Here is a 57,671-nt window from a genome sequence, read left to right on the forward strand (position 1 = left end):
AGGAGATCGCTGGCAGGGAATCATCCAGGGATCCCCAGAGCGGTTTTTAACCATCGTCAAAGAGATGGGTGGGCAAGTGCTGAGTTTGAAATTAGGGCGACCCTCTTTAGAAGAATTTTTTGTCGATCAACTGCGCCAACGGGGCCTGGTGATTGGAGCCTAGGGAATTAACACTAATAAGCAACTTAAAAATAATTTAGGCGTAAAAACCGAACCCCAATCCCCTCCCCCAAACTTAAGCCAGAACACTAGAGTAGTTGTAGGTTTGCATACAACTTAGCACCTAAAATCCCGTGTTAAGATTGTCTCTACCAGCACGCAGCAACCATTTGGGGTAAGGTCATGTTTGAACGGTTTACAGAAAAAGCCATCAAGGTGATTATGCTGGCGCAAGAGGAAGCCCGGCGATTGGGTCACAACTTTGTTGGCACAGAACAAATCCTCCTCGGTCTGATTGGCGAGGGAACAGGGGTTGCTGCCAAAGTCCTTAAATCTATGGGAGTCAATCTCAAAGATGCCCGGATTGAAGTCGAAAAAATCATTGGTCGGGGATCAGGCTTTGTGGCAGTGGAAATTCCCTTTACCCCTCGGGCCAAACGAGTTTTAGAACTGTCCTTAGAAGAAGCTCGCCAACTGGGACACAACTACATTGGCACAGAGCATTTACTCCTGGGCCTAATCCGCGAAGGAGAGGGAGTGGCGGCCCGTGTCCTCGAAAACTTGGGGGTTGACCTCTCGAAAGTACGGACACAAGTGATTCGGATGCTGGGTGAAACAGCCGAGGTTGCTGCCGGTTCCAGTTCAGGACGGACAAAAACTCCCACCTTGGATGAATTTGGCTCTAACCTAACCCAGATGGCCATTGACGGTAAATTAGACCCCGTTGTCGGCCGACAAAAAGAAATTGAGCGGGTGATCCAAATTCTAGGGCGGCGGACTAAAAATAACCCTGTTCTGATTGGTGAACCTGGGGTGGGTAAAACCGCTATTGCCGAGGGCCTGGCCCAGCGAATTGCCAACAATGATATTCCTGATATTCTCCAAGAGAAACGCGTCGTCACCTTGGACATTGGTTTACTGGTTGCCGGAACGAAGTATCGGGGGGAATTTGAAGAGCGTCTGAAAAAGATCATGGACGAAATTCGCCAGGCCTCCAATGTGATTCTGGTCATTGATGAAGTCCATACTCTGATTGGAGCCGGGGCGGCCGAGGGGGCCATTGATGCCGCCAACATTCTCAAGCCGGCCTTAGCTCGGGGTGAACTCCAATGTATCGGTGCCACCACTCTTGATGAATACCGTAAACACATCGAACGAGATGCCGCCCTTGAACGCCGTTTCCAACCGGTGATGGTCGGTGAACCCTCGGTGGAAGAAACCATTGAAATTCTCTATGGCCTGCGAGAGCGGTACGAAAAACACCACAAACTGAAAATTTTGGATGAGTCCTTGGAGGCGGCGGCCAAGTTGGCGGATCGCTATATCTCGGATCGCTATTTGCCCGATAAAGCCATTGACTTGGTTGATGAAGCGGGTTCGCGGGTGCGGTTAATTAACTCCCAATTGCCCCCCGCTGCCAAAGAGTTGGATAAAGAACTGCGGCAAGTCCTGAAGGATAAGGATGATGCCGTCCGGGCCCAAGATTTTGATAAGGCCGGGGAACTGCGGGATAAGGAAATGGATCTCAAGGCCCAAATCCGCAATATTTCCCAACAGAAAAAGTCGGAAACCACCACAGATGAAGATAAATCCCCAGTCGTCACCGAAGAAGACATTGCCCATATTGTTTCCTCTTGGACGGGTGTGCCGCTGAGCAAGCTAACCGAAACCGAATCGGAAAAACTGCTCCACATGGAAGATACCCTCCATCAACGGGTGATTGGTCAGGATGAGGCGGTGAAAGCAATTTCTCGGGCGATTCGCCGGGCCCGGGTTGGCCTGAAAAATCCCAATCGTCCCATTGCTAGCTTTATTTTCTCAGGCCCGACAGGGGTGGGTAAAACCGAGTTAACCAAAGCCTTGGCTGCCTACTTCTTTGGCTCTGAGGACGCGATGATCCGGTTGGATATGTCGGAGTTTATGGAACGGCATACGGTTTCTAAACTGATTGGTTCTCCCCCTGGCTATGTGGGCTATAACGAGGGCGGCCAGTTAACGGAAGCGGTGCGGCGACGGCCCTACACCGTTGTGCTGTTTGATGAGATCGAAAAGGCTCACCCCGATGTCTTTAACCTCTTGCTCCAAATCCTGGAGGATGGGCGGTTAACGGATTCCAAAGGGCGGACGGTGGACTTCAAAAATACCCTCTTGATCATGACCTCCAACATTGGTTCAAAGGTGATTGAGAAAGGGGCTGGGGGCCTGGGCTTTGAGTTTGCCAGTGATAACCCGGCCGAGTCTCAGTACAATCGTATCCGTTCCTTGGTGAATGAAGAACTGAAGCAATACTTCCGCCCTGAGTTTCTCAACCGCTTGGATGAAATTATCGTCTTCCGGCAACTCACCAAAGACGAGGTCAAGGAAATTGCCGATATTCTCCTCAGGGAAGTCTTTACTCGTTTGACGGAGCGCAATATCACCTTGACGGTTACAGATCGGTTCAAAGAACGGCTGATTGATGAAGGATATAACCCTAGCTATGGGGCGCGACCGTTACGCCGGGCCATTATGCGCTTATTGGAAGATAGTTTGGCTGAGGAACTGCTCACCGGCCGGATGACGGAGGGGGCTACAGCCGTTGTGGATGTGGATGAGTCGGGCCAAGTTAAGGTGCTGATTACGCCCCCCCAACGGGAACTAGTCTCGGCGGCTGAGTAGGTCGGTTCTGAGTAGTTTGTGTTCCCTGTCTTTTGCCTTCCTGCCTCCTCAATCTTGCTGTTACTGCCTTGTTGATCAAGCTGATGCCCTTAGGTTTGTGAATCCGGGAGTATGCTTTTGGGCTACCCCGATCAGGCTGACAGCAACAGAATAGTGTGAAATAATTCTGCCAGAGTTGAAACCTAAGGAAAAAACAGGCTAAGGTAAGCGGCAATTAGGCATTGGCACAGTCTGGCCTGCCAAAGGACTAAAGTGTGACTGAGATTATTGAGGCAGAGTTAGTCGTTGATTATCCTCCGACTCCCAGTTGGCGAATTGTCCGTCCCTTAGGTAGCTATCAATTATTTGGCTTGGCCTGGGTGAATGATGATTCAGCTTGGCTGCGACAATTGTCACGTTTGCCCTATTCGGCTGCAACCCATGGCGCGACCCTCCTGGCCTTGGATCGGATCCGGGGCTATTTACTCCTGATTAATCCTGAGAATGACCATGCCGAAATCCTCAATCCCTACCATGCCGAAGACTTTTTAGATGCTCAGGGGCTTTGTCTGTGGCAGGAAACTCTCTGGTTTTGCCGAGACGAAAGCGTTTATGTCTGCCAACTGCCCGACTTTACGCCCCAAGTTTTTACCCGCTTGACATACCCAGTTCATGGAGTAACGGTGGATGCGAATGGGGTTTATGTTACTTGTCAAAAATCCGGCTATATTCACCAACTGGCCCACACCACAGGGGATTTGATTCGGAAAATTCCGCAACCGGGGATTGGGCCGGAAAATCTCACCTTGGCTAACAACTGCCTTTGGGTCTGTGACCGATTGGAGCAAACCGTCTATCAACTTGATTTGGCCAAGGGCACAGTCAAAGCGGCGGCCTTAACCCCCTTTGCCAATCCAACTGCCATTAGCCTGGATCCGGAGGGCAAAATTTGGTTAACCTATGCGGGGGAAGAACCCTATTTACGGGACAATCCCAATAATCTAGATAATCCTTTAGAACTGGACTATCGCGATTACACCTATATCCATCCCTTAGTGTTTCAGCCCCATGCTGCTGACCATTACACGCTCTCCAATGGCTATCTGGTTGAGATGTGTTATTTGGAGGAAGTTTCTCCTCTGGATGAGACCCAATTGGATAATTTGGAGTGGCGCATTTCCTTGCCGGTGAATACGCTCCGTCAGACCCTCATGAAGGCCGAACCCTTGGGAACTCCCTATCGAATTGAGCGAGTTGGTGATCAACAGGTGGCGGTGTTTCAGTTTCCCGAGTTACGATCCCCTGAGGCGCGGTTGTTTGGGTGGCGGGCCTGGGTTGAAGTGCGGGGGATTAAATATCATTTGACTCCTGATGATGTGCCTCAGGGCGAAACCTTACCGGCTGGATTTGCGGAAAAATATTTAGTTGATGATGATCAGTTGGCCATGGATCATCCCCTTGTCCAGGCCGCGGCAAAGGAGGCAATTGGCACCGAAACGAATGTTTTGCGGCAGATGCTAAAAATTCGTAATTACGTTTATGACCGTCTTTCCTATAGTTTGACACCGATGATTGATACCCCGGATGTGGTGTTAGAGCGGGGTGTGGGTTCCTGTGGGGAATATGTCGGAGTTTTACTAGCCTTGGCCCGCTTAAATGGGATTGCCTGTCGCACGGTCGGCCGCTACAAATGTCCCCCCTTTCCAGAGCAACAAGGAATTCCCCTCAATGCCATGTATAACCATGTCTGGTTGGAATTTTATATCCCAGGCCTGGGGTGGTTACCCATGGAGTCTAACCCGGATGATGTGGTGGAGCGGGGCCCCTATCCGACCCGGTTTTTTATGGGACTGCCCTGGTATCACATTGAAATGGGTAAAGGGATTCCCTTTGAAACTACAAATTATCGGGATAAGGGGGTGCGGATTGGTAATCTGGCCCTCAATCATGTCCGCTTTACAATTTTGTCCGAGTTGCCCCCGCAGCCCACAATCTGATCCGCAAAAGCTAAGTTAAGTCTAGAAGTCAGGTGAATTGTTTTTAAGCCATCCCAAACCTGTTCAAGTCTTGTGGCGGACTAAGGAGTATCCAGCAACGGCCCTTGCCAGCTTGTGCTTATCTCACCCTAAATGAAGTACCGCCCTATCATGCCCCTCAACCCGATTACTGACCCAGAAGAGAGGATAAATTAGAGGGAGAAGCGGTTGTTCCGGGTTTTGTCATGGCAGGGGGTGGAGTTGTTTGAGGCGTGGGATTTTGGTGAAGATATGGATCAGGGCCTGAGTTCATAAAATCCCCTGAGAGTTAGCCGAGGAAATGGGTATTGATTAAACAGTTCACCAAGAGCAATGTCAGGGAGCAATTTTCAGGCCCAGGGTTGCGTATTGCATCGGATTCTGTTTCTGTCTTGTCTAGTAGAGTAGAGAGAGAGTAGGAGACATCTGCATGGCCTTAGAACAACTGACCTCCGTGCCAGGAAATATTTTGGTTGTGGATGATACCCAAGAAAATCTCGAAGTCTTGAGTGCTTTGCTGGAATTGGAGGGGTATGAGGTGCGGATGGCCATTAATGGGGAGATGGCCTTGATGGGGGTTGAGGCGGAACCGCCAGATTTAATTTTGTTGGACATTATGATGCCGGATTTGGATGGCTATGAGGTTTGTCAACGGCTGAAGAGTCATCCCAAAACTAAAGCTCTGCCGATCATTTTTATCAGTGCTTTGGATGATGTTTTTGATAAGGTGAAAGCGTTCCAGGCCGGTGCGGTTGATTATATCTCTAAGCCCTTTCAGGCCGAGGAGGTTTTAGCACGAGTTAAAAATCAACTGACCATTGCCAACTTGGAAAAGAGTCTCCGCCAGAAAAACGCCCTCCTGAACAAGCAAAATGAGCAACTCCATCAAATTGTTGAAGAACGGCGAGAGTTGGTTACTTCGTTGCAGGAGATGGAAGAAAAGTCGCGCCAGATGTTTGACCAGGCCATTATCGGCATTTATCAACGATCTCCAGAGGGCCGCTATTTTAAGCTCAATGATGCCCTGGCCCAAATTTATGGTTATGTCTCGGCCCAAGACTGGTTAGATGATCCCGATGTCCATCAAAAACTGCCCTATGTGGATGATCAACAATGGCCGCGATTTTTGCAAATGGTTGATAAGCAGGGGTTTGTCAAAAATTTAGTCGGTCAGGTCTATCGAGCCGATGGGACGCAAACCCGCATTTGTGAAAGTGCTCGCCCAGTGATTAGCCCCGAGGGACAACTGCTTTACTATGAAGGGTTTGTCTTTGAAATTCCGGTCAAGTAATTTGAGATTTAGCCAAGTCATGACTGTGATTTCTGCCCAAGCAATGATTGAGACCCTCAGCACTATTGTTGGCCATGACAGCCTCCAGGCCTGGGCAGATCATCCCGATCATCTCACCTGGCAAAAGGCTTTAGATCCCCAATCCCAACCTGTAGCGGTGGTCTATCCGGCATCAGTGGCCCAAGTGCAGGAAATAATTAAGGTTGCAGCCAAGCAGGGATGGCGAATTTTACCCTTGGGTAGTGGCAGTAAGCTGGCCTGGGGGGGGTTAGGGGTTGCGGATATTTTCTTAAGTACGGCCCGCTTGAGTCAACTCATTGATCATGCCGCGGCGGATATGACTGTCACTGCCCAGGCCGGCATCACCTTCCAGTCCCTCCAACAGCACCTTAAACCTGAACAGCAATTTATTCCCCTGAATCCGATCCAGCCTAACCAGGCCACCCTAGGGGGAATTGCCTCCACGCGAGATACAGGTTCCCTGCGGCATCGGTATGGGACGATTCGAGATCTGTGCTTGGGGGTGCAGTTTGTCCGGGCTGATGGCACGTTGGTCAAGTCCGGGGGGCGAGTGGTGAAAAATGTTGCTGGCTATGACCTCCATAAGTTGTTGATCGGGGCCTGGGGGACATTGGGGATAATCACCGAATTAACGTTGCGGGTCTATCCTCTGCCGGAACACCATCAAACCTGGCTCATGGGTGGCTCCCCTGAGCAATTGGCCCAACTGCTGCCGGATTTCCTCGGTAATAGCCTCATGCCGACTTGTCTGGATTTGCTCTCTCCCGATTGGCTAACATCAACGCATTTACAGGGTGACTTGGGCCTACGGGTGCAATTTCAAGGCTTTAGGCCGGCAGTACAAGTGCAAGGGGAACGCCTCAAGCAGTTAGCTCAACAGGCCGGGGTACAGATTACGGAAATTCCCGATCCATTGGCGGGCCTGGGGGCTGGGAGTTTGGGGGGCGGGGGCTTGCGGGCTAAGTTTGGCCTGTTACCCAATCAAGGGGTGTTAGGCCTGCAAATAATCTTGGCTGAGATCACCAAACTGGGCCTGGGTCGTTCCCTGGTCTTCCATTGGGGGGCCGGGATTGGGGAAATGCACCTGCTGGGGAATGAATCCGCCTTAGCCAAAATTGTCACCATTATTCGTCCTCTCTGCCAGGTCCGCGGGGGATTTTTCACCGTCCTAGATGCGCCCTTGTCCCTCAAGCAAAGCCTGGATCTATGGGGCTACGCCGGGAATGCAATGGCACTGATGGGAACAATTAAGCAACAATTTGATCCCAAGGGCCTATTCAGTCCGCAACGTTTTGTCGGAGGGATTTAATGTCAGAGTCGCCAGCCTCATTACCCGGATCCGCGACCGCCTATCCCCCTTTCCTTGGCTTTGATAACCAATCCCCCCCGGATCCGCAACTGATTGATACCTGTGTCCACTGTGGGTTTTGTTTAGCCACCTGCCCTAGTTATCGGGTGATTGGCAAAGAAACGGACTCTCCTCGGGGGCGGATCTACTTGATGGATGGAGTTAACACCGCCCAAATTCCCCTCTCACCGGCAACTGTCCAACATTTTGACTCCTGTTTAGGTTGTTTAGCCTGTGTCACCACCTGCCCCTCGGGGGTGGCCTATGACCAGTTAATTGCTGCCACACGCCCCCAGGTTGAACGGAATCACAAACGGCCTTTAGGGGAGCAACTCCTACGGACACTGATCTTCACTACATTTCCCTATCCCCAGCGTTTACGGGCCCTGTTGGCTCCCCTCTGGCTCTATCAAAAAACTGGGCTACAAACCCTCTGGCGGCGGTCTCCGTTGGCGAAACTGTTGCCTAAATCCCTCGGGGCGATGGAAAAAATGTTGCCCCCGATTCCGGCCCAGGCCTGGCAGGATCAATTTCCAACCGTGATTCCAGCCCAAGGGGAAAAGCGATTTCGGGTTGGGTTCATTCTCGGCTGTGTCCAACGGATTTTCTTACCAGAAGTTAACGCGGCCACTGTCCGGGTTTTGACGGCTAATGGCTGTGAAGTCGTGATTCCCCCTAGCCAAGGCTGTTGCGCTGCTCTATCCCACCACCAAGGCCAAGAAGCTCAGGCCCAAGCTCTTGCCCGTCAGATGATTGATACCTTTGCCCTGTGGGATTTAGATGCCGTGATTATTAACGCCTCTGGTTGCGGCCATACCCTTAAGGAATACGGACAATTACTAGCAGAGGATCCAGACTACGCCACACCCGCAAAGGCCTTTGCCAGCAAAGTTAAAGATGTTCAGGAATTTCTCGCCAATGTGGGTTTAACCGCTCCCCTCCATCCCCTGCAAGAAGAGTCCCTGACATTGGTTTATCAAGATGCCTGTCACATGATCCATGGGCAAAAAATTAGCCTGCAACCTCGCCAACTTTTACGGAAAATTCCCGGTGTGATCTTGCGAGAACCCATTGATGCCGCTTTGTGCTGTGGCAGTGCCGGGGTTTATAACATTTTCCAGCCGGACGTGGCCGCGGAACTGGGCCGACAAAAAGTCAAAAACCTGGCCCAAACCAAAGCAGAGGTAATTGTCTCAGCTAATGTCGGTTGTACGCTGCAAATTCGTCAATATCTCCCAGAGCAGGGCCACACAACCCCGGTTTATCATCCGATGCAGCTTTTAGATTGGTCAATTCGCCAAGAACACATTCCCGAGAATTAATTAAGGTTCAATCCCAGCCTTGCGGAGAAGTTCCAGTAACCGGAGATTTTCTGCCTCGGCCTGGTCTGCCCGTTGTTTTTCCAGTTCCGCCCGTTCTCGCTCCACAATCACAGACATTTGCGCCGCCTCAGCTTGTTTGGCCAATTCAACCGTGGATAAAAATGGTTTGCCATCTGGGTAATAGACTTTCAGGGTTTCCGGTGTCCAGTCAAAGCGAATCCCTAAACGCGGGCTAGTCCAGGCCTCGATGTTGTCAATCAATTCCAGCTTGTCTGCAATTCGCTCCAGGCCTGTGAGTTCATGACGATCCGGATCATAGATGTAATATTCTTCCACACCATACCGCTCATAAAAGTGGAGTTTTTTCGTCATTTCCCTCAATGTGTTCCCAGGCGACAGAATCTCAAACACCACTTGGGGGGCAACATTATCCTCCTGCCACTGCCGATAGGAGCCGCGATCTCCCTTAGGACGACCCAACGCCACCAATACATCCGGGGCAATCCGAATCTCTGGCTGGCCTTCCACGGGATACCAGAGCAAGTCACCGCCGACAAAGACATGGGGATCATTGGCAAACAAACATTCCAGATTTTCCTTCAGCAGGACAATCCAATTAAATTGCTTCGTATTGTCGGCCATCGGTTGCCCATCGCTATCGGGGTAGATAATGTCCGGTGTGGTTGCTAGGGTCATCGTTATTGCCCAATGCGCGTTAGTTTGATTTTAGGTAATCCCAAACCTTATGGTTCCAGGCCAGCTTGCCGCAGTCGTTCTAAGAGTTGTTGTTTTTCCGCCTCGGCCTGGTCTGCCCGTTGTTTTTCCTGCTCAGCGCGCTCTTGTTCTAGCTTTGTTCGGTTTCGTTCAAGTTCAATTTGGTGCTCAGCTTGGTTAGCCCGTTGTTTTTCCAATTCCGCCCGTTCTCGCTCCACAATCACAGACATTTGCGCCGCCTCAGCTTGTTTGGCCAATTCAACCGTGGATAAAAATGGTTTGCCATCTGGGTAATAGACTTTCAGGGTTTCCGGTGTCCAGTCAAAGCGAATCCCTAAACGCGGGCTAGTCCAGGCCTCGATGTTGTCAATCAATTCCAGCTTGTCTGCAATTCGCTCCAGGCCTGTGAGTTCATGACGATCCGGATCATAGATGTAATATTCTTCCACACCATACCGCTCATAAAAGTGGAGTTTTTTCGTCATTTCCCTCAATGTGTTCCCAGGCGACAGAATCTCAAACACCACTTGGGGGGCAACATTATCCTCCTGCCACTGCCGATAGGAGCCGCGATCTCCCTTAGGACGACCCAACGCCACCAATACATCCGGGGCAATCCGAATCTCTGGCTGGCCTTCCACGGGATACCAGAGCAAGTCACCGCCGACAAAGACATGGGGATCATTGGCAAACAAACATTCCAGATTTTCCTTCAGCAGGACAATCCAATTAAATTGCTTCGTATTGTCGGCCATCGGTTGCCCATCGCTATCGGGGTAGATAATGTCCGGTGTGGTTGCTAGGGTCATCGTTATTGCCCAATGCGCGTTAGTTTGATTCTAACCAAGCCAGGTTCTCCCCAAGGGGCCTGGGACAGTTACCCAACCTTAACAGGGGTCTGTGCTGGCCTGTGCATAATCCGGGTGGGCGGGACGGAATAGCAATATGTCAGTTGGATATATCCATTTGCCCTGAACTACCCCTTCAGTTTGTTGAGCGAGATTATGGTCAGAACGGCAGTTTTACCCCCTTTAATGGAATATACTCATCCCTTAGTGCAGCCCCTCCTCAAGCTGAGTGACCAGGCCCTTGTGGAATCTTTTCAACAGCAGTTACAACAGGGTCGCTATTTTGTGGCGATTTTTGCCCGCTATGCCCCTTTGGTTTACAGTGTCCTTTCCCACCACGCCCGCAGCCAAGTCCAAATTGATTTTTTGTACGCCAAAACCTGGCAAACCATTTTTGTCAGTTTACACGCCCTTAAGTTTACGGAAGCGGGGGTTTTGATGGGTGAGGAAGATCAAGTGCCTACCCCCACATTTCGGGCTTGGGTCTTAAATCAAGTTGCGGCCTCTGTCCATAGTCCGGTGCCCGCCATTGAAACCATTTCCTATACACTCCAAGTTGCCTCGCCCCCATTTTGGTGTTATCTGGAAGCGGCTCTGGCCTACCTACCTGCCCTCACGCGCTTAATCCTAGTCACCACTCAGACTTTCCATTGGAATACGGAACGATTGATTGCTTTTCTGGAGGCGGAAGGGCAACCCATCACCCTCGGGGAAATTTCCCAGCATCTCCAAAATGGCTACCAACTCTTACGGGATTGCCTGCCCAGTGATCTGCAAACTATTTACTTAAGCCAGATTGCCCCCGCCAAAACCACAGTCAGCCAAGACTTCCATGCGGATTTAGACCGTTTGGCCAACAACCTCTTTGCTGAGGAAAACTTACCGATTCCAGCTTAGGATTTGCGCTCCTCCCCCTTGATGGACTTCAGAAAAGCCAGCATTGCGCCTGTAACCAATTGGGGCGACTCAATGATAGAACCATCGCCGGTTTCAGGTAGGATTGCCAACTGGGCCTGGGGGATCCCTTGGGCTAACTGGTGGGCAAATTTAATTGGGGTGATCAAATCCTGATCTCCGTGGAGAATTAGGGCCGGGCAGTGAATTGAGGCTAGGCGGCTAACAGTGTTGCTCTGGATGATGGCCTGGCTTTGATGAACTAAGGCCTGAGGTGAGGGTAAGTCGGGAATTGAGTCGAGGGTCTCTAGGAGTTGCCCAAGGGCCTGGGGAGTTGCAAAGAAACGATCACTAAATAGCCAATGCACCAAAGACTTGAGGTAAAACCGCATCTCAAGCCGGGTTGCTAAATCACCCAATAATTGCATCAGGGCCTGGAATTTCGGATCCGGCATCGCCCAAGTTGCCAATAAAATCAGGCTTTTGACTTTTCCAGGAGCCAGAAACACCAGTTCTTGGGCAATTTGCCCCCCCAAGGAATGACCCGCCACATGAACCGCATTAATGCCTAAATACTCTAAAAGCACAGCAATATCCTGGGCGAGATCGGTAACACGGTATTCATGTTCAGAAGTGGAACTCTGTCCAATGCCCCGATTATCCAAGCGTAAGATTCGGTAATCTTGAACTAAATCCGGTACCATCAATGCCTAAGTCGCGGTATCACTGGCAAATCCGGGTATTAAAAGAAGCCAGTCTCTGGCCGGATGACCCGATATGGTGTAGTACAGTTCAGCCTGAACGATTAAGAATTTAGGCATGGGGACAATTGTGAGAGTCTATCTGATTTGGTCCAGAAATAACCCTTAGGTTTGAGGATTGGCAATGATAACGGTTTTTTCCTTAGGCCAGGTGAAGGTGACTAGCGGGGGCAATCTGGATCCCGTTGGGGGTGGCATAGGCAACTTCGGGATAGAAATCCTTGGGGGGGGTTGGACTACGGGCAATGAAGTCGCCAATTCGCAGTTGTGTTGCAGCCAGATAGAGTCCCATAATTCGGGCTGATAAGTTGCCACTAGCTCCAGCATGGACAACCCCGCGAATTCGCCCCCAAACTAAAATATCTCCACCAGCAATAATGGTGCTGCCTGGGTTCAAGTCCCCCACGACAATCACCGAACCACCATGGCAAATTTCATGGCCGGATCGGAGGGTTGTTTGTAGATACAGGGGGTTAGGGGTGGGCACTGCCTCTGGGGGGGGAACTTCCGGGTCGGTGAAGGGGGAATTGGCCAGAGTTTGCTCCACGGCATAACCAAGGGTGGCAGCGGCAATGGCGGTTTGACGACGACTGGTGCTAATTCTTTGTAAGTTAATTTGAACCGGGTTAAAAGCTTCGGCAAGTTGTTGGAGTTGGCGTTGATCGAGGAGGCGATTCCCTACCCGCACTTCTAGATGGCTGTGGGGAGACCAAAACGGAGTCCGGGCCTGGAGATGGAGTTGTAATTGTTGCCAAACCCCTTCCCAGTCTCCAGGAATTTCCGGCGGTAGTTGGAGAATGAGTTGCCCCGCTTGGCTATAGAGATTGATACCAAAATCGGTGATGGCTCCGACTGGTTGGCTGGCTTCTAGATCGGGAAATGCGGTGCTTAATGCAGGTGCTGGGGAGGCATTAGGAGTAGGGATATCTTGAGGATTTTGCTCCATTGCCGTCATGGTTGGCCAATCCGTAGTCGCTGGGTCATAAGGATTTTACCAGTATCCCGAATCAGGGCGATGGAAATCCATTGACTCCCGGCCTGGTTGGGGGCCCGGCCAATTTTGAATAGTCCACCGGCTGGCAAAAGTTCTAGTTTGAGGGGGGGAGATTTGAGATAGGTCTCTGGGGTGATGGGTTGAACGATGGCAGTTCCTAGGAGGAGGGATTCACCCAGGGGTTCTTGCACAATGACATCTAAGTTGTAATCTTGGCCGAGCTTGACAGCGGTGGGGAGATTAAATTGGACTGTGGGTGGAGCCGAGCCAGAGGTCATCTTCGTTTGCTCTGAGGTAATGTCTTGCCAGGTAATTTGCCCGTTGACGATTTTTTGCCGACTACTCAGGTTGGACTCGAGGGTTAGGGGTTGTTCTTGGAACTGACCTTTGCCGTTAATGGTGGTGGTGAGTTCAATGTCCCAGCCTGTGGCATGACGTTTCCAACGATTGACGGTGGTGCGATAGGTGAGGGTAGGATACTCTTCCCAAAGGCGTTTAATGACTTTCTCAAGTATTTCCCGATTCAGACCATCCGTAGAGCTAAAACTGGGGGCATAAAACTCTAAAAGTGCTGCCAAATCCCGTTGATTAGCCGCCGTATCAATTTTCTGGATCAGGGCTTGCAGTTCTGTGGGGACGGCTGGGCGAGAGACATTTCCCTGGGCCTGGGCTGTTAAGCTACTAATTCCACCGCTACTGGTGGCTAGGGTCAACGCCAAGAAAGCAGACAAATAGGAACGGGTCATTCTATGCCTCAGCCTAGAGAAGATTAAAATTCACGGAAACAAGCATTTTACTTATGCTTTATGATACCCCCCTGCTCCAGGCCTGGTTATATTGAGCCTGTAAAAATCTCCTCGGAGAAGTAAGGGTGGGCGTAATCCAAGCCTGAACCAGGCCAGTGGTTAAGAAATGATCGCCCCTAAGGTTTTTAACGTTAACTTTTCGGCTTCTGAGAGTCCGCTGGCATTAATCAGATTCATCCCCTCATAAATTCGATCTGGTCGTAAGATTTTAAGACGGGTTCCGGTGTCGGCATCCCAGAGGCGAATCGTTTCATCAAAGCTGCTACTGATCAACACATTAGGGCAGTTGTAATCTGTTCGGGGCCTAGGATTAAAGGCAACAGCAGTTACTTTGGCCTGGTGCTCGCTGAGGCTGTGTAAGCATTGGCCAGTTGTCATATCCCAAATCCGCACCGTGTTATCGCCCGCACCACTCGCCAATAGCCGCCCATCAGAGTTAAACGCGACCCACGCCACGGCTGCTGTATGACCCACAAGGGTATGGAGAACTGTATTGGTTTCATAATTCCAAACACTCACCGTACAATCGTCACCGCCACTGGCAATCAGGGGTTGCTCCGGGTGAAAAGCAATTGTCCAAGGTTTACTGGCCTGGCCACTCAGGGTTTGATGAGGTTGATCGGATGTTAAATTCCAGAGATAAAGCTGCCCGGTGTGGTGTCCTGTGGCCATCAGGGGTTGGTGGGGGTGCATGACAACAACATGGGGATGGCCCAAGGATTCGGGGATAGCCAGGGTGCGAACCAGTTCTGCGGTGCGATAGTTCCAAAGTTGAATCACCTTGGCAGTGCTGGAGATAGCAATGAGAGGAAAATTGGGATGATCGCCCCCACTGACATAGAGTGCCACCAGGCCAGTATTACAAGTATGCCGACAAGTCCCCGTTTCTAAGTCCCAGAACTTGAGGATGCCTTCATCGTCAATACTAGCCAGAACCGAGCCATCGCCACAGAGGGTTAAGCAAATGACGGGGCCGGCGTGGGCGGATAGGAGTCGTTGACAGTGGCCGGTAGTTAAATCCCAAAGACGAATTTGTCGATCATTACCACCTGTGACTAGACGGGTACCACCTGGATGAATTGCCAACGTGCGACAGGTGACACTCAACCCATGTAATGTCCGCTCACACAGACGCGCCGCCACTGACCAAAACTTAATTTCATTGTTACTGACGCTGTAAAGAGACTGACCATCTTGGCTAAAGACGACCGACCAAATTAAATCTCGATGTCCAGCTAACGTCGCAACTGGCTGGCCTGTACTCACTTGCCATAATGGAATCACGCTATCTTGTCCGGCCGTGGCCACGAGGCTGCCATCAGGACTGAAGGATAATCCCAACAGTTGGCCGCGATGGAGACTCAGGGTGTGAAGACAGGGAAGTGAGGGAATGCCAACCGGATCGGAATTTGGGGAATGAGAAATTGCCTCCAGGCCCTGGGTATCCCACAACCGCGTCACGCCATCAAATCCGGCCGTTGCTAAGACAGTTCCATCAGGAGAAAATTCTACTTTCCAAACATTATCGCTGTGGGCTGTTAGGTGTGCGAGGGCAGTTTGGGTGGGGAGATGCCACAGTTTAATACAGCGGTCATAGCCACTACTCACTAACACCGGGGCCTGGGGATGGATGGCTAAACTGGCAACGGTTGCGGCATGGGCCTTGAACTCCTCTCCCCATTCATGGCGGTTAACATCCCAAGCGAGAATCCGGCCATCTTCCAGGCCCAGATAAAAACACGCCCCATCCACGCTATAACAACCACTCCAAACCGGGGCCGGAGTTGAGATGACTTCCAGACACACCCCGGACGGAATTTGCCAAAACTTAAGGGTGCGATCAAAACTGGCCGTGGCTAAGACCTGGCTATTGGGACTAAAGGCAATCCCTAAGGCTAGGCCCTGATGTGCAGCTAGTGTGAGTTGTCGGGTTCCGGTCGCCACATCCCACATATGGGCCAGTCCATCGGGGCCGGTCATGACTAAGTAGCGATTATCAGGACTGAGGGCCGACACATAAGGGCTATTAAAGGATTCGGCAAATAAAACATGGGAGAAGGTGCAGCCGTGAAAGTTAACCCGGTGTAGAAGCGCATTTTGAAGATCGGCCTGGGCAATGGTTAATCCGGAAAAATCCGCCCCCGTTAAATCCAGGTCTAAGGTTTGCATCAGGTTGAGGAGATTGCCCGCGCCATAATTTGCCCCCGCTGTCGCCCCCCGCATTTGCTGGAGAATATGCTGCATTTACTGGTTGAGAGAAGCAGGAGTCGGAAACTGGGCCTGGAGATTGGCGGCAATGGGTTGGAGGATCAGGCGGGCCTGGGTGGTGCGAATATAGTCTTTGCGGCTGGCCTGGAGGAGGGCATGGGTCAAAAACAGATTGAGTTCGCCAGTCAGCAATTCCGCCGTGACCTGTTCCACTAAAACATCGGTGACATATTCCATGACCACAGGCTGTTGGGTATAACCTTGGGTTTGCTTTTCAATCAGGCAGCGAGTGGTGAGGGCTTCCAGGGTTTCGAGGAGTTTGCGCTTAGGCAGGGGTGTCAGACCCATCTCCAGTAAGGCTTCCAGGCCCAGGCCCTCCCGACCAATGGCCAGTTCATACATCACCGTTTGTTCCAGGGGAGAAAGCCGTTGAAATTGTTGATCCAACAGTCGCCGCACCCCATTAAAAAAGAGAGCCTCCGTGGCCAAAAATGCGGCAATTTCGCCATTGAACAGGTCTTGAATTGAAGTCGCAATAATTTTGAGCATCAGGGGGCAATAACTATAGCGATGGCCAAGTTCCTGTTGCTCTGGGATTGTTCCTTTGAGGTTTTTGGCGGCAAACAAGGCCTGGGCCACGTCCCATGATCCCTCCAGTTGCCAAAGACGCACGGCAGCTTCTGTCCCTGCTAAAACGGAAATTTCTGTTGGCCGCTCCCGACTTGTGACCACTAGACAACTGGGATGGGGCGTTTCACCGACTAACCGCAACAGTTCGCCGTAGTCTTCATAACCGGGACGAAATTGGCCGGCCGCCTGGGCATCTAAAAGGGTTTCTAAATTATCTAAAACCAAAAGACAGCGGGATTGACGGAGTAACTCTAAAAACTGACTGAGGCTGGCCTGGGTGGTTTGTTGACGCGACAGCAGCGGAATCAGATCGGCTAACAACGTGGTCAGGTGCGGGGCATTGCGGACGGTTCGCCAAATAATAATCTCAAAATCCCCTTGAACCGTTTGGGCCAGCTTAATCGAGAGGGAGGTTTTGCCCATACCCCCCAGGCCAAGGATACCCACCAACCGACAACGATCTTGGACAATCCAGTTCTCTAAGGTCTGGAGTTCGGAAGTTCGCCCATAAAAAAACGAAACATCCAGGGCATCTCCCCAATCCAAAGCAGGCGGCGGGGTAGCAGGAGATGATTCTATCGCTAATTTTGGGGCTAACTCTGGGGCTGAAGTGGGAGAACTAGGGTTGGTATCGGGATGGGCATCAGGGGCCTGGTGATTGCGCCAATGTCGTTCTAAGCAAAACCGGAAATTCTTCTTTGTTACCCGTTCCTCTAAAGCATAGGAAAGAGTCTGCCAGAGTTTTGGAGCAACAGTGCGGTTAATGTAACTGAGGGAATACCCGGTTTGATCGGCAATTTCTTCGTAGGTTTGTTCCTGCCAACAGCCTGCTAAGACGGCCCGCTCCACCTGCCCTAATCGCCGTCCCGTTTTGGTAAAGATAGTCTCATCCGCAACGGCCAACCCCTGCCCAAAATCCATAGTCTCTGTGGTGCAGCCTTAAAAACGATCTGAAAAAGGCGAACTTGACCCGAATTTCACCAGAAGTATAGCAGAGATAATTCCGAAATTCGCTGTATAGACTGCCTAGCGGGGCCTGGAGATGATGGAGCTATCAATAGTTAAGTCGTCAAACAATCTCAGGATTTAGGAGCAGGTGGTCATGGCAGGCCTATTTAACAACGCGCTCATTGGGCAAGAAAATGATGGAGTTCAAGACTTACTCCTCCGGCGCACCAATCTCACCCGCACCACCTCCCCGGCCCAAGAAAAGCTGGATCAACTCAATGCCAAGATGAACGCCCTGGCCAACGGCACACCAACCACTCGTCCAGCACCCCCCACCCTCACCCAATTCTCTACCGTTGCTCCAAACACTGGCATCACCGGATTACCCCCAGGCCCGAATAATCCCCTTTCCCAGCCTGTCAATACATTCATCAATGAGAACCAAGGCACATTCACAACCCAGAATCAAACGCCTTTTTTTGTGGGCCTGTGGGGAGATGCCTCAAAAGTTAACTATTTCAATGATTATGTCAGGGTGGGCCGGGGAGATATTTACGCAATTATTACGGATGATGGCGTGAGCCGGCCGGGGATTCCCTACGATCCGCGTCCCAGTGGTGAGTACGACCCAGATCCGAGTACCCCAGGGATTGAACTCGATAACTATCCCCAAAGCTATTGGACATTTCCGGTGGAGTTAAAGGCGGTTTACAACTTCACGGCCGATGGCAAGTTCTATCTTTACGAGGGCTATCAGTACGCCAATCGCAACGAGGGCTATATTCTACGTTTCGATGAATATACCGGAACCTATACAGTTAACGATCAAGGCATTATCACGGTCAAGTTCACGGCTGCGTCTCAGGTTTATTATTCCGACTGGCAAGACCGCTATGAAACGGGTACGATTTTTGACATTCCCGACCGCCACTATCTGATCCGCCCCGATGATCAATCCAATGGGATGCACATTACGGAAATGGTGCGGCTCCCGGATGGTTCGTTTCAACCCATTGAGAACAATCCCAACGGCTGGGTCTATGCTCCGGCTTCGGGGGTGAAAGGAGATCTGAATGGGGATGGGGTGGTCAATCCGAATGATGGGGCGGTGATTGCCGGAACGCTGCGGGCAGACCTCCTGGTGGGGACGATTAACAGTGACACGATTATTGGCCGGGAAGGCAACGATCTGATTATTGGGAATGAAGGCTTAGATGTCTTTCAGGGTGGAGCAGGCAGTGATCGCTTTGCCGTGATGGTTCATGCCAACTCCATGGATACCATCTCAGACTTTAATCCCAATGAAGATATTATTGCCCTGCAAACGATGGGGGATGGCCGGGCTGCCAATAGCTTTTTCCTCGCCAATCAGTTTGAAATTGGCCCCCAAGCGACTCGAACCACCACGCGTGTTTTTTATGATCACCTGACTGGCAAAATTTTCTACGATGGTGATGGATCTGGATCCCAAGCTGCCCGTCAAATTGCCCTGATTGCTCCGAATCTGATTAACCTTAACTACACCAACTTTTACACCTTTGCGATTGAAAATTTCCGAGATCTGCGGGCGATTACCAAACCCAATCCGATAATCAACAACCCCACCCAAGGTAATGATGAAATTTATGGCACGGTCTTGGATGATCGGCTGTTTGGTTTAGGCGGTAATGATACCCTGGAAGGCTTATTGGGCAATGATTTCCTCGATGGGGGCCTGGGTGTGGACCGGATGCTGGGGGGCCTGGGGAATGATGTTTATGTCGTGGATAATTCCGGCGATGTGGTGATTGAGGTGGCCAATGGCGGTATTGACGAAGTGCAGTCGTTTATTAGCTACACCTTGGGGGCCAATCTGGAAAATCTGACCCTCCTCGGCACAGGCAATATCAATGGCATTGGGAATACGGGGAATAACTCCATCATCGGGAATGCGGGCAACAATATTTTGAATGGCAGTGTGGGGTCTGACTGGGCGGCCGGGGCTGCGGGGAATGATACCTACATTGTGGATAATGCTGGCGATAAGGTAGTTGAATCGGCCAATGAGGGGATTGATATAATCCAGGCCAGTGTTAGCTATATCCTCACCCCCCATGTGGAAAACCTCACCCTCACCGGGACAGCCGCGATTAACGGGACTGGGAATGATCTCAACAATACGATCCTGGGTAATGGGGCGAATAATACTTTGACCGGGGAAGCAGGGGATGATCTTCTTAATGGTGGGGCCGGGGCAGATCGACTGGTTGGGGGCCTGGGCAATGACACCTATGTTGTGGATAATGCTGGCGATGTGGTGGTGGAAGCGGCTAGTCAAGGGGTTGATACGGTACAAACGGGCCTGGCCCATAGCTTGGGAGCCAATCTCGAAAACCTAATTCTCACCGGAACGGCGGCGATCAATGGCACGGGTAATTCGCTGAACAACACAATTACAGGTAATTCTGCTAGCAATATTTTGAATGGGGGCCTGGGGGCGGATCGTCTCATTGGGGGACTGGGGAATGATACCTACATTGTGGATAATGCCGGAGATGTTGTTTCTGAAATCTCAACCATCACGACTGAAATCGATACGGTACAATCTGCGATTACCTACAGTTTGGGAGCCAATCTTGAAAATCTAATTCTCACCGGAACGGCGGCGATCAATGGCACAGGTAATTCACTCAACAACACGATTACAGGTAATTCTGGGAATAATGCGTTGAATGGCGGCCTGGGTGCAGATCGGTTGATTGGGGGACTGGGAAATGATACCTACATTGTGGATAATGCCGGAGATGTTGTTTCTGAAATCTCAACCATCACGACTGAAATCGATACGGTACAATCTGTCATTACCTACAGTTTAGGAGCCAATCTCGAAAATCTGATTCTCATGGGAACGACGGCGATCAATGGAACAGGTAATTCGCTGAACAACACGATTACAGGCAATTCTGGGAATAATGTTTTGAATGGGGGCCTGGGGGCAGATCGTCTCATTGGGGGCCTGGGGAATGATACCTACATTGTGGATAATGCCGGAGATGTGGTTTCTGAAACCTCAACTAATGCAACCGAAATTGATACCGTTCAATCTGCCATTACCTACAGTTTAGGAGCCAATCTCGAAAACCTGATTCTCACTGGAACGGCGGCGATCAATGGAACAGGTAATTCACTCAACAACACGATTACAGGCAATTCTGGGAATAATACGTTGAATGGGGGACTGGGGGCGGATCGGTTGATTGGTGGAGATGGTAGTGATCTTTTAGTAGGGGGGGCCGGTAACGACTCTTTGACCGGTGGCAATGGCAATGATTTCTTCCGGTTCACAGCCCGCACTGAAGGCATTGATACAATTACTGACTTTACTAAGGTTTCTGGCAATTCCGATAGGATTGAAGTCTTAGGAAGTGGATTTGGTGGTGGTTTAGTTGTTGGGACACTCGCTGTATCTCAATTTATCTTGGGTACAGCCGCAACCAGTTCTACCCATCGGTTTATTTACAACCAATCTACGGGTGGATTATTCTTTGATGCAGATGGCTTCGGCGGGACGGCCCAAACCCAGATTGCCACTCTCAGTACCAAACCAGGCCTGGTTGCCAGTGACATCCTTATTGTCTAAGGCTGAGTCAGGGCAATATCGAATCTATGAAAACGTGTTCCCTTGGGTATTGCCGATAAGATATTAGGAGCTAAATCCTCTCTCAGATCACGTCCAGGCCAGGGAGACTTTAACGATGGTAGTTTGGCAACAGTTGGCCGCAGCCACGCCCCCAGGCCCCTTCATCAGCGCCATTAAGTCTCTCCATCCAGAAGCGGGAAAGTCTACCGCCCAAGTGTTATGGCAGCGGGGGTGGCGCAATATCGCAGCGATTAAGTCTTTCTTATTTCCTGAGGACTACAAACCAACATCGGCATTTGCCTTTGCGGAAATGTCCCAAGCAGTAGAACGGATTGCCCAGGCCCGGCGCGACCAGGAGAAGGTGGCAATTTGGGGAGATTTTGATGCCGATGGGGTGACGGCCACGGCGGTGTTATGGGAGGGGTTAGGGCAGTTTTTCCCACAACATGAGCGATTGATTTATTACATCCCCAATCGGTTGACAGAATCTCACGGGTTATCCATGATCGGCCTTGCCCAACTCCAGGCCCAGGGATGTACCTTGATTATTACCTGTGATACTGGCAGCACAAACCTAGAGGAAATTCGCTACGCAGCAGGCCTGGGAATGGATGTGATTATCACGGATCATCATACTCTGCCTCCCTATCGGCCCCATGTCACCGCCCTCATCAACCCGAGAGAATTTGCTGATGATCATCCCCTTCGCTATTTATCCGGTGTGGCCGTTGCCTATAAATTCATTGAAGCCCTCTATGAAGAATTTCCCACAGTTCCCCAGCTACCCTTAGACCGATATTTGGACTTAGTTGCGATTGGGTTGATTGCCGATCTAGTGGAATTACAGGGGGATTGTCGCTACTTGGCCCAACGGGGAATTGCGCAATTAAAATCCCAAAAACGCCCAGGCCTGGCAGCACTGCTCAAAAATGCGCGTCAAAAAGGGGATCGACCGACCGATATTAGTTTTGGCCTGGGGCCGCGGATCAATGCCGTTAGTCGGATTTATGGGGATGCCAGCCTCTGTGTCGAGTTGTTGACCACCCAGGATCCTCAACGAGCCGCCGAATTAGCCCAGGCCGCTGAGTTAGCCAATGATCGCCGCAAAGCCCTCCAGAAAACGATCCTTAACCAGGCCGAAAAAGAAATTGCCCGCTTAGATTTATCCACCACCTATGTCATTGTTTTGATGCATCCCCAATGGTCAGTAGGCCTGGTGGGTGTGGTTGCCGGGCAGTTGGCTAAGAAATATGGGCGGCCAGTGATTTTATTACGGGCAGAGGGACTGGAGTTAGCAGATGGGGATCTGGGGGAGTTAGACCTAGCCTCAGAGCCAAATGCCTTGCCTTATCCAGGGAACGAGATTGAGCCTCCAGACTTGGCCAGGGGTTCGGCGCGCTCCATTGGGGGCTTGGATTTGTATGAGCTACTCAATCAACACCTACATCTGCTCCATCGTTTTGGGGGGCATCCCTTTGCGGCTGGTTTGAGTTTACCGATTCAAAATGTGCCGCTCTTACGGGAAGGCTTAAACCAGGCCTTGGGGCAACGATGGGGCGGCCAACCACCAATCGAACCTGCCATTGGGATTGATTTAGATGTCCCTGTTGCTGAGCTTGGGGCCGGTTTATTTCGAGAGTTAAAGTTATTAGAACCCTATGGCCTGGGAAATCCGGGGGTGACGTTGCGATTACAGGGGGTGGAAATTCAAAAACCTTGGCGCAATGGTCTGAAGGATATTCAAGGCCAGACCCAGAACTATAGCTTTGTCACCTTTACCATCCTTGACCCCGAATCGGGACATCAGGCGGCGGGCATTTGGTGGGATCATCAACCCCAGGATATTCCCCCCGGACGTTGCGATCTTGTCGGGGAGTTGAACTTTAACACCAAGGACAATCAATACGTTTTTCACGTCAGGGATCTCCAACCTGCCCCCTATGCCAATGTCCTCCCTGGCCACTCAACTCGACTAGAAATTTTAGATTATCGCTATCGCCCGATCCCACCCTTACCGGAACCGGTCTTAACCCTCGAAACGCCCCCCCAAACTTGGACAGAATGGCGACAATGGCTCACCCAGGCCCAGCGGGCAGCTATCCCCTTAGCACTCATCTACAGTCATCCCCCCCGGACTACCCCCACCCAGGCCTGGCAACGGTTAATTGGGATCACTAAACATCTCAGCCGCACCGGGGCCCAAATTGGCTTAGATCGCCTCCAACAAGAACTGGGCCTGAGTGCATTAGCCGTAACCAAGGGCCTGGATACCTTAACCGCCTTGGGAGTCGAAATTTTTGTGTATCCGCAGCCTGAACAGCCCAATGCTCAACCAGCCATCAGTTGTCGTTACCCTCAAGCCATTGCTGCCAATCCCCAGGCCGTAGAGCAGTTTGCCCTGACAGTCGCGGAAGAACAGTTTCGCCGCCATTATTTGGCCCAAGTCCCGACCCCAACCCTACGGCAAGTAGCTGGGCAATCCGCTTAAAGTTCTGCAATGTTCAACATCCTACCCGTCATAGTCCTTCAGGAATTAGGCAGGATAGAAGCAGCCCCAGTTTAGACGCTTGGCTCGCAGATTATAGGTCGTTCGTAGAGTGGTAGGAAATGACTGTCATTGCCCCGCCTTCCCTGAAATCGAAAACGCAACGCTGGCCGCAAGGACTCCTGATTAGCCTGCTGATCCTGGCCATTTTCGGGGTGCTGTATTGCGGCTGTCGAGTTGTAGCTGAATCCCTCTGGTTTCAGGAATTGGGCTATTTATCGGTGCTGTGGCGGCGTTGGCTGACTCAATTGAGCTTACTGGGCCTGGGCCTGGTGGGGGGATTGGTCTTTTTGGGCTTAAACAGTGGCCTGGCCTATCGGTTGCGCGAACAAACGCCCCGCTCTGGAACACGTTATTTAGGTTTACCAGGACTCTTGCCCTTGAGTTTGGGCCTGGCCCTTGTCACGATTGCCTTGGTTGAGCATACGGTTGTTGTTTCCTTAGCCTTTAATTCCCAGGCCCAGGCAAGTTTGGCCATTAATCCCCTCCTGCCCCAGTTTGATTGGACTGCGGTGATCACGATTATTGGGGGCTGGTGTCAAAATCCTCTCTATCTCTGTCTCGTCCTGTTGGCGGGCATCGGCTGTCTTGTCCAACCCTTTTGGGGCTATCGGCTGGTGGCCATTGGGCAAAGCTTGGGCCTGGCCTGGTTAGGGCGCAATCATTGGGCCATTGTTCTCCAGGCCTGGCAACGGACAAACTTTAGTCAAATTGATCCCCTGTTTCATCAAGATATTGGCTTTTATATTTTTACTCTACCCTTTTGGGAATGGGTGCGCTTTGCAATGACGGCCTTGACGATTTCGGCCCTCGCAGGCGTAACACTGATTTATCTTTTAGCTGGGGATAGCCTCAGTTTGGGACGGTTTACAGGGTTTAATCGGGCCCAACGGCAGCATATTCAGGCCCTTGCGGGTGGGTTTTGTTTCTGTTTAGCCCTGAGCTTTTGGTTAGAGCGTTATAAACTCCTCTATTCGCCGCGGGGTGTCACCTTTGGGGCTAGTTACACGGATATTAAAATTACCCTCCCTCTCTATACCCTGTTTGCGGTTTTTACCTTGGGGGTGGGGATCATGCTGCTCTGGTCAGCAATCCGGCGGGGCGGGAAAGGGCAAATTCGGCTGGCCCCGGCATCCCCTTGGTTATTGCGTAGTGTAACGGGCTATGCCTGTTTAATCTTTATCATTGGTCAACTTCTCCCCAACTTAGCCCAGGCCCTGATTGTCCAACCGAACGAACTGGAACGAGAACTGCCCTATATTCAGCGCACCATTGATTTCACCCGCCAGGCCTATAACTTGGAAACCGTCTATGCCGAACCCTTCCAACCGGAAAACAATCTCACGGCCCCAGTCCTGGCCGACAATGCCCCCACGGTGCGGAATATTCGCCTCTGGGATACCCGTCCGCTGCTCGAAACCAATCGCCAACTCCAACAACTGCGCTCCTACTACCGCTTTCCCGATGCCTTTATTGATCGCTACCAGATCAGCACCCAGACCGACCCCACTGCAAAAAATCCCAACTCCGATCAAGAAATTCGCCAAGTCCTCACCGCCGCCCGGGAGTTAGATTACACCGCCGTCCCCAGCCAGGCCCAAAGTTGGATCAATGAACATCTGGTGTTTACCCACGGCTATGGCTTTACCATGAGTCCTGTCAATGTTGCGGGCGAGGGGGGGCTGCCGAAATACTTTGTCCAAGATATTGTTAGTGGTTCCCAGGGCGGCTTAGTGACGGCCAATCCAGCCATCGCCAATAGTATTCCCATTGGTTTTCCCCGGATTTATTACGGACAGATTACGGATACCCATGTCCTGGCCCCCTCCAATGTGCCTGAATTGGACTATCCAACGGGGAATGACAATGCCTATAACCACTATCAGGGACGAGGAGGCGTTCCAGTGGGGGCATTCTGGCAACGGTTGGTGATGTCTGTCTATTTCCACGACTGGCAACTGTTGTTAACGCCCAATATCAACCGAGAAACCAAGGCTCTCTTTCGCCGCAACATTATGACGCGAGTGCAAACCTTAGCTCCATTTTTGCGCTTTGATCAGCAGCCCTATTTAGTCATCGCCGATACCCGCCCCGAGGCTGCCATTGATGTGGAATCCCCCCATGAATCAGAGCCAAATTTCTTGTACTGGGTAATTGATGCCTATACTGTCAGCCGTTACTATCCCTACTCTGATCCGGGGGAGGAGCCGTTTAACTATATTCGCAATTCCGTCAAGGTGGTCGTGGATGCCTATCATGGTTCGGTGCGCTTCTATGTCATGGACAATTCCGATCCCTTGATTCAAACCTGGTCTAAAATTTTTCCGAACCTCTTTTATCCCGTTGACCAAATGCCGCCGCGCCTGGCCGCCCATCTTCGCTATCCGGTGGATCTGTTCCAGGCCCAGTCTCAGAAACTGTTGCGCTATCACATGACCGATCCGGTGGTGTTTTACAGTCAGGAAGACCAATGGCAAATTCCCCAGGAAATCTATGGTAATGATCCCCAGGCCGTCAAGCCCTATTACCTGATCATGCGGCTACCGAGTGGGAATCAGGAGGAGTTTATCTTGCTCTATCCGTTTACGCCCCTAAATCGCCCCAATCTGGTGGCCTGGTTAGCGGCTCGCTCAGATCACGATCAATATGGGAAGCTACTCCTCTATACCTTTCCAAAACAAGAATTGGTCTTTGGCCCCCAACAAGTTGAAGCTCGAATTAACCAAGACCCAACCATTTCCCAGCAAATCTCCCTCTGGAATCGGGCTGGCTCCCGTTCATTGCAAGGGAATTTACTGATTATTCCGATTGAACGCTCGTTACTCTACGTCGAACCTCTTTACCTGGAAGCCAGTCAGAATAGTTTGCCCATCTTAGCGCGGGTGATTCTCATGTTTAATCAACAAATTGTCATGGCAGAAACCTTGGATCAGGGCCTGGAGAAACTCTTTCCTGGCTTTGCCAACTACAACAATCCAGATCAACTCACCATTAGTAATCGGCCGTCGAAATGACTATATCCCTTGAATTTGCTGTTCCTCGTCATGGTAAAAAGCCTGTTTGATACCTTTATTGATCATTGCTAAGTTGTAAGAGTCTTGATTGATGTGAAAATCAACACATCTATAGTAAACAGTAATGATTCGTGAGATTAGCGCGGAATTATTTGTGTTTGTAAAGTTTTATTTTCACCCTAGGTTCAACGAGAGGGTATTCTTTACTAAAGCCTCTGGTGATCAATTATTCTCACAAATCAAGACAGACTGCTATACTAGATTTCGGACTTCAAGAGACTCTATTAGATTTTGGATTTGAGGCTAAAAGAAAATCTTCAAAGTACGCCCTTACAGACAAAAGCCGTCGAACGGCAAAGTTGTGCGGCGGCAGATAATCTCGGACTCCCACCACCAAACTCTGTTCCGTCCGCACCAACGCATTGTTGGGCTGCGCTGCTACATGACATTGACTGAGTAGGCACGGATTGCTGTATCCACTGTCGCAATTGTCAAACCATTTTGTAAAGCTTGACAGATAAGCATTCTGTCAAATGGATCACGATGTAATAGTGACAGTTTAGCTAGTTGAACCACACTAATTTCATCAAGGGCAAGACTGGCAATTTGATGTAGATCGCGCTGTTTGGGCAAATACGTTTCGGGATGCTCTGGCAGAGGTAGCTTGCCCAACTGGTACTTGACAATTGCTTCCCAGACTGAGATTGCGCTCAGATAAACCTCATTGTCTGGATCACGAATTGCATCCCGAACATCTGTTGGCAACTGGGTATCGCCACTAATGAACCATAGAAAGATGTGGGTATCTAGCAGAATTCTCATTTGCCCTCGAATGCGCTGAGAAGGTCTTCCGGCAAAGGAGCGTCGAAATCATCTGGAACGGTAAACTCGCCTGCACATAAACCAAATGGTCGCAACTGTTTACTACTAGCAATAGGTCTAAGTTCAGCGATCGGCTTGTCAGATCGAACAATAACAAGCGTTTCACCTGCCTCTACCTGACGAAGATACTTTAGAGGATCGCGTTGTATTTCATCAACAGTGACATTCAACATAAATTACCTCAATACAAATTTTATGAACAGTTCTCCATGCTCTCTTACTTTATGTAGTCAAACTACTGGTTGCACGATTGCAGACCTATAGTTTTATCTCATGTAATTGTGCGCTCAAACATTACTTGAAGCACATCCTTACGTTCAAGGGTTTTACCATCGAGGATGACGGCACGAAACGAATTGTTGATGATACGTTTAGTGCCATCATTAACATGAACATGAATTCCCCTTTCCTGCGGGCGATCTGCTGACCACACGATTGCTGGAGTAGATGCCCAGATTTCGTAATCACAGCCTGAGTATTTATCTAAGTCCAGATTTAATGCCCTATCTGGTTCCTTATACTGTGTGTTCTTTGCAAATTGGTCATATAAAGGCTTGAGAGGCGTTGAAACAATATGTCCAGAACTCCAAGTGCTATCACAACCGCAATTACCACAAAAATGTTTTCGATGGGGCTTCCGTGCAAAATCGCCCAGATCCAAATGTGGATAGCCGCACTGTGAGCAGTTAATGCAGGTCATCTCTCGATTTTCTTCTACAGCACAAACAAACTCGAATGAAGCAGGTGGTGTGATATTAACACGGGTAATTTCGGCGTTAGCAAACAGTCCCAAATCTTCGTGGTAGAGCAACGAAATAGCTTCAAAGTCAGCGTCTATTAACTTCTTACCTTGTGCTTTGGGACGCAGATGAACATAAATCTTAGGGGCACGAGATTCAATTGATTTGGTAGACAGCCCTGTTGGAAGTGAGCACCAGATGCCTACCTCAGCATAATCAGCCACATTAATTTCCAATGGAGCCAGAGTATAGTTCATTGGTTGGGAGTGGTTAGCACAACGCATCACTCCCGAGGACTTATATGATTCTTGATCAGCTTTAGTTCCCCAATGCGTTTGGTGAGTCCGACACCACCAACGATCAGCACCGTGCCGAAACTTTCCAGCGTGGACGAAATCGCAAGGTAATAGCGCATCATCACCCGCCTGTGGAGGAAAATTTCCAAGTATGGATTTAGAGAAAACAGCAATATTTCCAAGTGTGCGCCCAGATGCCCAACAAATCGCGTTAACCTGACTCCAAGAATTTTTACCCTCTGGCGCTAAGGGCTGTTCCTCACCGATCCTACTGACAAAAATCTTCTTGGCTGGAGCACCTTCGGGGTATTCCCACTCGCACTCCCATAGCTCAACCTTATTAGTTGTTTGATTGACTTTGCGCTCAATGAACATAGGATTCGGTAGCAGCCCAAAATTGATACTCCGCTACCATTGTGACATTTCTAAAATCGCGTCGGCTTTGACACTGACAAAAAATTGGATGTACTGCCAACACCGAAAGACTAAGCAGCCCAACGGTCGTGTTCAGAGGCGGCTAGCAACCTTAGCATCACGACCAATATCTCCATACTGTCCGCTGCAACACGGTTGTTCGACTGCGCCAACTACTGCATTTTACTATTTTGGTTGCTCGCCAGTTGTAAGCTCTGTGAATGTAAATATGCAAATTGATTTCATTAACAATGCCACACTTCTGAAGTCTCTCTGATTCAAGGGATGTCCCTTCTTCTTAGAACTCTTCTGAGAAAAATGTGATAGGTTGCCACGTATTTGTACAATCAGTTCAATTAGCCCATCAACACTAAAGGCTTTCTTTTCCATCTCCAGAAATTCTTTCAACTCCTCCCAATTTTCAGAATTTTCTTCATCTTGAAAGAAACGTATTGCTTCTTCAAAAGCCTTTCTAATATGCTCTGACGACTTAAATAGGTTTTCTACCTCTTTATTTTTTGTTTTACCTTGACCATACAAATCATCTAGATAGAAGTAGAAATTAATGAAGGAACTTGTATATCTTCTTGAGCTAAACTCATTACATCCTTCTCGATAAAAGGACATTGGCAAAACTAGATTTCGATGAAGCTGACGATTTTTTATCAAAGATTCCAGCATTTCTGGAGCCATTTGTCGATAGCATTTATTCTCATGAGACTCTCGCTGGAAGTCATTTGTTATAAGCCCTAAATCCCTCTCTTCTTGTGGTGTTTCAGCCACCCATACCCTTTTAGGGCTTTCCCAATAGATTTTTTTGATCCCAAACCAAAAACTACCGAGAGATTCGATATGCTGTGCGAGGTCGATTAGAAAAAATGACAATGATGAATCCCGCAATTTTATTTGAGTAATTCGACTTTCTATGTCTGAGCTAACTTCAGGTAGAAAGTCTTGGTAATTCTTTACTCTTAAAGCAATATTCAGAGCTTCTACCACTTTACTTTGACCAAGCATTACGTCGAGAATAAAGTGCTCAACTTCTAATCTATATGGTTGATGGTAAATAGAATCAGAATCAACTTTGACGGTTATTTGGTACAGCATTAGTCTCGAACTTTGCATGTATTCTTCATATATTTTAACCAGGGCTATTTCATTCTGCTAGTTCTGCTAATTCTACTAGCCAATGAGGAATCTGAAAACCAAGCAACAAAAGGAGTCTTAGATTGGGTCTTAATCAATCTCGTGAGAATGAAACAGCCCTGATATTTTAACGCTCCGGCAAAAACAGCTTGGTAGTGATCGCATCTCACAGATAGCTTTTCGGATGCACCCCGACAGGTAACTTAAGCGGTCGAACGGCAATGGTCAGCGGCGGTGAAAAAAATAGGCTGTAAACGAGAGATCTTCATACCGTCCGCTGCACCAACGTGTTAGGCATGGCAAAGCTGGACTGGGCAAACTGTGATTCACAAAGAGGAAACTTACCAACCTTCACCAAAAAACGCAACATGGCATCTAATCGTTGTTCAAAATATAGTTGCATAATAATTCACATATCTCTTCATTCCACCCGAAAACTGATCCTGATACTCTAATGTCAAAGATTCCAACACCGACCGACAAATACAACTGATGCTCAATACTACTTAGGGATGGGATTGCTAAACTTTGCCAGTCTCTAATCTTTTGAATGTAATGAGAAGGAAGACGATCAATAATTAGAGCCAAATCCCAAAAATGAGATGAATCAAAACTTTCATTTACATATGCTCGAAAAGCTTTTCCCAAAAACCTTGCTTTGCCTAGTGAATCTAAGCGATCTATTAGTAGCATAAGATTATCACCAACTTTTCCTCTAAATTCTTTATCTCTTTCTAGATTCGCAAGCATTCTCTTTCGACGTTCAGCAGGAATATCTTGAATCTCGTTTAAGAAATAGATAAGCTTTTTGGTTAGCAAGAAATCTCTGACAGTTACTCCGGTTTTCCACAACCCAGTAATGATATTAATTACAGGTAAATCTTTGAGAAATCCATCTTGAAGAAATGAATCTAGAGCAACTTCGGCGATCTCAGAACTGAGATCACTAAGTTCAGACTCAGCAAGTGTCTCTGTAAGGGAGTCTCCCAATTGATCTGACATCTTTATCCTCACTCGTCAAAAAGTATGAAGCTTAATGTCTAAAGCTCGATCGCCCCACGAACAAACCTTGCATTGAAAAAACAATAGCTTTAGCTCTTGGGCCTAACGTTGCCCATCACCCGCCGCAGATAACCTTTGCATCACAACCGATCAACTCTCGGCGGTCGGTGTGCATGGGCGTTGTTGTGCGGCATTACTAGCCCTTTAGACTTTACATGACTAACCGACGATCTCCATACCATTGACTCAAATCCTGCTCAATTTCCTCAAGGATGGCGATCGCATTCAGGATTGATTTTGCATCAACAGCTAACAAAGCAAACACTGACTCAACTCGTTGTTGATAGTCTCGTGGACACAGCGCAAAACTTTTGGCAACTGCCACCGCGCCTTTCTCATTCAATAAGTACTCTTCATTGAGTGCAAATAATACCTGATTCATACAAGCCACGCTGCGGAAACAACAACCTGCTGCATAGGCAACATCCTCACGTGCAACAGCCTTTCCCGCAATGAACAGTGAAAAACTAATTTCCCAGGCAAACTTATTAATTGTTGCTTGTTTAAGCTGAATTGGATAGGGAGTTGTCCTAGCCTTTAAAGCGTCCAAAACGCTCTGCGGATCGTGAAGTGGCAAACAAATTGCAACTTCACCCATGTAAATAGAGGATACAAAGCCGTGGGGATGCCCAGGTTGGTAATCAATCGTAATTTGCCCAGCATGGCAATCATCAATGACACGGCTAACCTGAGCCACATCACGATAGAGAAAATCTACAGGTACACCTTCTACCTGTAGCCAACCACCGCCATTAATCCATTTTCCCCATTCACCAATTGGGGTGATTAAATTTTGGCGATGGGTGTCGTCAAGTTCAGCGGCAAGCTGATTTAGCGCAACTAAACCAAGTGGATTCTCTGGCTTGTAATAAATTCCTAGATCCACATCTGACTTCTGTGTATGGTTGCCTCGTGCCCTTGAACCACCTAGAGCGATCGCTGCAATTCCCTGAACTGACTTCAAGCGATCGACAACGCAGTGGATGAACTGAGGCAATTGCTGATTCATGTTGGCTCCATTTTCGCCACCAGTTCAAAACAATCTCACATTCGATGCTAACTGACAAGCTTCAAATAACACCCCCACCAATATCTAAGCCGCACAACTAGGTATTAGGCGGAAAAATTCTGTCTAAAAGTAGCTTTATGGTGTTTAGGCTGAATGTCAAGTTTCTTCCTAAGTAACCTATAGAGACTAAAAAGCAGAAAATTTCCGCATAACACCCCAAATTAGTATGATTAGGTAGAAATTTCCCTCTACTTAGTTAATTTTTGTTGAATTTAAATCTTCAGATATTATAGTAATCTGTCTTCATTTGTGAGAATGATTGATTATCACCAGCTTAGGGACGGGCTATCCCTTCCGTGGGACTAGACTCAAATAGAATTTTGGGAAAAACAAATACACATTCAACCTCACAAATCATTACTGTTTACTATAGCTCCTTTGGCTCTAGCGGCACCGATGCCCTCCTGGACTCTGTTTTGAATCCGTTTTGTTTGCTGAGTGAGTTGCTTTATCTCGTGGATTTCACCACTAACTTCAGCATCGGGTGGCCTCACTCCATCAGGAATCTGCTCATTTAACAGAATAACTTGTTCACCCTGCCGAGCATAGAATGGGCAACCAAAACTTTTGCTTCAAAACCCGGCCCTTGATTATGCCCCTCATGAATTAGTACATAACCACCTGTCTGGTCGTCAAAGTAGTATTTCTGATACTCAATCCCGATTGCCTCGTACTCCCTGCCGTGTGTTGCGACTCTATTCACTGAGGTTGTTCCGAACTGACTGCTTGAGACTTCCGCATGAATTCTCTGATCTTCCATTCCGGTCTTGAGCTAGGGAATTGGGGCAGGGGATTGGGCAAAGGCCGCAGTATCTGGAAATGAAGTGTGCCAATCCTGAATCAGTTGGACTTGAACAATTGGATTCCGAAATATTCCCGCCAAGAGATGCCCGCCCCCTTTTTTATCTTGGGTTAAGCCATGAAAATGATAGCCAGCCGCATTGATCCCCTGCATATTTTGGGGGAGGCGAAAGCCAACTAGGGTGGCGGAAACTTGCTGAAAATTAAATACCGTTTGCTGTTTGACGACGGCCCCTAGGGTTGGGTAGGGTGGCACTTGGCCTGGGACGCTTCGCAGTTCTAACTGGGGAAATTGACCGTGAATCTTCAGGGCATAGGGATAGTTAAGACTGGGTAATTTTTGATCTAAGGCCGTTTGTAACTCGGTGTAGGTAAAAGTGCCGGGCAGGAGAATTTTTTGGGTAGGCTTAAATTGGGTGACAACCGCAAAGGGAGTCTGGCTTTGATCACTGACAGGGAAAACTGCGCCATCATGTTTGACTTGGTAAAACCGATTGTCCAGGCCAATCATTTCCCCATCCAGGCCGGCAAAAGTACCTAAGCCAAAATTCCCATACTGACGTAACTCTCGAAAACTCATTGCCCCCTCAAACACCCCGGCACTTAGAGCATCTAAAGTGGAAATTTGAAATCCCCGACTGACTGGATTCGCTGCACCTAAGGCCACCAGAGGGACGCAAACCGCCAGGAAAATACCTAACCACAATCCCCAGCGCAAAGGTCGGAGTAATTTGGCGGAAATGGAAGAGCAAGAATTCATCACAGTCGCATCCCTTCAATAACGCTCACAATGCCGTGGGTGGGAACAATCCGAGTTAAGTTGAATCCGGCTTGGGCAAACAGGGCCTGGAATTCTTCAGCCGTGCGTTCTTTCCCACCGGGGCACATGACTAGCATATTCACATCAAGGAACTTGCCAATAAAGGGATCATTGCCGGGGGGAATGACTTGCTCCACCACCAAAACTTTACCGTTAGCAACCATGGCCTGGTGACAGTGTTGGAGAATCGCAATAGCCCGTTGATCATCCCAATCATGAATGATGTGTTTGAGAATATAGGCTTCCGCTCCGGCTGGGACTGATTCAAAAAAGCTGCCACTCACTAACTGACATCGGGCCTTGACTGCACTATTGGCAATGGCAGGTTTAGCGCGTTCAATCACGTCGGGCAGATCAAATAAAGTCCCAGTCATGGTGGGATTGGCTTGGAGAATAGCGGTGAGTAAACTGCCTTGCCCGCCGGCTACATCAACTATGCTATGAATACCAGAAAAATCATAGTCTGCGATCACTCCGGCAATTTCCAGGCTAGAGAAACTGGTCATGGCGCGGTCAAAGATGTTGGCAGCTTCAGGGTTGCGACCGTAATACTCAAAGATATTCATGCCGAAAAGGTCTTGAAAACTACTATCGCCTGTTTTAATTGCATGGAGAATGTTGCCCCAACTGCCATAGTGTTCCTGATCCCCCATCATGATCGAGACATCCCGGACTGAACCAGGGACATTACTACAGAGAAAGCTAGCCAAGGGAGTCAGGGTAAAAGTATTGGGTTTTGTTTCTGCAAAGATACCGACACTGGCCAAGGCTCGCAGCAAACGGTAGAGGGATGATTCATTAGATCCAGTAGTAGCCGCTAGTTCTGCACAATTCTTTTCACCCGTGTTTAAATGATCCGCAATCCCCAGTTTGGCCGCAGCAAAGATGGCCTGGGATACCCAATATCCGGTGATCATTTGCATCAAAACCATTTGCGGCGTTGGGGAGGCCATAGACTCTGCCAGGGTGGATAAAGTCTCAGGTGGCGTTGCTGGTGTCATGATTGTGGCTTCAAAAGAGTGGCTTAAGAGTATCCTAAAGACCTTTGGTGATTGATACAAGATGGACTCAATAAGAGCATTTTTGCTGGTTTATAGCAGGGAAGAGATACTCTTAATTAAGAGTTGCTTCTTATTGCTTAATTAAATTTAATAGGGCTGCAAGTTAAAATAAGATTAGTCATTTAATCTTATAGGCCCCATGCTGGAAATTGCCAAAGAGGATATCCTATCTCGCTTGCGGTTTGATAATCCCTGGTGGGACGAGGGACGCAACGGCAAGATTATTTACGAGGATACGCCCCGGCGAAAGTACTTTCAACCGTTTTATCAGAGCATTTTAGAGATGAGTGTCCGGCGGGCCATTGTTTTGATGGGGCCACGACGGGTGGGTAAAACAGTCATGGTCTATCACAGTATTCGCACCCTCCTAGACTCTGACATTGATCCTAAGAGCATTCTCTATGTCTCTCTAGAAACCCCAATTTACACTGGACTTCGGCTAGAAAGCATTCTGAATTACTTTCAAGAGCTATTTGGCCATGGGCGTGATGCCACACTATTTGTGTTTTTTGATGAGATTCAATATTTACCCAATTGGGAAGTCCATCTCAAGTCCCTGGTAGATTCATTTGTTCACTATCGTTTTGTGGCAACGGGTTCGGCAGCAGCGGCATTGCGGCTCAAGAGTAATGAATCTGGAGCCGGTCGATTTAGTGATTATATTCTGCCACCTTTGACATTTGCCGAGTATTTGATGTTCATTGGCCGAGAAGCTGAGTTAATCACAGCAACCCCAATCGAAATTGATGGACTCAAACAGTGGGCCTATACTGCCCCCAATATTGAGGCACTCAATCAAGAATTTGTGAACTACATTAATTTTGGCGGATATCCAGAAGCAGTTTTTTCGGAAACGATTCGGAAAAATCCCAGTCAATATATCAAAAGCGACATTATTGATAAAGTTCTCTTGCGTGATCTACCAAGTTTATATGGCATCAGTGACATCCAAGAACTAAATCGGCTTTTTACGACTCTGGCCTATAACTCTGGCAATGAGGTGAGTTTAGAAGCATTATCAAAATCATCGGGCGTGGCCAAAAACACGATTAGACGTTATCTGGAATATCTTGAGGCGGCGTTCCTGATTCGGCGAGTTGAGAGAATTGACCAAAATGCTAAGAGATTTAAGCGGGCAGTATGCTTCAAGGTGTATTTAACGAATCCATCGATGCGAGCGGCACTTTTTGGACAACTTAATGCACAATCTGAGCCAATGGGATCAATGACAGAAACAGCCATTTTTAGCCAGTGGCAGCATGACAGAGTTATTGAACTTTTCTATGCTCGCTGGAGTTCAGGAGAGATTGATATTGTTCACTTAGATACTGTCTCACAGACTCCATCATGGATTGTGGAAGTTAAGTGGAGTGACCGGCCTTATCGATTAAGATCGGAACTAGATAATTGCCTTGAATTTGCCAACAGAAACCCTGAAATATCTCAGCCTATCATGGTCACTAGCCGCACCATAACAGATAAGAGCATTCTGTATAAAGATGTTGAGTTTCAATTCATGCCAGCTAGCCTTTACACATATACTCTTGGTGTAAATATTTTGTATTATATCCAGGAAAAAAGTATCTATTGACTACAATATTCGCAGTATAGTAGCTGAAAATGTCAGGTAAATTATAGTGAGTAACCCAGGCCCCCAATCCGATTTTTAACCCATGTCTGCAACGATTATCAATGGTTTAGGGAATCCCCAATTAGCCCGAGTAGCTGATGCTTTGAAAGCCTTGACTCGGCCAGTCAACCACTCCATCCTTGCGACCTGCCAACCCCAGAACTGCAAGAGGAGACTTATTCTCCCTGTGCCTTGAGCTTCTCAGAAATCCTCACCTTACCCCCCTTGATGCCATCGCCATCCAAAGCCTCCAACTAACCAATCCCGAAAGAGAAACCTATTCCTGGCGCAACGGAATGGCAACTCCTGTTCCAATTGGACTCTGATGATAATGCGACAATGATGTGGGGGGATATGGGGCGGCTCTATTTTTGGTGTCGAGAGAGCGATATTCAAGCCCAAAACTTTGACCAGGCCTGGATGATCCTCCAATGCAGCTAGACTCCGTAATTTTTGGATCAGCCACACCCTTGCAGAGGCATTACAAATCCTTTACAATCAAATTAGGCTTAAGCGGAATCATTACGAGTTTGGATTAAAATCATGGACAGTACAACCAACACCCCCAATCCCATTGAAAACGTGGTGATTATTGGCTCTGGCCCGGCGGGATATACAGCGGCAATTTATGCGGCGCGGGCGAACCTAAAACCTTTTATGTTTGAGGGGTTCCAGGCCGGGGGACTCCCAGGCGGACAACTGATGACGACGACTGAGGTTGAGAATTTTCCTGGCTTCCCCGAAGGCTTACAAGGCCCGGAACTGATGCAACGGATGAAAGACCAGGCCATTCGCTGGGGCACAGAAATGGTCACAGAAGATGTCACCCATGTGGATTTGAATCAACGCCCCTTTGTGATTACCTCTGCTGAACGGCAAGTTAGAGCAAACAGTGTGATTATTGCCACCGGAGCCACTGCTAAACGGCTGGGACTGCCTGGAGAAACGGAATATTGGACAAAGGGAATTTCGGCCTGTGCTATTTGCGATGGGGCCACGCCGATTTTCCGAGATGGGGAACTGATTGTAATTGGGGGTGGAGATAGTGCTGCCGAAGAAGCCGTTTACCTGACCAAATACGCGTCCCACGTTCATTTACTAATTCGGACTGAGAAAATGCGGGCTAGTAAAGCGATGCAAGATCGGGTCTTGGCGAATCCGAAAGTGACAGTACATCGAAATACGGTTGGGGTAGAAGTCTATGGGGATGGGAATTTAATGCAGGGCCTGGTGGTCAAAGATACGGTCACAGGGGAAGAACGGAAAATCCCCGCCAAGGGACTGTTCTATGCCATTGGTCACAAACCTAATACCGAGCTATTCCAAGGGCAATTGGATTTAGATGAAGTCGGCTATGTGATCACCCATCCTGGTAAAGCCGAAACCAGTCTCGCCGGAGTCTTTGCCGCTGGAGATGTCCAAGATCATGAATATCGCCAGGCCATTACCGCAGCCGGAAGTGGATGTATGGCGGCCCTAGAAGCAGAACGGTGGTTATCGGCCCATGATTTGATTCAGGAGTTCCACCAGGCCAACCCCGAGGCCCACTACGAAGTCGAAGTCAAAGAAGCGACCCCTGCGACCACTGAAGCCACCTTCGATCCAGAAGCAACTAAACAGTATGGCGGCTATGCCCTGCGGAAACTCTTCCATGACAGTGATCGCCTGTTGATGGTCAAGTATGTCTCTCCCACCTGTGGCCCCTGCCATACCCTCAAGCCCATTTTGGATCGGGTTGCTGATGAGTTTGCCGGGAAAATGCACCTGATTGAAATTGACATCACGGTGGATAGTAATATTGCCCAACAGGCCGGCGTGACCAGCACACCCACGATTCAACTGTTCAAAGATAAGGAATTGGTAGAGCAATTGGTTGGGATGAAACCGAAAAGCAAATACCGGGAAACCATTCAGCACTATCTCAGCTAAACCAACCCCCACCTTAACTAAATTGTGCCAGATAGGATTATGGAAATGGAGATCAATGACCCATCTGTAATGCTATCGGCACTTTAATTAGTTGTTATGTTCAGGCCTGGGAATACTTAGTTCATGACTCTTTAGAAATATTAGAGTGGTTGTGGGCCTAGAGGTCGAAACGATCAAAACAATCCCAAATCAAACTTTATATCAAACTGATTATCAGGCCTGGGTGAAAGAGACCGCCAAACATTTGCGTGCGGGTAACTTTGCCGGCCTGGACGTAGAGGCATTCATTGAGGAGGTGGAAAGTTTGGGACACTCAGAACGCCATGCACTGAAATTTCAGTGGGTTCGGGTGATAATGCACTTACTGAAGTTAGAAGCCCAGCCCCAGGCCAGGGAGTATCACAACAGTTGGATCTCGAGCGTGGTTAATGGCTTAGGTCAGATTGCCGATGCCCTAGAGGATTCCCCCAGTTTGCACGGATATTTACAGGAGAATGCGAACAAGTGGTACGCTCAAGCTGTGAAAGAGGCCTCTGTCGAAACCCGATTGCCCCTTCCATCTCAATGTCCCTATGATGTTTTGGAGCTGATCACAGGCAATTACCCGGAAGCTCTACGGTACTTTTTTATCATTGAGTGAATCCGCCTATTTCTGGGGCCAACTCGCTGAGCTAGGTGTAGTCACTTCTTAGTGCTTATGACGGGGGGCTTGGTGTTGGAGATGTTGGCGGCCATTGCGAACCACCCGCAGCATTTCCAAAAATTGATTTTCCATATCCCCTAAGACTTTATAGGCATAGGCATCGGCATCGGTTTGGGTTTGTTGAGCATCTGCTTCGGCCCGGTGACGTAACTGATAAATTTCCTGTTCAGTCTGTTGTCGCATCCGATTAAGATCATCCACAGTCCGTTGCCGGAGAGCCTCCACTTCCCGTTGGACATTTTCCCGAATTTTCTGAGCTTCCATTTCCGCCTGTTGGACAATCCGCAACTCATCAGCAATTTGAGCCGCTTTCCGCTCGGCTTTTTGGATAATATCCTGGGAAAAATTCTGGGCCTGGCTAATGATTTCATCTCGTTTGGCCAAGATTCGCTCGGCTGTGAGCACTGTTTCGGGGATTTTTTTCTCAATTTCTTCGAGGTGATGGAGAATCTCTTCCTCGGCGATGATTTTACGACCAGTTAAGGGAATTTTCACCCCTTCCATAATCAGCAACTCTTCCAATTCCCGGAGTTGTTGCAACAGCGGTAAATCAGCGGGGGAGGTGGTCGGAATCATCGGGACTCCGCGATTATCAATGGGGCGGTTGTCGGTGGGTTGACTGGTGGGGTTGGGTTGAAACATCGTCCTAAGTCCTGAACAACATTGGGGGGAACCAGATGAGTAACGCTGCCACCAAAGCGAGCAATTTCTTTGACGAGGCTACTACTTAAAAAACTATATTCATTGGATGTGGTCAGAAAAACTGTTTCCACCTCCGGCCATAAACTCTTATTAGTATGGGCCATTTGCAACTCGTACTCAAAATCAGACAAAACCCGTAATCCTCTTAACAAAACTTTCGCCCCCTGGATTTGGGCATAGGTCACGGTTAAGCCATCAAAGGTATCCACGTCCACATTGCTGAGATGCTCAGTGCAGGTGCGAATTTGCTCAATCCGTTCTTCTACAGTAAACAACGGCTGTTTTTGTAAATTTCGGGAAACAGCCACAATCACCCGCTCAAACAACCGACAGCCCCGTTGAATCACATCCAAGTGGCCGAGGGTGATGGGATCAAAACTACCCGGATAAATTGCAATCATGGAGATTTATCAAAAACGAGAAAACATAGGGCTGATTATAGGGTTTATCTCCCCCACGCTGGTTTTTGACCTGATGGCCACTGATCCTCGGGCTGGGGTTCATCATCGGTATGACTGGGGGATGCAACCTTTTTTGGCGAACCTTGTTAAAATCACTGACAAGTCTGGGCGAGGAGACCAATGCATGAATGCAGCCGAACAAGCCGTGGGGCTTTCCATGACGACCAAAATTGCGGCAGTAGTGAATTTGGTCAAACAGGAGTTTCCCGATATGAAGGTGGATTTGAAGCCTTGGGCCAATGACCCCAGTACAAGAGAATTAGTTGATCCCGACTCTATTGATTTAGCCTTCCATCTTCCTGGGTGGAGTCGCCGTTGCCAGGCCCGCAGTCTTTTGCTCCAAATTCGCTTGTTTCGAGATCCAATCTCTGAGGAACAGCGGGCCATTGGGGTCGAAGCGGTGGGTTTAAGTTTCCAGGGGGAACAATGGCGACTTTCGACTGTGGGCAATTGGCAAATCATCGGCGAGAATCTCCCCCAGGCCCCGGTACAGTCACAAATCCGTCAAATCTGTGAGCAAATTCTAGGACTCTTTAGCCCCCCCACAGCCACAGAAATGTAGCCCAGATACCGGCGAAAGAGGATGTTCAAGGGGGGTGAAATAATTTTGAATCTTCTGATCAAGGGGTTGGGGGTCTCGACCTTCCTGATGTTGGGCTTGGGTCAAATTTGGCTAGGCACACCGGCCTGGGGACAAACCTTACCCTTAGAAGCCGGACTCACCTCTTTAACGTCTAGAACTGGCGAATCATTACTGGAAACCAGCCAAGCCAAGGCCGATGTTTTGCTGCTGATCAGTCACTTTGTGACCCAAATTAACCCGGCCTACTGTGGTGTGGCTAGTAGTGTCATGGTCTTAAATGCTCTGGGAGTGACCAAAGAAATGGGATGCAAGCCCCGCACTTTAGGGCGGCTTTGTTATAATCGGGACAGGAAATCCGCCACATCGCCAGAGTCTCGCACCGTAGAGTGGAGGAACCTGGAGGATCAGGGCAAACAACAGCGGGAGGGCATCTCGCAAAGAACTCTTGGTGAGGGTAAAGTCATTGGACTCCCGGCGATCCAAGGAATCCTAGCCCTGCTTTACACGCAAGCTACAGGGCGGGGAGGATGTCAAAACTGCGGATACACCGGCCTGGCAACGGGGCTATCTCAACCAAGACAATTTTTTTACACCCCAAACCGAGGCGGTGATTGATCGGTATCTGATTGCTCGCCAGGGGTTAACCCTATCCCAGTTGGCCGCACTCTTACAAACCTATCCCGTTACGGTAGAGCAATATTACGGATCTGATCTGGGCCTGGCGGAATTTCGGCAAATTCTGGGCATATCCCTAGGAAAGGCTAATCAATACATCTTGGTGAATTATTTACGCTCCAGTATTGGTCAGGAAACAGGGGGACATATTTCACCGTTAGCCGCCTATCATGCCGAGCAGGATCAGGTGTTGATCTTAGATGTAGCCCGTTACAAATATCCGCCGATCTGGGTTTCTGTCCAGGCCCTTTGGCAAGCTATGCAAACCATTGATCCAGTCTCAGGAAAATCTCGGGGGTTTTTAGTCATTCACAACCGAGAGCCAAACCCCAAGAACTAAGGATCCTCAAAGCTTTAAATCCAGGCCAGGCCTTGATGTCTTGCACAATGAAAAATAGCCTCTAACTGTCCACACCACTGTCCACAACTCCATTAATTTATTGTCATGACCAGGCCGGGCAACAGTTCACCACCTTCTAAACGTGTGGGTAAAGACTGAGTTTCACAGGCCAGGCCTGGGCGATAAATTTCGATCTGTTGGTTTTGCAGATCAATCAACCAGGCCAAGTGACACCCATTCGCCAAATACTCCTGCATTTTCTCTTGAAGCACGATTAAACGATCAGAGGGAGACCGCAACTCAATCACAAAATCAGGACAAAGGGGGGGAAATTTCTGACGTTCAATCTCTGTTAAAGTTTGCCAACGCCCTAGTTTCACCCAGGCCACATCCGGTGAGCGGTGAGCACCATTGGGCAGTCTAAAAATAGTAGAAGAACTAAAGACCTGGCCTAATTTTTTAGTTGCGTTCCAGGCCCAAACTTGCCCAATCAAACTAGCTTCTTGCGCTCCCCCAATTCCCCCGACAGGTGACACGATGATTAACTCTCCATTGGCAGTCAACTCCAGGGATTGATCGGGATATGTCATACAAAGTTGATAAAATTCCGCTGCATTCAGTCGCTGACCTGGGGCAATTCCTAAATGATTGGGTTCTAGAACAGTTTGGATCATTGAATGCCTCACTGCATTGAATCAGATTAAATCAGTTACAGCGCATCCCTACCCTAACACTGTTGCGGAGGAATCCTCTATATCCGGGCCAGGCCTTGATGTCTGGCACAATGTTCTACCGCTGCCGCCACTGCTGGAGCCACCCGCCGATCAAAGACAGAGGGGACAATAAATTCCCGGTTCAGTTCGCTGGGAGTCACCAATTCGGCAATGGCTTGGGCGGCCTGGAGAAACATCTCGGTGGTTAAGGCTTTCGCTCGACAGCCCAAGGCTCCTTTGAAGACACCCGGAAACGCCAAAACATTATTAATTTGATTGGGGTAATCGCTCCGGCCAGTGGCCATAACGGCAACAATATCGCGGACTAGTTCTGGTTGAATTTCGGGAATCGGGTTAGCCATCGCAAAGACAATTGGATTTGGGGCCATGGATTTGACCATCTCGACCGAAACTACCCCCGGAGCACTCACGCCTAAAAAGACATCAGCATTAGTCATAGCAAGGGCTAAATTTCCAGCCTGTTTAACCGCAAACTCTTTTTTCCCAGGTGTTAAATCTGTCCGATCTAGGGAAATAATTCCTTTCGAGTCACAGAGGAAAATATCCGTCACCCCGGCCTGGCGTAATAATCGGGCAATGGCCACTCCGGCTGCCCCGGCCCCATTAATAACAATTCGTACCTGAGAGAGGGTTTTATTGACTAACTTCAAGGCATTGAATAACGCCGCTAGGGAGACAATGGCAGTTCCATGTTGATCATCATGGAAAATTGGAATATCCAGTTCTTGCTTGAGACGAGTTTCCACTTCAAAGCAACGGGGCGCGCTAATATCTTCTAAGTTAACGCCCCCAAAGACCGGCGCAATATGCTTCACGGCCTGGACAATTTCATCTACATCTTGGGTATCCAAACAAATTGGAAAGGCATCCAGGCCCCCAAACTCTTGAAACAACATGGCTTTACCTTCCATCACGGGTAACGCGGCCTCTGGCCCCAAATTCCCCAGGCCCAAAACCGCACTCCCATCGGTCACAATCGCCACCATATGCCCCTTGACGGTTAAGCGATGCACTTGGTCTGGCTCTTGGGCAATGGCGGTACAAATCCGACCTACCCCTGGTGTATAGGCCATGGCTAAATCATCTTGGCCTTGGAGGGGAATCTTGCTGGTAACGGTAATTTTGCCACCCTGATGCAGGTTAAATGTCCGGTCAAAAACTTCCAAAATCCGGCAGTGGGTTTGCTCTTTGACGGCATTAACAATGGCTTCAGCGTGTTCCGTACTGGCAGCAGCCACATTAACATCACGAACTGTAAAATCTCGGCTATGTTTGACCAAATTGATATGTCCTAAATCACCCCCGACTTCGGCAATGGCCTGGAGAATTCGGGCTAACATTCCTGGCTGTTGGGGAATCTCAATCCGCATCGTCAAGCTAAAACTGGGGTTTGGAGTCAGGGCGGTCATAGAGGTGGTGATTTAAGTTCAGTGCGAATTAAGCTTAACCCAATCCCTTGGCCTGGGGGAGTCTTAGTGGAAAGAATTTAGGCTTTGGTATCAAAAAATACAACCTTAGCCAATAAACCAGGGGTAGCTACCAAGGCAGTGAAAATAAACGTCAGAATCCGGCTATCTGTGGCCCGCTGTTGAGTTCGTAAGTCTGAGATTTCGGGTTTAATAGCATCGACTTTTTCGTCTAAGGCCTGGAATCTAAGCTCAATTTTCTCCTCAATGCTTTTCAGGCGTTCATCGGGGCGGGAGGTATAGACTTCAAAGGCAATCAAGATGCAAACTGAAAATTCTAGGTTTAACAAGGGACAGGAATTATTAGCTGTGTTCACGGAGGAAGGCAGGTACTAACTCTGGGGGTAAAGGACGGGAATACCAGTAGCCCTGACCATGGGGGCAGCCGAGGGTTTTCAATGTTGCCAGTTGGCTATCGGTTTCGATTCCTTCAGCCACAACATCTAACTTGAGAATTTGGGCGAGGGAAATAACTGCATGGACAACTTCTAAGTTTTCTGGGGTCTGCTCCATGCATGTAATAAAGGAACGGTCAATTTTGATGCTATCTAGGGGTAAATGGCTTAAATAACTGAGGGAAGAGTACCCAGTGCCAAAATCATCAATAACCGTTTGAATCCCCAAGGCCTTGAGTTCATGGAGCATTTGCCGAGCGGATTGAAGATGTTCCATTAAAATACTTTCGGTGATTTCTACTTTCAGACAGGAACCAGGCACTTTATTCGCCTTGAGAATATTAGAAATCTGCTCAACTAAGGCGGCCTGGGAAAACTGTTTACTAGAGAGGTTGATGCTCAAGCCAATATCCTCGGTAAATTCATAAGGATAGCTTTGTCGCCAGAGGTGAAACTGTTGACAGGCGGTTTGTAAGACCCAAGTCCCCAAGGGAATAATCAGTCCGGTTTCTTCGGCAATGGGGATAAAGTCTGCGGGGGAAATCATGCCTTTGGTGGGATGGGGCCAGCGTACCAAGGTTTCCAGGCCAACTAGCTTTTGGGTACTCAGGTTGAAAATTGGTTGATAGACGAGGGTAAATTCGCCCCGCTCCACGGCCTGCCACATTTCCAATTCCAAATTCAGGCGTTGGCTGACTTGGAGGTAAAGTTGCGAATTAAACACTTCATACCGATTTTTCCCCAGGCCCTTGGCTCGATACATGGCCGTGTCTGCATCTCGGAGCAGCTCTTCCGGTTTCTGGTAGTCAGGTGTGCCCATCACCAGGCCAATGGTGGCAGTGGTATGGAGATTGTATTGATTCGCCTTGAAGGGGATCGCGAGACGCTCAATTAAATATTGAGCAATGGTTTCTGCTTGGGCCTGATCTCGGAGCTGATCCAAGATAATCACAAATTCATCCCCAGCCATCCGGGCGACAAAATCCTGGGGACTGACGGCACGTTTTAAACGTTGGGCAATTTCCTGGAGAAAAACATCACCGACGGAATGACCCAGACTATCGTTAATGGTTTTGAAGCGATCCAAGTCTAAACAGAGGATGGCATAGGCATTGTCGGGTCGTTCTATCGTCTCTTGAAGGCGTAAAAACAATAAATCCCGGTTGGGCAGTCCGGTTAAGGAGTCATGCTGGGCCTGGTGACGGAGGCGATTTTCCAGTTCTTGGCGTTCATTGAGTTCGGCCTGGAGTTGGCTGTAAAGTTCGGCCTGGTGAATGGCGATCGCGACTTGGGTGGATAGTTGGCGGACTAAATTGACTTCTTCAGCGGCCCATTCCCGCGGTTGGCTACATTGATGGGTAATGATCAGGCCCCAGAGCTTACCAGCCACCACAATCGGAACGACTAAATTTGCTTGGACATCGTAACACTGGAGGAGTTCTTTATGACAAGGGTGCAGTTTAGCCGTGTGGATATTTCCCAAAGCTTGGATACGCCCATTTTGATACTGGTCAACAAAGTTTTGTGAGAAGCAATGATCATGAATCACATCCCCTAACACTGAGGGCCAAGGGGCGATAACGGCCTCATTCACCATTGTTCCCGAATAATTTGGACGAAACCGATAGATCGCAACCCGATCTGCCTTTAAAAATTGGCGAATTGCCTGGACAGTGGTATCGAGAATCGTCTCTAGGTCTAGGGAAGCATGAATATTCTGGGTGATTTGAATGACAAGGCGTTCCTGTTCTGCTTTTTGCCAGAGAGCTTGTTTAGTGCGGTGGCGTTCTTGGGCATAGTAGATCGAGCGAGCAAGGATTCTGGGGCTGAGTTCATTATTGACTAAGTAATCTTGGGCACCAAAATGGAGTAAGGCCAGGCCCAAAGATTCATGCTCTGGCGGGCTAATCAGAATTAAGGGAATGCAGGAGGCAATGGTATCTAACTGGTTAATGATGACCTGAGGATTCTTGAGGGGTAAGATCAAGATTAAGAGGATAGGTGGAGTTGGATTGCTTAAACGGGCCTGAGCGGCTTCAAGACTGGGGTAATGCTCCACTTGGCAGAAGTCCAGCAAATCACAGGCCTGGTCAAGAAGATATTGTAGGTGTGCGGCTTGGTGAAGATTAGGATCAATAAAAATTACATTCATGCCAGATGCCTGACAAGAATTAGACGGCTGAACGGATGGATGCTCTAAAGGCTGATCCCAGGCCTGAGGGGGAGGTGTGGGTTGTAACTCCGGGGAATATTTAGACACAGCGGAACCACCCCAAGCAAAAGCCTTGATAGAATTTTGAGTTGCTAGGTATTGAAAAACGACTCATTAACTTTATTATGCCTCAAGACTATTTCCTCTGTCACCTCAGCAAGAACTAGCAAGGTCTCAGTCCAGGCCAGTAAGAAATGTTACTAAGCGTGATCAAATCTAGAGGGCAAAAAAACTTTGCTAAGATCAGAAAACCACTTTGATCGGCCCCATGCGTCAAACCTCTGATCTCCACGTTGTTGAAACTCGTCCTTTGTTAGCCCCGGCAACCGTTTTAAGCCAACTTCCCACCACCCCTGCCATTACGGCCCTTGTGGCTGACACCCGCGATCGCATCCGGGCGATTTTGAAGGCCCGCGATCATCGCCTCCTCGTGGTGGTTGGCCCCTGCTCAATCCATGATGTCAATGCGGCTTACGACTACGGGCAAAAGCTCCAGGCCTTGCGGGAGGAACTCGCCGACTCCTTAGAAATTGTCATGCGGGTCTATTTTGAAAAACCCCGGACTTCAGTGGGCTGGAAAGGGCTGATTAACGATCCCCACCTAGACGACAGCTATGACATCAACACGGGCTTGCAACTGGCTCGGAAACTCTTACTTGATTTAGCCGAACTGGGGATGCCCGCGGCAACTGAATTATTAGATCCCATCATTCCGCAATACATTGCCGACCTGGTGGCCTGGACTGCAATTGGCGCGAGAACCACCGAAAGCCAAACCCACCGTCAAATGGCCTCGGGTCTTTCCATGCCAGTGGGGTTCAAAAATGGCACCGATGGGCATCTCGACTCCGCCATCAACGCCATGTTAGCGGCCAAGCAAACCCACCATTTTCTGGGGATTAACGCCCAAGGCCTGGCCAGTATTGTCACCACCACCGGCAATCCTGATAGTCACTTGGTTCTCCGGGGCGGTAAAGATGGCCCGAATTATTCTAGTGATCATATTGAAATGGCAGCGACCCTCCTCCAACACAAGGGCTTACCCCAACGGATCATGGTGGATTGTAGTCATGCGAATGCTGATAAGGATCACAATAAGCAAGTGGCCGTCCTTCAGAACATTGCCGGGCAACTCCAACGGGGCAATCGCCATATTTTGGGCGTGATGGTTGAAAGTCATTTGGTCGCCGGCCACCAGGCCATCCCCGCAGATTTACGCCAACTCACCTATGGCCAAAGCATTACGGATGCCTGCGTGGATTTTCCGACCACCGTTGAGATGTTGCAGGATTTAGCCCAGGCCGTCCGGAATCAGGCCCTCGTGGTGCGCTAAGGGATGCAGGCCTGGCAACGACTCCGGCAAAACCCCCTGGCTAAGTTGGGAGTCCTTGTTTTACTGGTCTTTTATCTTTTGGCCCTCGCCGCCGACTTTGTCGCCCCCTATGATCCCTATGTCAGCCAGGCCGAGGGCGCGCTGTTACCCCCAACCCAGATCTATTGGCGCAACGCCCAAGGACAGTTCATTGGCCCCCATGTCTATCCCACCACCCTTGGCCCCGTCAACTTAGATACGGGAGAGCGTCCCTTACGAGTTAACCGACAAGCCCCTTCCCTAGTGCGCTTATTTGTTTGGGGGGTTGAATATCGGTTTCTCCAAATCAGTCTGCCTTGGCCAACCCAGTGGAATTTTGCTGATCCGAAAATTGAGTCGCGGGTGATTATTCCAGGGTTTCCAACTCGACTGCATTTATTGGGTACGACCGGCCCAGGCACTCTCAATCTTTTAGGCACCGATGAACAGGCCCGGGATCAATTTAGTCGGTTACTTTTTGGGGCCCGGATTAGTCTCAGCATTGGCCTGGTGGGGGTAGCAGTGGCCTTTCCCTTGGGGATGTTGGTGGGGGGGATTTCCGGCTACTTTGGTGGCTGGTGGGATGTGGGGCTGATGCGCATTGTGGAAGTGCTGATGACAATCCCAACCATTTACTTACTAGTGGCGTTGGCGGCGGTGTTACCAGCGGGGTTAAGCAGTGCCGAGCGATTTTTGTTAATTGTCTTAATCACCTCTTTTGTCAGTTGGGCGGGCCTGGCGCGGGTGATTCGGGGGCAAGTGCTTTCCCTCAAGTCCCAAACCTATGTCCAGGCCGCGGTGGCCATGGGGGGCCGTTCTCTGTACATCATCCTGCGGCATATTCTGCCCCAAACCACCACCTATGTAATCATTGCCGCCACCTTAGCTATCCCCAACTTTATTGTCGCCGAGTCAGTTCTCAGTCTGATTGGCCTGGGTATCCAACAACCGGATCCCTCCTGGGGAAATATGCTGTCCCTAGCCACCAATGCCTCAATTCTGCTGCTGCAACCCTGGCTGATTTGGCCCCCCGCTGTTTTGATTGTCTTAACAGTTTTGTCGTTTAATGTTGTCGGCGATAGTTTACGAGATGCCTTAGACCCCAAAAATACAAACCCCTGATCCAGGCTCGGTTCAGACAATTCCGTGGGCAAAGGTGAAGACAATCTTAAATCTTAGCGCAACGCGTCCAGCAGAGATAATACCGGATAAAAGCTAGTCAACACCAGGCCTGGCCAGAGTTACAGATGGAAGATATTACAGATATTAAGCAATTCTTAAAGCTTGGCCAGCGGTAATCTCAGGTACTTTTGCGTTATCTGGCCTAGGATTATTCTAAGTATTTACGTTAAGTGCCGATTCTGCCATGACTAACCAAAACCAAAATGGGAACTCCCCCAGGCCCGAACTCACCCATGAGGATATGTACTGTGACAGTGATCGGACGGGAATGACGGTGGGGACACTCAAGCGGGCCTTTTTAGATAATCTCCACTACATCCAAGGCAAAGATGCCTATTTTGCCACGGCCTATGACTACTACATGGCCCTGGCCTACACAGTCCGAGATCGACTAGTCCATCGGCGGATTAAAACAGCCCAAGCTTACTACGAAAAAGATGCCAAAATGGTTTATTACCTCTCGGCAGAATTTTTGATTGGACGCTTACTCCTCAACAACCTGATCAACGTGGGCCTCTATGAGCAAGCTAAACAAGCGATGGCCGACTTTGGCCTGGATCTGACGGAACTGATGGATCGGGAGGCAGAACCTGGTTTAGGCAATGGGGGCCTGGGACGCTTGGCAGCCTGTTTCCTCGATTCCTTGGCCACCCTGGAAATTCCAGCCATTGGTTATGGGATTCGCTACGAATTCGGGATTTTTGAGCAACAGATTAGTGGGGGGTGGCAACAGGAAGTTCCTGATAACTGGCTCCGGTTTGGGAATCCTTGGGAAATTGCCCGCCCCGATTACAACGTCGAAGTCAAGTTTGGCGGTCACACTGAAGCCTTTACAGATGCTCAAGGACGTTATCGGGTCCGCTGGATTGCGGAAACTACGGTGTTTGGGACTCCCTATGACACCCCCGTGGCCGGTTACAAAAACAATACGGTGAATACGCTGCGGCTTTGGAGTGCCAGGGCCGGGGAAGATTTTAACTTGCAGGTGTTCAATGCGGGTGACTATACCCAGGCTGTAGCCAACAAAACCTTTAGCGAAAACATCTCGAAAGTTCTCTATCCAGCGGATCAAACCCTTCAAGGGAAAGAACTCCGCCTTCGCCAGCAATATTTCTTTGTCGCCTGTTCCCTCCAGGATATTATTCGTCTCTACCTGCGTAACCACAGCACGTTTGAAGCCTTCCCTGACAAAGCCGCCATCCAACTCAACGATACCCATCCCTCCATTGGTGTGGCCGAGTTGATGCGGTTGTTGATTGATGAGCACCAGTTAAATTGGGATGTGGCCTGGGATATTACCCAACGCACCTTTGCCTATACCAATCACACCCTCCTTTCGGAAGCCTTGGAACGCTGGTCTGTGGATCTATTTGGGCGGCTCTTACCCCGACACTTGGAGATTATTTACGAAATTAACTATCGCTTCCTGAATGAAATCCGTCTGCGATACCCCGGCAATACCGCCCGTCTAGCCCGGATGTCCTTGGTGGAAGAAGGGAATGGTAAGCAAATTCGCATGGCCCACCTGGCCTGTGTCGGCAGTCATACGGTCAATGGGGTGGCAGAACTCCATACGGACTTGATTAAACAGGAATTACTGCGGGACTTTTATGAGATGTACCCGGAAAAATTCCAAAACAAAACCAATGGCATTACTCCCCGCCGCTGGTTACTCCTGAGCAATCCCCAACTAGCTACTCTGATTACCGAAACCCTTGGCTCTGAGCATTGGGTCACCCACCTTGATGAGTTGCAGCAACTGGAAACCCAAATCGAGAATCCTACCTTCCAGGCCCGGTGGCAGGCAATTAAACAGAGCAATAAAGAACGCCTAGCGGAATACATCTGGCGCAACAACCAAATCGAGGTGGATCCCTACTCCCTCTTTGATGTTCAGATCAAGCGGATTCACGAATACAAACGCCAGCACCTCTGTGTCCTGCACATCATTACCCTCTACGAGCAAATCAAGGCTAACCCGGCGATTGATATTCAACCCCGCACCTTTATTTTTGGTGGCAAGGCGGCCCCTGGTTACTTTATGGCCAAAACGATCATTAAGCTGATTAACTCGGTGGCGGAAATGGTCAACCATGATCCCGATGTGGCCGGGCGGATTAAGGTCGTGTTCCTGAATAATTACTCCGTCTCCTTGGGGGAAATGGCCTATCCTGCCGCTGACCTCTCAGAACAGGTCTCCACCGCTGGGAAAGAAGCATCCGGGACTGGGAATATGAAGTTTGCCCTCAACGGGGCCTTAACCATTGGCACATTGGATGGGGCTAACGTGGAAATTCGCCAAGAAGCGGGGCCGGAAAACTTCTTCCTGTTTGGCTTAACGGCCCAAGAAGTGATGAGCCTGAAGGCGGAGGGCTATAACCCCTATGACTATTACCTGAGTAACCCAATGCTCAAAAAGGTGATTGATAGCCTGATCAGCGACTACTTTAACCCCCGCGAACCAGGCATTTTCCAACCGATTGTTAATTCCCTGCTCTACCACGATGAATATATGCTGTTAGCCGATTATCAGTCCTATGTGGATTGCCAGGCCAAGGCGGCGGCGGCATTTCGAGACAAAACCCATTGGACAAAAATGTCAATTTTGAATGTGGCCCGGATGGGTAAATTCTCCTCAGATCGAACGATTTGGGAATACTGTCAAGACATTTGGCGGGTCGAACCCTTGTCCATTACCTTGGATGTGCCTCAAGCTCCATCGCCCTTAACGGCTCGAGTTTAGAGGGGTTGAATGAACAGGGCCTGGTCTGATGAGCTCGGGCCTTATTTTTTCCAGTTATTTTAAGGGTCTATTGGCGACGGCGGGGGCGGTGATAGGTGACGCGTTCAGAGCGATTGCGCTCAAATTCAATCAGCCGGCCATAGTATTCGTGCTTCGTCAAGTTCATTGAGAAAAAGACGTGCTTGCGGGGATTGCCAAAGCCCTTGCGGGTAAAGAATTTAACGGCGGGGGTATTGGCCGGATCTGTATCCACAAGCATGAAGCGGGCTCCTTGCTCAATCATCCGCTCAATGATTTTATCCACCAAAATATCAGCCACTCCCCGGCGTTGATAGTCGCGGCTGACCCCTAACCAGTTGATATAGCCATAGACCCAAGGGGCTTTTTCAATAATGGTGCCGAGGACAAATCCGGCCAGATTACCATCTATTTCTGCAACTAAGCAATAATCGGGATCCGTATTATAGTAGCCAATCACTTCCCATTCGTCCCAAATTCGGTACAGGGAGGGGTAGAGATCACTAGTAAATAAACGCTCTCCTAAATGAAAGACTGGAGCGATATCATCTACGGACATATCCCGCACCGTGACGGTCATGGCACTGGTTTCTGCGGAGTTTTGCGGATCTTTAATTTCAAAATGTTCTTGGTCAGATTGTTCAGGAGTCATAGAGAGGGCCTGGAAAGCAATAAAAACTTTGCGGGTTCGGGAATAGCGAAGTTGTGACTCAAGGGCAAGGGGCTTTGAGAGATGGGTTCATAACAGAAGCATCAAGTAGGAACCCTAGCAGGCTTATTTTTAAATTGAAATGGTTGTGTATCGGGTGATCCTAACAATTCACCCCCAAATTTTGACCTGAGGCAGCCATCCTACTCTTGACGTGAATCTATTTACCAGTCTGGCAGCGGCAACATAAAACCCATGACTGCGATTAAGCTTGCGGAACATCCCAGGCCAGTCACCCAGGAACTTTACCTTATGTTAATCTAAAAGCCCTGGCTGGCCAATTTAGGGCTGTTTAATTTGATGTGGGAATTTCCAGGATACGGTCTTTAATATTTTGGGCGAGACGCTGTCCCAAGTAGTCAGGAATGACGGAGCCATTGGGGCCGAGGAGGTAAAGGAGCAGCCGTATTCGTCCCCGCCAAAGCATGAAATTAGTATTCACTACCAATAACTCTTCCCCCCAGATCGCGTGCATCACCTTATAGAGCAGGCCGGGATGGCTGGTGGCTTCAATTAATAGGGCTGGGAGCTTAAAGACATGATCGGTGTAAAAACTGGTTTGGACATCCTTGAGTCCTTCTCCCCAGTCAAACTCTAAGGTCAGCATTTCCTCAACAGCAAATTCACCATTCAAGGTTTGCAGCAGGGCCCGCTGCACGCTATCGGTCATTTTTTTTGACAGTGCCAGACCATCTTGAGAGAGGACAAGCTTGATAAACACCAGCATGGGGGTGCGAATTTGCCCATAGAGACTGAGGCTATGGATTCCCAGGCGATAGGCGGCCATGACACCAAAGAGATCACTCAGGAGATAGGAATGGTTCCGGTTAGCAAAGTAAAGGGCGGTGCGATTTTTCTCTAGGGATAAGTGAATAACAGGTTGCTTGGTGCGGTGAATCTGATAGGCAAGCTGGAGATTTTGGCGTTGAATCTCACGGCTGGCATACTGCTCGTAGAAATCGGGGAAGGCGCGGTTAAAGCGTTTCAGGAGGTCTTGGTCTGACCATTGATTCTCGGAAATCATACTTTGTTTGCCGCTATACTGAAGTCTGTAGATCAGCCAATTTTGGTTGTTTCGTTAGCCCCAGGCCTGTGATTAACAAACCATCTCCAGCATACTTGCATGAGCTTCTGGAAAAATCTTTTTAGTGGTCAAAGTAATTCTTCAACTGCCACCTCAACCCTGACCCCTGTTCCCTCTGGAGATGCTAATCCTACGGCTGAACGTTCTGGGACAAGCAGGATCTTCTTTAGCAAAGAAAAGGAAATTGATGTTCAAGAGCTAGAAGAACTTTGTGATGCGGTGGGTTGGTCGCGGCGGCCCCTGCGGAAGGTGAAAAAAGCCATTGAGCATAGTTTTATTGTCGTTTCTATGTGGGAGCAGCGGGGCAGTTATCGACGCTTAATTGGCTTTTCCCGAGCCACCTCTGACCATGCCTTTAATGCCACCATTTGGGATGTTGTCGTCCATCCACAGTTTCAACAACGGGGCCTGGGCAAAGCCTTAATGCAGCAAATTATTAAAGAACTGCGCCGAGAAGATATTAGCAACATCACCCTATTTGCAGATCCCGGTGTGGTTAATTTTTATCGAAATTTAGGGTTTCGTCCGGATCCGGAGGGGATTAAGGGAATGTTTTGGTATCCCAATAGCCGCTAGGGGATGAGACAAGCTACTATGGTTAGGCGGGGCGTTAGATTCTATTGACCTCTTGCTAGTTCAGTTTCGGGATGTAGCGCAGCTTGGTAGCGCATCTGCTTTGGGAGCAGAGGGTCGTAGGTTCAAATCCTATCATCCCGACTTTGTTGATTGAGAATGTCTATGCCGCGGGATGTGCCTAAACGAGTGGCTCCGGCGTTAATTAAATCCTTGGCCTGGCCATAGGTGCGAATTCCGCCTGAGGCTTTCACCCCAACCCGATCCTTAGCCACGTCCTTCAGGAGTTTGACATCCTCAACCGTTGCTCCCCCCTTCCAACCTGTACTGGTTTTGAGGAAGCTCACTCCCGCATCCAGGCAAATTTCCGCTGCAATTTGTTTCTCAGTGGTAGTTAAGAGCGTGGTTTCCAAAATCGCTTTGACTGTAACTTGAGTGGTTTCACAAATGGCAGCGATTTCGTTATAGATGGCCTCGCTATGCCCCATTTTTAACCAGCCCAAATTAATGACCACATCCAATTCTTGCGCCCCAGCATCCACTGCCGCCTGAGCTTCATAGAGCTTTGTTGCAGGGGTATGGGCCCCGGTGGGAAAACCAACTACCGTACAAACGAGGGGCGCTTTGCCATGGAGAAGCTCAACAGCACGGGCCACCCAGATCGGGTAAATGCAAACGCTGGCAAATTTCCACTGCTCGGCCTGGGCGCACAATTGCTCAATGTCGGCTTCTGTGGCGAGGGGGTCTAATAAGGTGTGGTCAATCTGGCGGGCCAAATTATTGAGGGTCATGATCAAGTCATCTCTTCAGGACTGCATCTAAAATTTATGCCTAAATTTCTCAAACTCCCCTCAGCAGCAAATTACAGAACCCAGTTAGGGCCAGATAGACTGGAAATCTTGGGGAGGATCAAAGCAGATCAATCCTCATCTCAGCAATGCCTGTGGATGTCTCTGATTCTAGAACAGTCTGTGTATGGCGATGGGAAATCCGCAGCCCAGGCCCCGAATATCAACTCTGCTGCGACATTTCAGACTGAACTTAGGCTAAATCTGGGGGTAGGCTGAGGGCTTGAGAAATTTGCTGCTGCAAGTCTTGGCGTTGGAGTTCTTGAGATGGGGCTTGGGGGGCGCGGGGGACAAAAATAATACTATCCACGGGTTCTAGGGCAAGGAGTTGAAACAAGAGGGCAATAAGAGGAATTTCACCCACAATCAGGTCTGAGGCCGCCTTCTCTGCCGCTTGAGTTGGGGTGGCATAGGCATAGATCACTTTTTTGGTGCGGTGGGGGGCCTGGCGATGTTGAAGGGTAACAGATTCCCAATTTCCTTGGGGACTTTGACAAATGTAGTAGCTCAGTTCAGGCAACCCTTCGGCAACTTTCCGCAAGATTGGGGCAATGGTTTGCAAGGCCTGGGGAGTTTGGCCATCGGCAGGGGCCTGGGCAATCAGGGTTTGGAGTTGTTGATCCAACGTCACAAAAACAAGTTCCAATGGCTAATATTTTGAGTCTAACGGATCAGGCCTGGATGGGTAAAACTCTCTAAAATTCCAGGTCATGATTAATGCAACCTCTCAAGTCGTGTCGTAAATAATGTCAACCCCAACCAAGATTGTGTTGGCTGAATCTCGTAGCAGAATGTTTAATGATTTATCCGTATAAAACTAAGTTCTCGCCTTAAGTAAAATATTTTCAATTATAGAATTATAGTTTAAGGCAACAATCCCACAAGTAATAAAAGTAACCGATGGCCAAAAATCAAAAAAATAACAACAAAATGCACTAAAAATTGAGTTCTCAACTTGAAACCTATCAGATTCTATGCTTTGCTAGGTATTAGGTTAAAAATTCAGGTTTGTAAGTTGCGATTCGCGCCAAGTGTCTGGCAGATCTCCCTTATTCGCCACTTACCCAATGTCAACTTAATTTAAGGAAGGTGAACGAATGCCTCGCAAAAGCACTAATCAACTCACAGGTGAAGCTCTCCTCAAAAAAGTCAAGGACTTGGATGGGAAAACCCAAGAAGAAATTGCCAAGGCCTGTGGTTATTACACAACAACAAAAGGGGGCGCAGAACGGGTTAGCACGCTGAAATTTTATAAAGCACTAGCCTATGCCCAAGGTCTGAATTTGGACGGTAAATCAGCATCAGGCAGCAGTCGGGGTGGACGGAGTGCCAGCTATCGCATTAGTGTCCAGGCCAATGGCAACTTGCTGATTGGTTCAGCCTACACCAAGCAAATGAACTTGGAACCTGGAGATGAGTTTGAAATTACCCTCGGGCGCAAGCACATTAAATTAACCCAAGTTTCTGAAGAAGACGCTGCTGTCTAGGCTCGGAACACAACCAATCATCCATCTTTCCCTCACCCTTCCTCGCTTACAATGGGATAGTTGTCGTTAACCCAGATGCGAAGACAGAGTCTCTGTGGGGGAAATTTCAATTTTTCACAACGTTTTTGGGAATCACCTAACAACATTTTTAGGTGGCCTATCTTTGGGATGATTTTGACGGTTGATCCCAGATTCTCGGGGGGAAATTAGGGTAACGTAAAAGCAGATGTCGTACCGTTAGGAATGCTCCTCCGATGAGCCAGGCCAAGGTGGAAATTTATACATGGGCAACTTGTCCCTTTTGCATCCGCGCTAAGCAGTTACTCTCCCGTAAAGAAGTTCAATTTACCGAATATGGGATTGATGGGGATGAAACGGCACGGGCAGCAATGGCTAAACGGGCCAATGGCAAACGCTCTTTACCGCAAATTTTCATCAATGACCAACATGTTGGCGGCTGTGATGATTTGCATCGCTTAGAGGCTCAGGGAAAGTTGGATATGTTACTCCAAAGTGGGGTCTAAACTCCCGTAGCTGCTTTTAAGTTTTACGCCTAATTAACGGGAGAAACAGCCGATGAAACAGGTTTTTATCATCGATCCAATTGCTGGTCTTGATCCCGGCCACGATACCAGTGTTGCCTTAATGGAAGCGGCCCAACTGGCTGGTCACGAGGTTTGGATCACCACTATGCAGCAGCTTAGTATTATCCATAGCCAGGCCTGGGCCGTGGTTCAACCCGTGACCTTAGTTCCCGTTATTCTGCAAGAGGATCAATGGT

49 protein-coding genes and 1 tRNA gene (2 of these 50 cut by a window edge) are annotated in these 57,671 nt (G+C 49.1%); 25 read left to right on the forward strand and 25 right to left on the reverse strand.

Annotated features, from left to right (window positions below; translation table 11 throughout):
* The 6 genes from RIF25_RS01695 to RIF25_RS01720 all read left to right on the forward strand — a co-directional run.
* On the forward strand, positions 1–163 hold the end of the coding sequence (locus RIF25_RS01695) for an ABC transporter ATP-binding protein (RefSeq protein WP_322876824.1). The gene continues 812 nt to the left of window position 1, outside the view; the window shows 163 of its 975 coding nt (coding positions 813–975); the start codon falls outside the window, past its left edge; it ends in the stop codon at positions 161–163.
* Positions 164–342: 179 nt separating this feature from the next.
* Positions 343–2,817, forward strand: a complete 2,475-nt coding sequence (locus RIF25_RS01700; protein ID WP_322876825.1) for an ATP-dependent Clp protease ATP-binding subunit — start codon at positions 343–345, stop codon at positions 2,815–2,817.
* Between the two features lie 254 nt (positions 2,818–3,071).
* Positions 3,072–4,793 (forward strand): transglutaminase domain-containing protein, encoded by a 1,722-nt coding sequence (locus RIF25_RS01705; protein WP_322876826.1) that lies wholly within the window; start codon positions 3,072–3,074, stop codon positions 4,791–4,793.
* Between the two features lie 448 nt (positions 4,794–5,241).
* The gene (locus RIF25_RS01710) at positions 5,242–6,102 is read left to right on the forward strand and encodes a response regulator (RefSeq protein WP_322876827.1); all 861 of its coding nucleotides are present in this window, start codon (positions 5,242–5,244) and stop codon (positions 6,100–6,102) included.
* Positions 6,103–6,121: 19 nt separating this feature from the next.
* Positions 6,122–7,432 (forward strand): FAD-binding oxidoreductase, encoded by a 1,311-nt coding sequence (locus RIF25_RS01715; RefSeq protein ID WP_322876828.1) that lies wholly within the window; start codon positions 6,122–6,124, stop codon positions 7,430–7,432.
* Positions 7,432–8,793, forward strand: a complete 1,362-nt coding sequence (locus tag RIF25_RS01720) for a (Fe-S)-binding protein (protein ID WP_322876829.1) — start codon at positions 7,432–7,434, stop codon at positions 8,791–8,793. Before RIF25_RS01715 ends, RIF25_RS01720 begins: the two co-directional genes overlap by 1 nt.
* Here RIF25_RS01720 and RIF25_RS01725 read toward each other — a convergent pair whose 3' ends face one another.
* Entirely contained in the window at positions 8,794–9,489 is a 696-nt protein-coding gene (locus tag RIF25_RS01725; RefSeq protein WP_322876830.1) for a Uma2 family endonuclease, read from the reverse strand.
* A 47-nt stretch (positions 9,490–9,536) separates the two neighbouring features.
* Positions 9,537–10,316: a Uma2 family endonuclease gene (locus RIF25_RS01730; RefSeq protein WP_322876831.1), complete on the reverse strand. Its 780-nt coding sequence runs from the start codon at positions 10,314–10,316 to the stop codon at positions 9,537–9,539.
* 195 nt (positions 10,317–10,511) lie between these two features.
* Here RIF25_RS01730 and RIF25_RS01735 point away from each other — a divergent pair, with 195 nt between their 5' ends.
* Positions 10,512–11,252, forward strand: a complete 741-nt coding sequence (locus tag RIF25_RS01735) for a hypothetical protein (RefSeq protein ID WP_322876832.1) — start codon at positions 10,512–10,514, stop codon at positions 11,250–11,252.
* On the opposite strand, the gene RIF25_RS01740 is transcribed toward RIF25_RS01735, so the two are convergent.
* From RIF25_RS01740 to RIF25_RS01760, 5 genes are all read right to left on the reverse strand, one after another.
* A complete protein-coding gene (locus RIF25_RS01740) occupies positions 11,249–11,953 on the reverse strand; it encodes an alpha/beta fold hydrolase (RefSeq protein ID WP_322876833.1) in 705 nt (234 codons plus the stop codon). The two genes, RIF25_RS01735 and RIF25_RS01740, sit on opposite strands and share 4 nt — an antisense overlap.
* Positions 11,954–12,152: 199 nt before the next feature.
* Entirely contained in the window at positions 12,153–12,965 is an 813-nt protein-coding gene (locus RIF25_RS01745; protein ID WP_322876834.1) for a septum site-determining protein MinC, read from the reverse strand.
* Positions 12,962–13,750, reverse strand: a complete 789-nt coding sequence (locus RIF25_RS01750) for a nuclear transport factor 2 family protein (protein WP_322876835.1) — start codon at positions 13,748–13,750, stop codon at positions 12,962–12,964. Before RIF25_RS01750 ends, RIF25_RS01745 begins: the two co-directional genes overlap by 4 nt.
* Positions 13,751–13,909: 159 nt before the next feature.
* Positions 13,910–16,054, reverse strand: coding sequence for a WD40 repeat domain-containing protein (locus RIF25_RS01755; protein ID WP_322876836.1), 2,145 nt, complete (start codon positions 16,052–16,054; stop codon positions 13,910–13,912).
* Positions 16,055–17,569: an NB-ARC domain-containing protein gene (locus tag RIF25_RS01760; RefSeq protein WP_322876837.1), complete on the reverse strand. Its 1,515-nt coding sequence runs from the start codon at positions 17,567–17,569 to the stop codon at positions 16,055–16,057.
* A 181-nt stretch (positions 17,570–17,750) separates the two neighbouring features.
* Between RIF25_RS01760 and RIF25_RS17480 the strand changes: the two genes are divergently transcribed.
* The 3 genes from RIF25_RS17480 (at position 17,751) to RIF25_RS01775 (ending at position 26,774) form a co-directional block, all read left to right on the forward strand.
* Complete coding sequence (locus tag RIF25_RS17480; RefSeq protein ID WP_322876838.1) at positions 17,751–21,215, forward strand: calcium-binding protein; 3,465 nt, start codon at positions 17,751–17,753, stop codon at positions 21,213–21,215.
* A 115-nt stretch (positions 21,216–21,330) separates the two neighbouring features.
* Positions 21,331–23,703: a single-stranded-DNA-specific exonuclease RecJ gene (locus tag RIF25_RS01770; protein WP_322876839.1), complete on the forward strand. Its 2,373-nt coding sequence runs from the start codon at positions 21,331–21,333 to the stop codon at positions 23,701–23,703.
* A 119-nt stretch (positions 23,704–23,822) separates the two neighbouring features.
* Entirely contained in the window at positions 23,823–26,774 is a 2,952-nt protein-coding gene (locus RIF25_RS01775) for a UPF0182 family protein (protein ID WP_322876840.1), read from the forward strand.
* Between the two features lie 438 nt (positions 26,775–27,212).
* Here the strand turns inward: RIF25_RS01775 and RIF25_RS01780 are convergent, their stop codons facing one another.
* The 8 genes from RIF25_RS01780 to RIF25_RS01815 form a co-directional block, all read right to left on the reverse strand.
* Positions 27,213–27,596 carry a type II toxin-antitoxin system VapC family toxin gene (locus tag RIF25_RS01780; RefSeq protein ID WP_322876841.1) on the reverse strand — a complete coding sequence of 128 codons (384 nt, stop codon included), beginning with the start codon at positions 27,594–27,596 and terminating at the stop codon, positions 27,213–27,215.
* A complete protein-coding gene (locus RIF25_RS01785; RefSeq protein WP_271971085.1) occupies positions 27,593–27,829 on the reverse strand; it encodes a type II toxin-antitoxin system Phd/YefM family antitoxin in 237 nt (78 codons plus the stop codon). The genes RIF25_RS01780 and RIF25_RS01785 overlap by 4 nt, the downstream gene beginning before the upstream one ends.
* Before the next feature lie 98 nt (positions 27,830–27,927).
* On the reverse strand, positions 27,928–29,067 hold the full coding sequence (locus RIF25_RS01790) for a hypothetical protein (RefSeq protein ID WP_322876842.1): 1,140 nt from the start codon (positions 29,065–29,067) through the stop codon (positions 27,928–27,930).
* A 225-nt stretch (positions 29,068–29,292) separates the two neighbouring features.
* The gene (locus RIF25_RS01795; protein WP_322876843.1) at positions 29,293–30,231 is read right to left on the reverse strand and encodes a hypothetical protein; all 939 of its coding nucleotides are present in this window, start codon (positions 30,229–30,231) and stop codon (positions 29,293–29,295) included.
* Positions 30,232–30,627: 396 nt separating this feature from the next.
* On the reverse strand, positions 30,628–31,254 hold the full coding sequence (locus tag RIF25_RS01800; RefSeq protein ID WP_322876844.1) for a hypothetical protein: 627 nt from the start codon (positions 31,252–31,254) through the stop codon (positions 30,628–30,630).
* Positions 31,255–31,465: 211 nt separating this feature from the next.
* Entirely contained in the window at positions 31,466–32,323 is an 858-nt protein-coding gene (locus tag RIF25_RS01805; RefSeq protein ID WP_322876845.1) for a nucleotidyltransferase domain-containing protein, read from the reverse strand.
* Between the two features lie 832 nt (positions 32,324–33,155).
* The gene (budA, locus tag RIF25_RS01810; protein WP_322876846.1) at positions 33,156–33,944 is read right to left on the reverse strand and encodes an acetolactate decarboxylase; all 789 of its coding nucleotides are present in this window, start codon (positions 33,942–33,944) and stop codon (positions 33,156–33,158) included.
* Positions 33,944–34,957 (reverse strand): methyltransferase, encoded by a 1,014-nt coding sequence (locus RIF25_RS01815; RefSeq protein ID WP_407682299.1) that lies wholly within the window; start codon positions 34,955–34,957, stop codon positions 33,944–33,946. Before RIF25_RS01815 ends, budA begins: the two co-directional genes overlap by 1 nt.
* A 247-nt stretch (positions 34,958–35,204) precedes the next feature.
* On the opposite strand from RIF25_RS01815, the gene RIF25_RS01820 reads away from it, so the two are divergent.
* The 4 genes from RIF25_RS01820 to RIF25_RS01835 all read left to right on the forward strand — a co-directional run bounded on the left by RIF25_RS01820 (position 35,205) and on the right by RIF25_RS01835 (position 39,264).
* Positions 35,205–36,656, forward strand: coding sequence for an ATP-binding protein (locus RIF25_RS01820; protein ID WP_322876848.1), 1,452 nt, complete (start codon positions 35,205–35,207; stop codon positions 36,654–36,656).
* A 318-nt stretch (positions 36,657–36,974) separates the two neighbouring features.
* Complete coding sequence (locus tag RIF25_RS01825) at positions 36,975–37,136, forward strand: DUF1963 domain-containing protein (protein WP_322876957.1); 162 nt, start codon at positions 36,975–36,977, stop codon at positions 37,134–37,136.
* A gap of 102 nt (positions 37,137–37,238) precedes the next feature.
* Positions 37,239–38,624: a thioredoxin-disulfide reductase gene (gene trxB / locus RIF25_RS01830; protein ID WP_322876849.1), complete on the forward strand. Its 1,386-nt coding sequence runs from the start codon at positions 37,239–37,241 to the stop codon at positions 38,622–38,624.
* Between the two features lie 145 nt (positions 38,625–38,769).
* Complete coding sequence (locus tag RIF25_RS01835) at positions 38,770–39,264, forward strand: DUF29 domain-containing protein (protein WP_322876850.1); 495 nt, start codon at positions 38,770–38,772, stop codon at positions 39,262–39,264.
* 48 nt (positions 39,265–39,312) lie between these two features.
* On the opposite strand, the gene RIF25_RS01840 is transcribed toward RIF25_RS01835, so the two are convergent.
* Both RIF25_RS01840 and coaD read right to left on the reverse strand, forming a co-directional pair.
* Positions 39,313–39,969, reverse strand: coding sequence for an ATP synthase F0 subunit B (locus tag RIF25_RS01840; protein ID WP_322876851.1), 657 nt, complete (start codon positions 39,967–39,969; stop codon positions 39,313–39,315).
* Positions 39,900–40,430: a pantetheine-phosphate adenylyltransferase gene (gene coaD / locus RIF25_RS01845; RefSeq protein ID WP_322876852.1), complete on the reverse strand. Its 531-nt coding sequence runs from the start codon at positions 40,428–40,430 to the stop codon at positions 39,900–39,902. Before coaD ends, RIF25_RS01840 begins: the two co-directional genes overlap by 70 nt.
* 184 nt (positions 40,431–40,614) lie before the next feature.
* Between coaD and RIF25_RS01850 the strand changes: the two genes are divergently transcribed.
* From RIF25_RS01850 to RIF25_RS01860, 3 genes are read left to right on the forward strand one after another with little or no spacing between them, the layout of a single operon-like run.
* On the forward strand, positions 40,615–41,052 hold the full coding sequence (locus RIF25_RS01850; RefSeq protein ID WP_322876853.1) for a hypothetical protein: 438 nt from the start codon (positions 40,615–40,617) through the stop codon (positions 41,050–41,052).
* Positions 41,053–41,097: 45 nt separating this feature from the next.
* Entirely contained in the window at positions 41,098–41,688 is a 591-nt protein-coding gene (locus RIF25_RS01855; RefSeq protein WP_322876854.1) for a phytochelatin synthase family protein, read from the forward strand.
* Positions 41,681–42,088, forward strand: a complete 408-nt coding sequence (locus RIF25_RS01860; protein ID WP_322876855.1) for a phytochelatin synthase family protein — start codon at positions 41,681–41,683, stop codon at positions 42,086–42,088. The genes RIF25_RS01855 and RIF25_RS01860 overlap by 8 nt, the downstream gene beginning before the upstream one ends.
* A 92-nt stretch (positions 42,089–42,180) precedes the next feature.
* Here RIF25_RS01860 and RIF25_RS01865 read toward each other — a convergent pair whose 3' ends face one another.
* From RIF25_RS01865 to RIF25_RS01880, 4 genes are all read right to left on the reverse strand, one after another.
* Positions 42,181–42,762: a Uma2 family endonuclease gene (locus RIF25_RS01865; protein WP_322876856.1), complete on the reverse strand. Its 582-nt coding sequence runs from the start codon at positions 42,760–42,762 to the stop codon at positions 42,181–42,183.
* A gap of 77 nt (positions 42,763–42,839) precedes the next feature.
* Positions 42,840–44,231 (reverse strand): NAD-dependent malic enzyme, encoded by a 1,392-nt coding sequence (locus RIF25_RS01870; RefSeq protein ID WP_322876857.1) that lies wholly within the window; start codon positions 44,229–44,231, stop codon positions 42,840–42,842.
* 77 nt (positions 44,232–44,308) lie between these two features.
* A complete protein-coding gene (locus RIF25_RS01875; RefSeq protein WP_322876858.1) occupies positions 44,309–44,605 on the reverse strand; it encodes a hypothetical protein in 297 nt (98 codons plus the stop codon).
* Complete coding sequence (locus RIF25_RS01880; RefSeq protein WP_322876859.1) at positions 44,592–46,943, reverse strand: bifunctional diguanylate cyclase/phosphodiesterase; 2,352 nt, start codon at positions 46,941–46,943, stop codon at positions 44,592–44,594. The genes RIF25_RS01875 and RIF25_RS01880 overlap by 14 nt, the downstream gene beginning before the upstream one ends.
* A gap of 220 nt (positions 46,944–47,163) precedes the next feature.
* Between RIF25_RS01880 and RIF25_RS01885 the strand changes: the two genes are divergently transcribed.
* The 3 genes from RIF25_RS01885 to RIF25_RS01895 all read left to right on the forward strand — a co-directional run bounded on the left by RIF25_RS01885 (position 47,164) and on the right by RIF25_RS01895 (position 52,171).
* Positions 47,164–48,228 (forward strand): 3-deoxy-7-phosphoheptulonate synthase, encoded by a 1,065-nt coding sequence (locus RIF25_RS01885; RefSeq protein ID WP_322876860.1) that lies wholly within the window; start codon positions 47,164–47,166, stop codon positions 48,226–48,228.
* Between the two features lie 3 nt (positions 48,229–48,231).
* Entirely contained in the window at positions 48,232–49,368 is a 1,137-nt protein-coding gene (locus RIF25_RS01890) for an ABC transporter permease (RefSeq protein ID WP_322876861.1), read from the forward strand.
* 244 nt (positions 49,369–49,612) lie between these two features.
* Positions 49,613–52,171 (forward strand): glycogen/starch/alpha-glucan phosphorylase, encoded by a 2,559-nt coding sequence (locus RIF25_RS01895; RefSeq protein ID WP_322876862.1) that lies wholly within the window; start codon positions 49,613–49,615, stop codon positions 52,169–52,171.
* Between the two features lie 67 nt (positions 52,172–52,238).
* Here RIF25_RS01895 and RIF25_RS01900 read toward each other — a convergent pair whose 3' ends face one another.
* Complete coding sequence (locus RIF25_RS01900; protein ID WP_322876863.1) at positions 52,239–52,841, reverse strand: GNAT family N-acetyltransferase; 603 nt, start codon at positions 52,839–52,841, stop codon at positions 52,239–52,241.
* 349 nt (positions 52,842–53,190) lie between these two features.
* Positions 53,191–53,922, reverse strand: coding sequence for a hypothetical protein (locus RIF25_RS01905; protein ID WP_322876864.1), 732 nt, complete (start codon positions 53,920–53,922; stop codon positions 53,191–53,193).
* 99 nt (positions 53,923–54,021) lie between these two features.
* Between RIF25_RS01905 and RIF25_RS01910 the strand changes: the two genes are divergently transcribed.
* Positions 54,022–54,558: a GNAT family N-acetyltransferase gene (locus RIF25_RS01910; RefSeq protein WP_322876865.1), complete on the forward strand. Its 537-nt coding sequence runs from the start codon at positions 54,022–54,024 to the stop codon at positions 54,556–54,558.
* A gap of 67 nt (positions 54,559–54,625) precedes the next feature.
* Positions 54,626–54,699: transfer RNA gene (locus RIF25_RS01915), tRNA-Pro, on the forward strand.
* Here RIF25_RS01915 and deoC read toward each other — a convergent pair.
* Together deoC and RIF25_RS01925 are read right to left on the reverse strand one after the other, a co-directional pair.
* Positions 54,681–55,346, reverse strand: a complete 666-nt coding sequence (gene deoC / locus RIF25_RS01920; RefSeq protein WP_322876866.1) for a deoxyribose-phosphate aldolase — start codon at positions 55,344–55,346, stop codon at positions 54,681–54,683. The two genes, RIF25_RS01915 and deoC, sit on opposite strands and share 19 nt — an antisense overlap.
* Positions 55,347–55,596: 250 nt before the next feature.
* Complete coding sequence (locus tag RIF25_RS01925; RefSeq protein WP_322876867.1) at positions 55,597–56,034, reverse strand: hypothetical protein; 438 nt, start codon at positions 56,032–56,034, stop codon at positions 55,597–55,599.
* 466 nt (positions 56,035–56,500) lie between these two features.
* Here RIF25_RS01925 and RIF25_RS01930 point away from each other — a divergent pair, with 466 nt between their 5' ends.
* The 3 genes from RIF25_RS01930 to gshB form a co-directional block, all read left to right on the forward strand.
* Positions 56,501–56,890: an AbrB family transcriptional regulator gene (locus tag RIF25_RS01930; protein ID WP_322876868.1), complete on the forward strand. Its 390-nt coding sequence runs from the start codon at positions 56,501–56,503 to the stop codon at positions 56,888–56,890.
* A 254-nt stretch (positions 56,891–57,144) separates the two neighbouring features.
* Positions 57,145–57,414 carry a glutaredoxin 3 gene (gene grxC, locus RIF25_RS01935; protein WP_322876869.1) on the forward strand — a complete coding sequence of 90 codons (270 nt, stop codon included), beginning with the start codon at positions 57,145–57,147 and terminating at the stop codon, positions 57,412–57,414.
* Positions 57,415–57,466: 52 nt separating this feature from the next.
* Positions 57,467–57,671 carry the 5' portion of a glutathione synthase gene (gene gshB / locus RIF25_RS01940; RefSeq protein ID WP_322876870.1) on the forward strand. It continues 767 nt past the right edge of the window, so the window shows 205 of its 972 coding nt (coding positions 1–205); it begins with the start codon at positions 57,467–57,469; the stop codon falls past the right edge of the window.

It is taken from the genome of Pseudocalidococcus azoricus BACA0444, from assembly GCF_031729055.1.
Classification (GTDB): Bacteria; Cyanobacteriota; Cyanobacteriia; order Thermosynechococcales; family Thermosynechococcaceae; genus Pseudocalidococcus; species Pseudocalidococcus azoricus.

Coding starts and splice junctions, on each gene's coding strand:
- RIF25_RS01850 (WP_322876853.1), top strand. CDS start 40,615: ATGAATGCAGCCGAACAAGCCGTGGGGCTTTCCATGACGACCAAAATT.
- RIF25_RS01805 (WP_322876845.1), bottom strand. CDS start 32,323: ATGAATCAGCAATTGCCTCAGTTCATCCACTGCGTTGTCGATCGCTTG.
- RIF25_RS01720 (WP_322876829.1), top strand. CDS start 7,432: ATGTCAGAGTCGCCAGCCTCATTACCCGGATCCGCGACCGCCTATCCC.
- RIF25_RS01760 (WP_322876837.1), bottom strand. CDS start 17,569: ATGGATTTTGGGCAGGGGTTGGCCGTTGCGGATGAGACTATCTTTACC.
- RIF25_RS01800 (WP_322876844.1), bottom strand. CDS start 31,254: ATGTCAGATCAATTGGGAGACTCCCTTACAGAGACACTTGCTGAGTCT.
- deoC (WP_322876866.1), bottom strand. CDS start 55,346: ATGACCCTCAATAATTTGGCCCGCCAGATTGACCACACCTTATTAGAC.
- RIF25_RS01815 (WP_407682299.1), bottom strand. CDS start 34,957: ATGGCCTCCCCAACGCCGCAAATGGTTTTGATGCAAATGATCACCGGA.
- RIF25_RS01910 (WP_322876865.1), top strand. CDS start 54,022: ATGAGCTTCTGGAAAAATCTTTTTAGTGGTCAAAGTAATTCTTCAACT.
- RIF25_RS01890 (WP_322876861.1), top strand. CDS start 48,232: ATGCAGGCCTGGCAACGACTCCGGCAAAACCCCCTGGCTAAGTTGGGA.
- grxC (WP_322876869.1), top strand. CDS start 57,145: ATGAGCCAGGCCAAGGTGGAAATTTATACATGGGCAACTTGTCCCTTT.
- budA (WP_322876846.1), bottom strand. CDS start 33,944: ATGAATTCTTGCTCTTCCATTTCCGCCAAATTACTCCGACCTTTGCGC.
- RIF25_RS01865 (WP_322876856.1), bottom strand. CDS start 42,762: ATGATCCAAACTGTTCTAGAACCCAATCATTTAGGAATTGCCCCAGGT.
- trxB (WP_322876849.1), top strand. CDS start 37,239: ATGGACAGTACAACCAACACCCCCAATCCCATTGAAAACGTGGTGATT.
- RIF25_RS01930 (WP_322876868.1), top strand. CDS start 56,501: ATGCCTCGCAAAAGCACTAATCAACTCACAGGTGAAGCTCTCCTCAAA.
- RIF25_RS17480 (WP_322876838.1), top strand. CDS start 17,751: ATGGCAGGCCTATTTAACAACGCGCTCATTGGGCAAGAAAATGATGGA.
- RIF25_RS01785 (WP_271971085.1), bottom strand. CDS start 27,829: ATGTTGAATGTCACTGTTGATGAAATACAACGCGATCCTCTAAAGTAT.
- RIF25_RS01790 (WP_322876842.1), bottom strand. CDS start 29,067: ATGTTCATTGAGCGCAAAGTCAATCAAACAACTAATAAGGTTGAGCTA.
- RIF25_RS01870 (WP_322876857.1), bottom strand. CDS start 44,231: ATGACCGCCCTGACTCCAAACCCCAGTTTTAGCTTGACGATGCGGATT.
- RIF25_RS01700 (WP_322876825.1), top strand. CDS start 343: ATGTTTGAACGGTTTACAGAAAAAGCCATCAAGGTGATTATGCTGGCG.
- RIF25_RS01905 (WP_322876864.1), bottom strand. CDS start 53,922: ATGATTTCCGAGAATCAATGGTCAGACCAAGACCTCCTGAAACGCTTT.
- RIF25_RS01750 (WP_322876835.1), bottom strand. CDS start 13,750: ATGACCCGTTCCTATTTGTCTGCTTTCTTGGCGTTGACCCTAGCCACC.
- RIF25_RS01795 (WP_322876843.1), bottom strand. CDS start 30,231: ATGCAAAGTTCGAGACTAATGCTGTACCAAATAACCGTCAAAGTTGAT.
- RIF25_RS01895 (WP_322876862.1), top strand. CDS start 49,613: ATGACTAACCAAAACCAAAATGGGAACTCCCCCAGGCCCGAACTCACC.
- RIF25_RS01710 (WP_322876827.1), top strand. CDS start 5,242: ATGGCCTTAGAACAACTGACCTCCGTGCCAGGAAATATTTTGGTTGTG.
- RIF25_RS01770 (WP_322876839.1), top strand. CDS start 21,331: ATGGTAGTTTGGCAACAGTTGGCCGCAGCCACGCCCCCAGGCCCCTTC.
- RIF25_RS01780 (WP_322876841.1), bottom strand. CDS start 27,596: ATGAGAATTCTGCTAGATACCCACATCTTTCTATGGTTCATTAGTGGC.
- RIF25_RS01730 (WP_322876831.1), bottom strand. CDS start 10,316: ATGACCCTAGCAACCACACCGGACATTATCTACCCCGATAGCGATGGG.
- RIF25_RS01725 (WP_322876830.1), bottom strand. CDS start 9,489: ATGACCCTAGCAACCACACCGGACATTATCTACCCCGATAGCGATGGG.
- RIF25_RS01885 (WP_322876860.1), top strand. CDS start 47,164: ATGCGTCAAACCTCTGATCTCCACGTTGTTGAAACTCGTCCTTTGTTA.
- RIF25_RS01740 (WP_322876833.1), bottom strand. CDS start 11,953: ATGGTACCGGATTTAGTTCAAGATTACCGAATCTTACGCTTGGATAAT.
- coaD (WP_322876852.1), bottom strand. CDS start 40,430: ATGATTGCAATTTATCCGGGTAGTTTTGATCCCATCACCCTCGGCCAC.
- RIF25_RS01715 (WP_322876828.1), top strand. CDS start 6,122: ATGACTGTGATTTCTGCCCAAGCAATGATTGAGACCCTCAGCACTATT.
- RIF25_RS01840 (WP_322876851.1), bottom strand. CDS start 39,969: ATGTTTCAACCCAACCCCACCAGTCAACCCACCGACAACCGCCCCATT.
- RIF25_RS01735 (WP_322876832.1), top strand. CDS start 10,512: ATGGTCAGAACGGCAGTTTTACCCCCTTTAATGGAATATACTCATCCC.
- RIF25_RS01900 (WP_322876863.1), bottom strand. CDS start 52,841: ATGACTCCTGAACAATCTGACCAAGAACATTTTGAAATTAAAGATCCG.
- RIF25_RS01775 (WP_322876840.1), top strand. CDS start 23,823: ATGACTGTCATTGCCCCGCCTTCCCTGAAATCGAAAACGCAACGCTGG.
- RIF25_RS01755 (WP_322876836.1), bottom strand. CDS start 16,054: ATGCAGCATATTCTCCAGCAAATGCGGGGGGCGACAGCGGGGGCAAAT.
- RIF25_RS01745 (WP_322876834.1), bottom strand. CDS start 12,965: ATGACGGCAATGGAGCAAAATCCTCAAGATATCCCTACTCCTAATGCC.
- RIF25_RS01820 (WP_322876848.1), top strand. CDS start 35,205: ATGCTGGAAATTGCCAAAGAGGATATCCTATCTCGCTTGCGGTTTGAT.